Genomic DNA, 57,671 nt, shown 5'->3' with positions numbered 1-57,671 from the left:
TCCGCAGAGGAGCTTGCTAATGAGCACGATAAAAATCCGCCAAGCGCTCGCTTCAGATGCCGCTCTCATCGCACGGCTGATCAGGTCAGCCTTCGCTCAGCAGCCAGTTGTGCTCCAGCCCACCCCTTCGGCCCTCAGCGTGACGCCCAGCAAAATCAAGCACCATTTCCAAGAAAATGGAGGCGGCGCCGTCGCGTCCTTGATCTCCGAAGAGGTTGGTTGCTGCCTGTGGTCCTTAAAAGGCAATGACATGCATCTGACACGGCTGGCTGTTAGCCCCAAGTGGCGCAGGCGAGGCATCGCCTCCTCCCTTCTCCACTATGCTGGTGAAGCGGCAAGGAATGCCAAGGTGACGCGAATGACATTGAGCACGCGGCTCGCCCTGACAGGCAATCGCAGGCTCTTTGCAAGCATCGGTTTCAGAGAGGTCGCCTTTCACACACATCCAGGATTTGATACCCCAACCGCAGTCGAACTCGAGCGCCTGATTTGATGAGTCGAGCTCATCATGGTTTGCTGCAGTGGCTGAACTGGTGCAATCAGCAGCACCCGCATGGTAGTCTCGGCCGACGAACGCCGGCTCAGGCCCTCGCCGCAACAACCTGATCAGAAATCGCAGCTAGAGCATCAAACTGAAAGGCAGATTCAAGACGTGTCGGTCTGGGCTGAAATGTGACTCCCTTCCGCGAGCAGGAGGTGGATCATGACTCAGAACTTCTCCTTGGATCTGCGGGTACGAGTTTCGGGCTTCATTGAGGCCGGCCATTCCTGCCGTGCAGCAGCCCGCCACTTCGGGGTCAGCGACAGCTGCGCCATCAAGCTGATGCAACGCCAGCGGCAGTCCGGCTCCCTCGCACCGGCCCGTCAGGGTCGCCGGCCCGGACGCGGCAAGCTGATGGGTTATGAGACCTTCCTGGTCCGGATTGTTGAAGCCGAGCCGGCCATCACCATGCCCGAGCTCGCCGCGAGGCTGCTGGACGAGCACGGGATCGTCGCGGCTCCCGCGATGCTCTCGCGCAAGGGAGAGCGCTTACGCGCGAGCACCCCCTTCGGCCATTGGAAAACGCACACCTTTATAGCGGGCCTGCGCTGCCATGAGTTGAGCGCTCTCCGGGAGATCGATGCCCGATCACCCGGTCTGCGTTCGACACCTACATTTAGACGCAATGGGCGCCGACGCTGAGACCAGGCGATGTGGTGATCCTCGACAACCTCGCAGTCCACAAGAGCGAGAAGGCTGCCCTGTGCCCGAAGTAGAGAGGGGCCTAGTTCCTGTTCCTGCCACTGGACAGTCCGGGCATGAACCCGATCGAGCAGGTTTCCGCCAAGATCAAAGCCCACCTACGCAAGGTCGAGGCCCGAACGTTTGAGGCGCTCTGGCGCGCTCGGCGACGTCTGTGAGCTCTTCGAGCCACAGGAATATTGGAACTTCTTCACGGCCACAGGATATAAGTCCGTCTAACCGTCTGATGCTCTAGGCATTCTCACTAAGTTGTATGGGTTCCCTACGGGTCGTGAACTCATAAAGCCCGAATTAGGTGGATAGCGGTTGTCCGCTTCTTGCGATCGGAAGGGACAGGCCGTCGTCGGATCGCGCTATTTCAGCGGCAAAAACAATTCTGCGACCGCCTCATGCTCCGGCACTTCCGCGAAGAAGCCCAGCCGCTGGCAATAGATCGGGAAGTCGCGTGCTTCCTCGCCGCTGGCCGGAAACCAGTCGCGATAAAGGTAGAGCGCGGCGGGCTCCAGATTGTCGGTATTGCCAACAACACGCAGCACCGCGCAGCGTCCGCCAGGGATCTCGCCGGCTTTGATTTGCTCGCCGTTCGCCTCTATCGGTTGGTCGGTCCCGACACAAAGGTCCACGCGATAATCGGCGGGCGACGCAGGACGCCGCTCCGAACGCCAGACATTGAAGGTCGGACTCGTCTTGAGGTGCAGGCCAGCGGCCGTGCGCCACGCGACGAACCGCTGGATGGTTGCGCCGAGCGTCGCTGGGTCGCCCTGATGCTCCATGATCGCCACTCGCGTAGAGGGCACATCGCGAATCGTCACGTCGTCAGTAGTAAAAGGCTTTTGCATGAGCTTGCTCCTCGCGTTGTCGAGAGGCCCGAAGGCTGCAAGCCACGGCTCCCAGTTGGGAGACTTCCGGAACGACGAAGGCGATTGCCCAAACCGTTGCCGAAAGGCGCGGGCGAAGGCGTCCGGTGCATCGTAACCGGCATCCATCGCTATGTCTGTGACGCTTTGGGCATCCCCGTAGGCCAAACGGTGCGAAGCGCGCTTCAGACGGGCAAGCTGGACAAAGCGATGCACAGACAGCCCGAAGGTCGCCGTAAACTGCCGGTGGAAATGATACTTCGAGTAGGCCGCGACGCCGCTCAGCGCGTCCAGGTCCAGGTCGTCGTCCAAATGCCGGTCTATGTGATCCAGCACCCGCTGCATCCGGGCATGGTAGTTTTGAAGCGCCGCCTTCATCGTCCCTCCTCTGTGGCAGCTCCAGCTAGTCACTGACGGCCATATCGCCTCGACCGATCTTGCGGAATCGGGGGAAGACGTTCAACCTCAACTGCCGCTATGGAGCGCCGGCGTAATTGCGGTCAATTGGAGCGCCTTGTTCGGCCGCTGAGTGTGACTTGCTCTCTGACCCATCAAGGAACCGCAGGGCTGTTGTGGTGAATGGAACGACGGGATCATAAATAGGAGCGTGCTCGCCACCGGGGATGATCCATAACGCGGCGTTCGGAATGGAACGGTATATATTTACAGGAATTTCAATGGGAAAAAAGCGGTCGCGATCACCGTGCACAACAAGAGTACGAGCTGTAATGTTTGATAGTTCGTATGCGGTGAAATTCATATCGTCATGGTTTTCGCCCAACGCGTTAAACTGTGCGATAAGTTGGCCGATCTGTTCGTCACCGCGTTTTGCGCACTCCCGATACATTTCTTTAACTTGTTGAGGCATGACGTCGAACGAAGCTCTGCGCATGATAACTCTTGCCTGATCTGGGAAGTGGGTAGTTGCACTAATTAATACCATCGAGTCGATGCGCTCGGGTTGGCTTGTTGCCATGTGCAGTAGTGTCATCGCGCCAGAACTAATGCCCATAGCCGAGAAGTGACCGATCCTCAGCTTTTCAAGCAAAAGGAACACGTCATTGGCCGCTTCCCGATGCGTGAACTGGTTCTCCGGATTGGAGGAGTGACCATGACCACGCAGATCAACGACGATCAGTCGATGGCGCTCTGCGAGCTTGTCCTTAAAGGGATACCAGTTCTGTCCAGAACCGCCAAAGCCATGTAAGAGCACGAGAGGCTTTCCGGCTCCGTACTCTTCATAATACATCTCAATATCGTTGATTTGCACGGTATGCCCGCGCGTGGTTGTCTGTTTGGGAGCGTACGTAATAGTCATGTTTGTGTCTCACAAATGCGCAATAGGGTGAACAGCGACCTAACAGCCCCGTAGAAATGAGATTTCGAGAAGGTCGCAATATCCCTCACTGTTTCCAACTCCAGATCACCTTCAAGTTGCCGGTCAATATCGTCCAGCACCCGCCGCATCCGGGCATGGTAATTTTGAAGCGCGACCTTCATCGCCCCTCATCCGTGGCGGCTCTAGCTAGTCGCTATTGGCCATAACGTGCTCGACCGATCTTGCGGTTTTGTCACGGGTCGCAGAAAATCGCCAAAGACCGTTTACGGGTACGTTCAATTTGTCGACGAGCGGCGAAAAGAGGGCGCTTGCGGACCGGTGGCTTTCATATCGTACCGAACTCTGGTTCAAGCTCAAGATGAGCCGATGTACCTGAGCGACTTCGAAGGGCGCGTGTTAAACGGCAAAATTTGGGTGCTTAGAGCGGGAGCACCATGGCGCGACCTGCCAGAACGTTATGGATCGCGCGCCACCTGTTACAACCGCTTCGTGCGATGGCGGAGGGCCGGTGTCTGGGATCGGCTGATGGACGCTACCAGCGTCACGCATGATGGCAGCATCCAGATGATCGACAGCACCTCCGATTGTGCCCATCAGCATGCCGCGACGGCAAAAAGGGAGGGTGCAGATCATTACCTCGGTCGCTCCCACGGCGGGCTCATGACCAAGATCCATGTCGTTATCGACGCGCAAGGCCTCCCGATCAGGCTCGGCTTGACGTCAGAGCAGGCGCATGACGTGCAAATCGCCGACACGCCGCTTGACCCCCGTGGCCCGAGCACTATCGTGTTGGCGGGCAAGGCCTACGATGTCGAACGCATCCGTGAGCTGATTCAGGAGCAGGGTGCCACCCCTAACATCCCGCCCAATAGTAGCCGGTGCTGGAAGCCCTGCTTCAGCAAGAGGCTCTACCGCGAGCGCAATCTAATCGGGCGGTTCTTCTCCAGGTTGAAGCAATCCCGCCGCGTCGCCACACGCTATCACAAGTTCGCCTCGTTGCGGCTGGGGCTACGCGCTTATGACTCTACGACCTAGCTGGTCCGGTGCGTGGAGGTGCCTGTTCGGTTGATTCTCGGCTTGGTGCTTGCCATAGGACTTCGCCGCGTCAGCGAACCTTCTTAGCTAGTGGTCGGCGAAAGCCACCTCAAGGGGTGAAGCGGGCGTCATCGAACGGCTGCGAGCCCCATCTCCAGACGCTTGTCCGTAAGGCTGAGCAGCCCGACCCCTCTTCCGGGCGTAGGCGCGTCTGACCACTTCGAGTGCCGCGGCAGGCATGCCGTGATCCCTTGCCTCTGTGTTTGGCGGGATACGAGGTTTAGAGCCGGCGATGGCTCGTAGGACGAGATGAAAACTAAGGCTTGCGTTCAGAAGACTCACCCATGAGTGATCCTAGCCAAGTCCCTGGGCGATGGGGATAAGTCTGCGGCCTCGGCCTTGAGCCACTCCAACAACATCGTTGCGCGCGGTTCCTGGACAAGATCTTTCTTCGTCAGCAGAACATACTGGTGGCCGTTCGGTGTGAAGCCGAACGGGGCCACAAGCCGGCCGGCCCTGATCTCGTCAATAACCAAAGGGTAAGGGCCGATCGCTATCCCCAAACCAGCGACGGCTGCCTGGATGCTCAGATAGAAGTGCTCGAATGTGCGACTCTCTCTTGAACCTGCCGATTTTCCGTTTTCCCTGCACCACCGCTCCCAAGCATCCAGGCGCGTCGCGGAGTGGATCAGAGGCAGGCTCAGCGGGCTCCGACCATCCAAGCATGTCTGAAGCAGTGCGGGACTGACCACCGGTCCGACCCATTCGTCCACGATGGGGATTGAGTAAGTGTCTGCGTCCCAGGCGAAATCGTCTCTTCTGATGGCCAGATCGATGCGATCCCGGTCAAACTGCACGGGTCCTCCCGCCGCAACGACATGGACCAGGAGATCGGGATGGCATTCACCAAGTTTCGGAAGCCGTGGAATGAGCCAGCGCTGGGTCAGGGTGGGTTCGCAGGAGAGCACGAGGGGTGCCGGCGCCTTGGCTCGGATTTCCTCGCAAACCTCCCGGATGAGATGGAAGGCGCTGGTTGTCGCTGTAAGCAGGCGGCGGCCAGGCTCCGTCACGTAAACACGCCTGTTCCGCCGCTCGAAAAGCGGGATGCCAAGCTCATCTTCAAGGTTCTTGATCTGGCGGCTCACCGCGCTGTGGGTCAGATGCAATTCGTCGGCGGCCTTGGCGAAGCTCTCTAGGCGTGCGGCCTTCTCGAAGCAGCGCAGAGCGTTCAGAGGAGGAAGGCGTGCAGTCACTGTAATCCGTTCGTTTTTCTCACCTATAAACTTACCAAATCATCATTTTTGCCAGCAGGCAACTCATCGTATTCATCTATGGGCCAGACCACACAGGACAGGCCTTGAGCACGAAATTGGGCCCAGGATGAAGATCGCAGTTGTTGCCGATGATCTCACAAGTGCAACGGACGGGGGCATCGCTTTCGCGAAAGCCGGGCATCCGACCATGGTGGCGCTCGACCTGAGCAATCTGGCGACAGCAAACCAATGGGACGTCCTATCCATTGACACCGACAGCCGGATACGTCCCCAAGAAGAAGCCGTTCAGCGTGTCTACGATGCGGTCTTTCGGCTGCGCGACCGTGACCTGCTTTATAAGACGGTCGATTCCACGATCCGTGGCCATCTCGCCGGGGAACTTCGCGCGGCGCTGCAGGCATCAGGGCGGCGCGCGGCCATCTTCGCTCCGGCTTTCCCGGAGGCGGGCCGGATTACCCGCGGTGGGCATCAACTCCTCAACGGGATCGGGATTTCCGCCACACCCTTTGCCAGCGATCCACTTCATCCCGTTCGAACCGATAATATCACAAGCATCCTTTCGGCTGGAGGTGAATCCGTTGCTGTATTAGACAGGCACTCTGCAGGAAGGAGAGATGTTCTGGAGATGGCCCTGAGGGTTCATTCGACTCTCGTCGTCGATGCCGAGACGCCCTCCGATCTTCGCGCTATGGTGCACGCCGTCCCCGAGCCGCGTGATGTGGTCTGGATCGGCTCACCAGGATTGGCGCGCGCTCTCGCGCAAGCTTTCCGCGGCGGTGCTTCGCCTCCCAAGCGTTCTCGTTCGAGGCGGGTCATGATCGCCATCGGAAGCACCAATCCCGTCAGCCGCAATCAGCTCGCGCATCTGAGTCCTCTTGTTGATCAGACTGTCACGATCGACTCGGAAAGTGCTTCCGTGGCGCCGGAGGACGCTGCGCGAGAAGCGGTCGCCTCCCTAGATCCTAACGGCCGCATGGAGACAGTCGTGGTGACCTCAACGTTGAGCGGAAGTTGGATCAGCCGGGAGTGGGCACCCCGCGTTGCCGAATCCATCGCTGTCGCCGTCAGGATTTTGCACGAGAGCGCTCCGTATGACGGCTTCATCCTCACCGGGGGAGACACAGCGGTCAAGGTCGCTCGGACCCTGGGCACCACCGGAATCGTGCTTGAGTCGGAGTTGTCCGCAGGCATTCCGATCGGAGCTTTCGAAGGGCCGACCCGCGCCCGCGTCATTACGAAGGCAGGAGGGTTCGGCGATAGCGCCACCCTCATCGCTGCCTTGAAACATCTTATCGGTGAGCGCACGACCAAGGAGAGTGTGGCATGAGGCCAATCGGCATTACCATGGGTGATCCAAGCGGGATCGGACCCGAGATCATTGCCAAACTTTTCCATGAATCCCCCGCAGCGCGAGCGGTCGTGATCGGTGACGCAACGATCATGCAGCGTGCTGTGGACCTGATCGGAGTTGGCATGTTCGTTCGTCGGGTCGCTCATCCTTCAGAGGCCGTTTTTGCACCCAACACGATCGAAGTCGTGGCCGAAACCCAGCTTCCGGCCGATCTGCCCTTCGGCCAAGTCGACGCGCGTGCAGGTAAGGCCGCTTACACCTATATCGAGCGCGCCATCGATTACACTCTGCAGGGCTCCATCGGCGCCATCGTGACAGCGCCAATACACAAGGAAGCTCTAAAACTTGCAGGTGTCAATTATCCTGGCCATACTGAAATCCTGGCTGATAGGACCGGGACGAGCAACTTCACTATGATGCTTGCCAGTGATGAGCTGCGCGTCGTCCTCGTGACCATTCATCTCTCCCTCGCCGAGGCCATCAGGCGGGTAACGGTCGAAGCCGAGTTAAATGCCATCAGGCTGGCTCATGAGGCTTGCCGCCGCTTCGGCATTGTCTCTCCGCAGATTGCGGTGGCTGGTCTTAATCCACATGCTGGCGAGCACGGGCTCTTCGGCCGGGAGGAGATCGACGCAATCGCGCCAGCCATCGCGCTCGCGCGGGCCGAAGGGATTGATGCGACAGGCCCATGGCCTGGAGACACGATCTTTATGCGCGCCCGTCGCGGAGAGTTCGATGTGGTGGTCGCCCAGTATCATGACCAGGGTCTCATTCCGGTGAAGTATCTCGGGATTGACCAGGGGGTGAACATCACGCTCGGCCTTCCGTTCGTCAGGACGAGCGTCGATCATGGTACCGCCTTCGACATCGCCGGTACCGGCAAGGCCGATCATAGATCCTTGCGATGTGCGCTGGACCAGGCCGTTCGTTTGACCGAAACCGCCGGTAACAATCAATCCCCTGACTTCATCTTCATGCTCACGCGCCACGACCGCACGATTCCTGATGCGATGGCTCGTCTCAACGAAGTCCTGGCGGCAGGGGTCAGGCATATCGGCTTCAAGGACGTCGGACTTCCTCTTGAAGACCTGAGGACGTTGTCATCCACCATCAGAAAGGCCGGTGCACGGGTCTATCTCGAAGTCGTCAGCCTCGACGAAGCGAGCGAAGTGGAATCAGCGAACGCTGCGGTTGCCCTTGACGTGGATGTGCTGATGGGTGGCACACGCCCTGATGCCGTCCTTCCCATCATTATGAATACGGGAATCGCGTATTATCCATTTCCCGGCAAGGTCGTCGGCCATCCGAGCATACTGCTCGGTCCAATCGAGGACATCGTGGAAAGTGCCAGGATCCTTGCGGCCAAGGAGGGCGTCCACGGTCTTGATTTGCTCGCCTACCGCTTCAACGGGGATGTCCCCGAACTAATACGGCGGGTCTGCCGTGCAGTGTCGAAGCCTGTGTATATTGCCGGATCGATCGACCGCTATGATAGGATCTGCGACGTCGTCGGCGGACAGGCTGCAGGATTCACGGTCGGAACGGCTGCTCTAGACGGCGTCTTCCCCGCCGATGAGCCCGGATTGACGGGGCAGCTCGTCGCGATCCAAAGAATGATCATCCGGGCACTCGTGCCCACTCGTGCCGGGGGCAGGTTGGCCACGCTGCCTGACGGGACACTCGTTCGAAGCCAAGGAACCAACCGTGCCTGACAAAGTTCAACTCGATGCTGCATTTGCCAAGTTCTCGGACCATTGGAGCCCGAAAGTCGCCGGCGAGATCAATGACATGCAGATCAAGCTCGCCAAGTTCAAGGGCGAGTTCATGTGGCATCACCACGATCATGAAGACGAACTGTTCCTCGTTCACAAAGGGACTCTTCTCATGCGGTTTCGGGACCGCGACGTCCGGATCGGCCCCGGTGAGTTCATCATCGTTCCGCGTGGTGTCGAGCACCTTCCGATAGCGGAGAGTGACGAGTGTGAGATCGTCCTGCTCGAGCCGAAGACGACGCTCAACACCGGCAATGTCGTGAACGCGCGTACCGTTCGCGAGCTCGATCGCATTGGCTGAGGCGTGCTGCAATGACAGCGAGGACTTCATTTGAACTATGGTCTGTCCTAAACGAACTGCAGCAATGCCGCTGGATTGATCTGACCCATGCCTTCGACAGAACCATACCTCATTGTGGTTCCTTCGACGCCGAGGAGCGAATTACGCTCTACCACTATGATGAAGGCGTGGGAGTCAAGGGCCACGGATTCCTTGCCCACGAGTATCGGCATGCCGGGCAATGGGGAACTCATGTTGATCCCCCGGCCCATTTCATCCGCGGTCTGCGTCACTTGGATGAACTGTCCATACACGAGATGATTTTGCCGCTTGTCGTGATTGACATCACTCAGCGTGTTGAAGATAACCCTGACTATTGCATCGCTCTTGAAGACGTCAAAGCCTCGGAGAGCCGAAACGGGCCTGTTCCGCAAGGTGCTTTCGTCGCCAAGCGCACCGGCTGGTCAAGCCGCTGGCCGGATGCCGCAGCAATGAAAAACTGTTGCCCTGACGGCATCTCACATTTCCCAGGATGGAGCCTTGAGGTCCTCCAGTACCTGGCCGAGCACCGGAATGCATCGGCCATCGGCCACGAGACCACCGATACGGATCCGGGAGTTGCCGTTTCGCGGCACGAGGCTCCTTTGGAGGCTTATTGGCTTGCGCAGGATAAATGGCAAATCGAATTGCTTTCTGATTTGACCGATCTACCGGAAGCTGGAGCAATCCTGATTGCCTCCTGGCCGAAGCCACGAAGGGGATCGGGCTTTCCGGCGCGAGTTTTTGCCATCGCGCCGGTTCAATAGAAGACCCCGAAGGGCATGACACAGAGGGGGATCAGGATTGACGAGACGCGGACCTTGCCACGAGTTCGTGGATGTATGCCTCCAGAGACGTCGAACCCCGCCATGGATTTTCCACGAGATCGAATCCCCTATCGACACTCACTTCGGTCATGCGTGTGTAGGAGGTTGCGGCCGCCTCTGAAAAGCCTAGTTGAAGGAACGTGTCCTTCCAGTTCTCCCTAGGGATGACGGACAGCCTCACGGGCCGGCCAAGTTCATTTGAAAATGCCTCCGCGACCTCGGCCGGCGAATAGCGTCTGGGACCTTCGATGTAACGAATGCCGATGTCCTCCACCGATGAAAGAAGCCTCTCGGCGGCGGCTTGGCCCAGGTCGTGAGGCGCCACCATCGGGATCGGAAGGTCCGCAGGGAGCATGGTCGGTAGAACGCCATCGCGCCGCACGACATCGAGTAGGCCATCCCAGTTGCTCATATAGTAGGCTCCACGATTGATCGCAGCCGGAATCCCCTGCCGACGCAACCCCTCTTCGAGTCCCCAAAGGACACTGAGGTCTCCAAGCCGCACGCCGGGTTGCGCTCCACCTGTCGATGCGGCAACCACCTTCTCTAATCCTGAGCCGTCAAGCGCCGCGATGATGTTTGCGACCGTGCGCCTTTCAACGGCATCCGTGTCCTTGGCTGGATCAGCCGGTGGGTTCAGCAGGAGGGCGCGTTTCCCCCGTTGAAATGCCTTGCGCAGAGAAGGCACATCTTCAACATCGGCTTCGATGACCTCAGCGCCTCTCGCGTGCCAGTCAGCCGCGCCTGCGGCATAGCGTGTCACAATCGCCACAGTCTCGCTGCGCCGCAAGAGCTCAGTTGCCGTTGCCGAGCCGACGTGCCCGGTGCCACCGATGATCACGAACACTATCGATCCTCCTTGATCTTATGGATCCTTATAGGTCTTGCCCCTGACAGTTTCTGTCAGGAGGGGCTTACGGGCGCAGATCAAGCGGCTGTTTCATAGTCAGGGTGACTGCGACCGAGCAACTGTTCGGCAGCGCTTAATCCGCAGCACGCCGGGCCATATCATCCTGGAGAGCACGAGGTTACTTGGGGCAGCTATGGGGTGCTTAGGGGCAGCCTCATTGAGGGCAGGCAACCGTATCGGGAGAGCGGGCTCGTGAAACGAGTCAATAACTGGGTGCCCCACAGATCCTTACACTCCCCATCATTAGGAAAATACCAGCGCAGGGTGAGACGCTGGTTGCTACACGGTTAGGATTGTTGATCCGGTGGTCTTACGAGCCTGCAGGTCCTGATGGGCCTTGGCTGCATCCCGTAATGAATAGATTTGGTTGATCTCGATCTTGACCTTCCCCGAGAGCACGACATCGAACAGATCCCGGGCCATAACCAGGAGATCAGCCCGTTTTGCGGCATAAGTCCCCAAGGTGGGGCGCGTGACATAGAGCGAGCCCTTTTGGGCCAGGATACTTAGATTGACGGGTTCGACGGCACCGGAGGATTGCCCGAAAAGCACCATGAGCCCCCGCGGGGCAAGACAGTCCAACGAGGCAGAGAAGGTGTCCTTGCCGATTGAGTCGTACACGACCGGCACCATGCTGCCGTTGGTGATCTCCCTCACCCGCTCGACGAAGTTCTCGCGCGTATAGACGATGGGGTAATCGCAGCCGTAAGCCTTGGCGAGTTTAGCTTTCTCGTCGCTGCCAACCGTGCCGATCACAGTCGCGCCCAGCGCCTTGGCCCATTGGCACGCGATGAGGCCAACCCCGCCAGCCGCGGCATGGAACAGGATGGTGTCGCCTTGTTTGACCTTGTAGGTTTGTCGGATCAGGTACTGGGCGGTCATGCCCTTGAGCATCATCGCGGCCGCCTGCTGATCAGTGATGCCGTCCGGTAAGACGACCAGACGATCGACCGGTATGACCCGCTTTTCGGAATAGGCGCCCTGGGGCCCGCCGGAGTAGGCAACCCTGTCGCCGACCTTCACGTCGATCACGCCTGGACCAACTGCCTCGACCACGCCAGCCGCCTCCGTGCCGAGACAACTTGGCAGTGAAGCCGAGTACGTGCCAGAGCGCACGTAGGTGTCGACATAGTTCAGTCCGATGGCGGTGTGCCGGACACGAGCTTCACCTGGCCCGGGCTGGCCGACGGCAACTTCCTCCCAGATGAGGACCTCAGGACCTCCAGTCTCGTGGAAGCGAATAGCGTGGGTCATGATGTCGTTCCCTTCTGAGCCAGGTTACGGCTCCACATTAGGCGAAGATCAAATGTCTGTATGGCGTCAAAGTGCGCTGTGAATAATGCTAACTTATGGAAGGCTACCGGTCCGACCGGTCACCATCGAGGACGCCGAGATCGCGGAGCAGATGGTCGGAAAATTCATGTTCGTTGAAGAAGACCACTGTCGGCTTGCGGAAGGCAAAGCCGAAAATTCGGAGCGCCAGGGCGATAGTCACGCGCGTTCGCGGAATTCTGTTCTTCGGGATGACAAACATTGAACGCTCCATGGCCGCGATCCGTCGAAGCTGCGTCGCTGGCTGAGATAAGCCTGTGGACAGGGCATTGACAAAATGAAAGTGAGAGCCGTCCTATAAGCCGTCTTTATGAGTGCGCGATGCAAAAGCTGCCCCCCATGAGCGCCGTTCGCGTGTTTGAGGCGACTGCGCGCCTCCAGAGCTTCTCGCGCGCTGCAGATGAACTCGGCCTTACCCAGGCTGCCGTCAGCTATCAGATCAAGGTCCTGGAGGATCGCCTGGGGACCTCGCTGTTCACGCGCACAGCCCGGCAGGTCTCCCTGACGGAAACAGGCAAGCGACTTGCTCCTTCGATCAACGAAGCCTTTCAGATCATGCGCGATGCCTTTCAGGCGGTCTCCGAGGGTGACGAGACTGTCTTGGCCATCACAGTGTTCCAGACGTTTGCCGCCAACTGGCTTGTCCCTCGCCTTGGGGGGTTTCAGCTGTCTCATCCGAGTTTGGCGGTTCGTCTCGATACATCCATGGACCTTGTCGACCTGATCCGAGGTGAGTTCGATGTAGGCATCAGAAGCGGTATGGGCGATTGGCCAGGGCTGGAAGTCCATGAGCTGTTTCCCAGCAGGTTCGTACCTGTCTGCAGCCCTCAGTTTCTCGAGCGTGCTGGTCCGCTGAAAGAGCCGGCAGATCTCCTGAAGCTGCCCTTAGTAAGCCCGCGTGATCCGTGGTGGGCGCCTTGGTTTTCTCAAGCGGGCGTACCGAATGTCGATCTCACACGAGGTCCTGACCTCAATCTCGGGATCCAGTTGCTGGAGGGCGCCTCTGCCCTTGCTGGGCACGGAGTTGCGATTGTAGCACCCGCCTTCTTCGCCAATGAGCTTGCAACCGGCCGGTTGATTGCCCCATTCGACATTCTTGCGGAGGACGGGCGCAGTTATTGGCTCGTCTACCCGAAAACCCGCAGCCGCTCGGCGAAGATCCGTGCTTTCCGAGACTGGCTTCTGGAAGAGGTCAGGACATCCTGCGTCCGCCGTTCATCGACCATGTCTCTGGACAAGGCTCTGTTGCGTTAACTTGGGACGGGCATAACGATCCCGGGCGAATGGGAGCTCAGGCGGCACAGCCGAAGAACTGGCTGCCAACATTGACTTCGCCTGTAGCGCCCGACTGCTGCAGAACGCAGTGGCTGCGGCGGACCATCCATATCATCTCGAAGCTTTGGATCGTAGCGTAGACTGTTGACATTCCCTGAAAGCCGCAGGTTAGCCGGACGGGGATGCTACGCAAATCTTAGTCAGAAACTGTTGGGTTAAATGTTGTGGCATGACGAGGCCTGTCAGATATAAGCGCCATTGTCTGTGAGTAGGCGGGAGGGATTGACCCCGTCCGATACTGCCGCATCAATGATTTATCGTGCCGCTCGGCATCGGAGCCTCACGCCGAATAACAGCGTGACGGATGTTTCGCAAACCCTTTGTTTCAGAGTTTCAGCTACTGCTCTCAGGGTTCTTTCGCGAAATTTGGATCGGGACAGAAGGAGGGCTGTTCCACCCGTAAGCCTCACGCAGCCAGGATGTTGAACTGCTCGGCGAGGAGAGCTGTGAACGGCAGGCATACTTCGCCTGCCCTTTCCGTATCATGTGAACCGTCTCAATCCCACTGGAAGAAGGAACTCGGAAGGCACTGCGAGCAGCCGCGCCTGAGAGGAGTTAGAGAGTTAGGGCAAGTTGTCGCCTCCTCTCAGATCACCGTTGCCGAGCTCCGTGGTTCAGGCTGTCACAAGCGGGCCGTCTCCTCCGTCTTTATGGCGTATTGCAGCCAACAGACAGGAGGACGCTATGCATCCCAGAATCGACTATCCCCGCGTTGCCCCCGATGCTTTTAACGCAATGCTGGCGCTCAAGGCTTACGTCAGGCGGAGCGGTCTCGAACCGAGCCTGCTCGACCTGGGCAAGATTCGCGCGTCGCAGATCAATGGATGCGCCTATTGCATTCACCTGCACACCCGCGAGGCCCGCAGCCGCGGCGAAAGCGAAGAGCGGCTCTATCTTCTCAATGCCTGGCGTGAATCGCCGTTCTATACGGACAAGGAGCGGGCTGCACTCGCCTGGACCGCGGCCGTCGCCCTCGTTTCCGAGACGTCCGTCCCCGACGATGTGTTCGATGACGCCCGCCGGCATCTCTCGGAAGAGGAACTGGTCAAGCTGACGGTAGCGGTCGGCACCATCAACGCTTGGAACCGGATCGCGATCAGCATGCGGGCGGTTCATCCGGTAGGTGCAGGGGCCGGTCGGCAATCTGCCGGGTTTGCGCATCACAGCAACAAGATCTCGGCCGTGGCCGGCTAGGCGGTTCATGTGCAACGCTCTGCAAGGGTATCGAACATGAGAGCAGATCTCAGTAATCCGTGGATCGGCTTGTCGGTCGTTCTCTCCGCTACCTTCATGGCGATCATGGACGTGTTCATCACCGTGGTGGCGGCACCTTCAATCCGTGCGGACCTGGACGCCAGTGCCGCCGACCTCCAACTCGTGCTTGCGTCCTACAATTTCGCCTTTGGGCTTACGTTCATCATTGGAGGCCGCTTCGGTGACCTTTTTGGCCGGCGGCGGATCTTCTCCCTGGGGCTCGCCCTCTTTACGACCGCGTCTGTAGCTGCAAGTCTTGCACCGGGGGCCGAGGCGCTCATCCTCGCACGGATCATCCTCGGAGCGGCTGCAGGCTTTATGACGCCGCAGGTCTTCTCGATCATTCAGGTGACCTTCGAAGGCGAGCGCCGCGGATGGCCCTCGCCGCCTTTGCTATTATTTCAGGCATTGCCGCCACCGTCGCGCAGATCATTGGCGGCCTCCTGATTACTGCCGATCTGTTTGGCCTTGGCTGGCGGTCGATATTCCTGGTCAACGTGCCGGTGGGTCTGGTGGCACTTGCCGCGGCCCAGATCTGGGTGAGCGAGAGCAGGGCGCCGGAAGCTGACAGGCATTCTCTCGACATGATCGGCGTATTATTGCTGCTCCTCCCCCTCGGGTCCCTCACCGCACCGCTCACGCTGGGTTCCGAGCAGGGGTGGCCATCTTGGTCTCTCGTCAGTCTCGCTCTGGTTCCGCTCCTGGGCGGACTCCTTGCCGGCTGGCTGCGTCGGCGCCAATCGATGGGCCGCGCACCGCTTGTTGAACTATCCCTCCTGACCAAGCGGCGGTTTGTGGCCGGCAATCTGATGGCGATGCTGTTCTATGCCAGCAATGCAGCCCTCTTTGTCGCCCTGCCCGTCTTCGTGCAGTCGGGGCTCGGGCATTCACCCCTCACCTCCGGCCTCCTCTTTGCTCCGCTGGCGTTGGTCTTTTCAGCAACGTCGGCCTGGGCTGGGGACCTGACTGCCCGACATGGCTACGGCCTGGTGGCGGTCGGCGGCTTGCTCCTCCTGGCGGCCTATGGCTGCTTGGCCCTTGCTGCCAGTGCAGGCAATCTGCAGATTTCCGGTTGGCCGCTCCTCCCCGGCCTCATCCTGGCAGGCACCGGGATGGGCTTCGTCCAGCCGACAATCAGCTATACAGCGCTCGAGCCTGTGGCGCCTGCTGAAGTTGGCTCCGCTTCTGGCGTGCTCAACACCAGTTTCGAACTGGGCTACGGGTTGGGGTCGGTCGTGGCCGGCATGTTTAGCTTTAGCGCTGCGGGTGTTGCCGAGACAATTGCCGGCTGCTTGTACCTGACCTCAGGTCTCGTAATCCTGATGATGGTGACCTCCTACGCCTGTCGACAGCCTATCCTGTCCCTACGAACTGGGCGGCAATGGTCGGCAGACAGCGCGCGATGATTGCATCTCAAGACGCACAGCTGGCATACTTGGCCCAAGCAGGCGTGGCGGAGTGTGCCCTCTAATCTCTGCAAGCTAGCGCAGCCGGTCCTACTCAACCGGCTATGGGACAGCCTGACGCCTCTCGGCCAGGCGCCGCAACGCATTCGCGGTTTCCGCATCGGCCGGGAAGAAGGCCTCGATGGCGAGCTCCGACAGCGTCACGTCCACCGGGGTACCGAATATCGTCGTGGTGCTGAAGAGGGTCAGCACGCCCTCCTCCATGGTGAGCTGCAGGGGCACGACAATGCCGGCATAGTCATGCGCCGCCTTGGGAGCCCGTGCCGCCGCATCGGGAGTGGGATAGGCGCGCAGCTCCTCGATCAGACCGGCGAGCGCTGCGTCGCCGGTGGCCTCCACCTGCTTATGCAGGCGATGAACAAGATGGTTGCGCCACTCGGTGAAGTTCACGATGCGACGGGCGAGGCCTGCCGGATGAACGCTCAGGCGCAGCACGTTCACCGGCGGCTTCATCAGGGCCGGATCCACATCACCGATCAGCGAGACGAGCGCGTCGTTGGCCGAGACCAGTGACCAGTGCCGGTCGACGGCGAGCGCCGGATAAGGATCGTGCCCCTTGAGCACGAGATCCACCGCCTGGCGCACGCTCGCCAGCGCCGGGTCGTCCAGGGAGCGTTCCGAATAGACCGGCGCATAGCCCGCCGAGACTAGCACAATGTTGCGCTCGCGCAGGGGCATGTCGAGTTTCTCCGCCAAGAGCAGCACCATCTCGCGGCTCGGCTGCGAACGGCCCGTCTCGAGGAAGCTCAGGTGCCGCGTGGAGATCTCTGCCTCCAGCGCCAGGTCCATTTGGCTCATGCGCCGGCGCTGGCGCCATTCACGAAGATAATCGCTGACATGTCTCGGACTGTTCACGGGTTGAGTGCTCCTAACATCGTGAACGGACCATACCCTGCACCAGGCGGGCCTTCCATGACCTCGGAGGTAATCGACCGCACATTGGGCTTCCGCAATCCTGTCTTCACGGTTGAGGCCTTCAGCCGATGAACGACAGGAGACAGTCATGACGACCATCCATTCATCCCCGCTGCTTCGCCAGGCCCTCGTGGCCGATGCCAGCACGACCGCTGCCTTTGGGCTCCTGATGCTGATCGGCGCCGGGCCTGTGGGCAATGCCCTCGGCCTGCCGGAGACACTTCTGCGTACTCTCGGTGTTCTTCTCTTGCCCTTTGCCATTTTCATGGGCTGGCTCGGCGTGCGTGAAACCATCCAGAAGCCAATCGCATGGCTGGTGATTGTCGTGAATGCGATCTGGATCATCGACAGCTTCCTGCTTCTGGTGAGCGGATGGATATCGCCGACGAGAGCCGGCTATGCATTCGTGATCGCCCAGGCGCTTGCGGTGCTGATGTATGCGGAGTTCAAGTACGTTGGCCTGCGCCGCTCGGTACCAGCAGCGGCATAGAGCATCGAGCCAATCCGATTATGAAATGCCCGGCCTAGCGCCGGGCATTCTTTCGGGAAGGGACATATTATGGATCATCGGATGGTTGATGATAGAATGTCTTACATGCCTGACCGATCACCTGACCTGAGACATATTCCCCACGAGGCTCTGTCACGGGAACTGAAGTGGAGCCGTCAAAGGCCTGATGAGCGGCCTCACTCAAGCGGCGGCGGTCGCAGATTGCCATTGCTTCGCAGCCTCGGCCCTGAAGGCGCGCAACGCACGGCGGGAGACGAGCTGACCTTCATCCTTCCGACTGCCGACGCAGAGACAGTTCGACAGAAGGGCTTCCGGAACTTGGCCAGTTTGAATTGGGGAGAGACCCGGCAGTTTGATGCCGGGACGGGAAGCGTGACTATCACTGCGGTTCGCGCGCGGCATTCACATAATCCACTCACCGCACAGGCTCTCGGCATAGGTAACGGCTATTGGATCGAGTTCAGTCAACAATCCTGGAAAAGGACCTTGTACTGGACCGGGGACACGATGCCGACCGACGACGTCCTAGAGGAAATTCGTCCGAGGGGGGTACCAGACATCATGGTGCCACATGTCGGCGGTGTTGGCACAGCGGGTCCATTCGGACGGATCAGCATGGGCAGCGGCGACGTCGTCAGACTTGCCTCCGTACTCCGCCCGCAATTCGTCCTCCCCATTCATCACTCCACCTATGCATTTTATCGTGAGCCAATCAGCGATCTTGTCGCGGCGAGCAAGGGAAAACCATACAGGCTGGATCTCATTGCTGAGGGCTCAGAGATAATCTATCCGTAGGTTGCGCAGGGCGAACAAGGAACCCAGCCGTTTGGCACCGTCACTAAAGCATCTGGCGGATTGACTCTCCGTGATGGTTAGTTAGCCACGGGGACTCGGGCTGCTTTGGAGCGTCCTCAGCATAGGGGCGTCGATTGCGGCACGGTTTGTTTCCGCCCTTCTACTCTACGCTGCGGTTTACAGCAGGGGACATGTGTAAAGTGACGGCCCAGAATATGATCGTCAGCACACCTATACTCGCGCCGGCAATGCATACACCGGGCCAGCCGGCATAGGCGTATACCATCGTGGATGTCGATGAACCAAACGCACTTCCGAGCGAATAGAAGACCATGTAGATTGCCGTCAAACGGCTCTGGGCCTCCGGACGGACGCGATAGATCATGCCCTGATTGGTTACATGGACCGCCTGCAACCCGAAGTCGATGAGGATCACGCCCGCGACCAGCCAGAGAATCGATTGTGGCAGGAGCGAGATCGGCAGCCAAGCCACGAACATCAGAGTCAAGGCGATGGCGGTCGTGCGCTGGCCATGGCCCTCGTCGACCCAAACTCCAGCCCTTGATGCACCCAGCGCCCCGGCGGCCCCGGCGAGACCGAAGAGCCCAACTTCCGTGTGCGAAAGGGAGAACGGAGGCGCACTCAACGGGAGCACCAGAGGCGTCAGGAGCATCGTCACATTGGCGAAGATGAGCATCGCGATGACGCCTCGGATGCGCAGCACAGGTTCTTGCGCCAACAGAGCGAAGAGCGACGCGATCAGACGCGGGTATGTGCTCCTCTGTCGGCTGGACCGCTGCTGCGGCAGTAGCATCCAAAGCAGTGCTGTCATGGCCAGCGTGAGGACGGCCGAAATCAGATACACGGCACGCCATCCTGCCAGATCCGCCAGTGTTCCGGCGATTGTCCTGGCTAGCAGAATTCCCAAGACGATGCCGCTCGTGACGACACCAACGACCTGACCGCGCTTCGCAGGTGGCGCCAAGCTCGCCGCATAGGCAACGAAGGCCTGTGTCGCGACGGCCAACAGCCCTGTCGCGGCCATGGAGGCGAGGAGCATTCCGCTGTTGGCCGAGAAGCCGACAGCGGCAAGCGCAAGGACCGAAAGGAGTGACTGTCCCACAACCAACTTGCGGCGATCTACGAGGTCCCCGAGAGGTACCAATAGAATCAGGCCGAGCCCATATCCTATCTGCGTCACTGCAACAATCGCGCCAACGTTTGCATGGGATAGGCCGAGATCATCAGCCATGATGTCGAGCAGCGGATGAGCGAAATAGACGTTTGCGACAGCCAGTCCGCTTGCGGCAGCAAAGAGGAAGGTGATGGAGCGGGAAAGCGAGGCTGACGGCTGCGGCTCGACTGCCGGTGCCTTTCCGGCGGCTTCATCCTGGTGTGTGGTCTCGTGAGAGCGTGCGTCACCGTTCGCGGCGGCGCTGGGCGCCACCCTATGGCCTATCGTCATGGCTGTGCGTCCCGGATCTTTTGGTTGCATAATGCAACCATTTGGTCAGTAGCAGGTTCGGTTTTATAATGCAACCGCCAAGGCCAGGTTCGGTGGCTTGGCCATGAGGTCGATGATGGTGAAGCGAAAGAGTCTTCAGGGCGACTACTGCCCTAGCGCGAGATCACTCGACGTGATCGGCGACTGGTGGTCGCTCCTGATCGTCCGCGACGCCTTCGATGGATTGACTCGTTTTGGCGAGTTCCAGAAAAACCTGGGTATTGCCAAGAACATTCTGTCCGACCGCCTGCGTACGTTGACTGAGCGCGGCATCCTGAAGGTAGTCGCCTCGTCTGACGGGGGCGCCCACCAAGAGTATCACCTGACCGCCATGGGGCGCGACCTCTTTCCGGTCATGGTGGCCCTCAGACAATGGGGCGAGCAGTATCTGTTCAAGCCAGGAGAGAAGCATTCAAAGCTGGTCGAGCGGAAGACGGGCCAGGCAATACGGCTTGAGGTCCGAACAGAGGATGGCCGTTCGATCTCACCGGAGGAGTCCGTTATCCTGAAAGTACCCCATTCGCCTTGAGTGTCGGGTCAGCTCTAGGCCCTCCCATGAGGTTGGGCCAGTGAATGTGAAAGTTTTGGGGTAGACTGGACCGGATCCGTCGCAAATTTTGCTGAGTGTCAAGATATTGGCCAGTCCGGATACAATGCTCAGGCAGCCAGGATCTCAAACTGCTCTGCGAGCGAGAGATGCATATTGCGGGCATACTTCGCCTGCTGTTTGCGCATCATGTGGATCATCTCGATGCCTCCCAGGATCGCACGCGCGCTATCAATGGTCTGAAACCCGAGCATCGGCCGCACCCGTTTCTTAATGGCCCGATGATCCTGCGCAATGCGATTGTTCAGATAGGCACTTTGCCGAATGCGGATGGGTTTCAAGTCACGCCGCGATCTCCTCTGGAGCCGGTCTACGGTATCGCAGGCCAGGATTGCCTCACGATTGGTTTGGCTGCCGTCAATCACGATCCGCTCAGGCCGGCCATGCCGCTTGAGTGCTTTGCTCAGGAACCGTTTGGCGGCTGTCAGATTGCTTCCGGCTGATGGGGCGCTTGTGTCGATTGAACCGCTCGAGAAGCTCGGGTGAGTAATGGACCGCCCAGCGACCGACCGTAGCGTGGTCCACCTCAATACCCCGCTCAGCCATCATCTCTTCCAAATTCCGGAGGCTGAGATTGTAGGCGAGATACCAGCGGACACAGAGCAGGATTACTGATCGATCAAAATGCCTGCCCTTAAACACTGCTGCCTCCGCTACTGTGACTGCGGTCTCAGTAGTTGAAACTATGAAACAAAAAGTTTGCGACAAATCCTTATGTAATTGCTCCGTCTTGCCCCAGAGATGGGTCTCTCGCGTGAACGCTCCTCCCTAATTGGTGATGCTCCATTCTTTGGACAGCAACCAAATCTGCTCTGCCACAAAAATGCGCATGTGGAGTGAGCGCTGACAACAATCCCAGGACACAGATTTCTTGAAGCGACCACTCATTCATATATATTTCGTTTCATGAGCAAGACCAGGAACCCAGTCCAGCGCGGCCGCCCGGTGAATGAGCAGGCCCGTCACGAGCGTATGACCCAGATTCTCGACGGCGCACGTATATGCTTCATCGGGCGCGGATTTCATGCCTCCTCCATCTCCGAGATCAGCGCGACCGCCGGCGTCAGCGTCGCTAACATCTATCAGTACTATCCCAACAAGGAGGCGCTGATTCTCGCGCTGATCGAGGCGGACCTGAAGCGCCATCACGATATGATCGTCCGATTCTGGGCAGGCGATCTAGGCCCAGCGGCTGTCAAAAGGGCCCTCAGCGATATTTTCCTGACCAAGGAAGGTCACGATATCGCGGTTCTCCGCGTAGAAATCGCGAGTGAGGGTGCACGCAACCCGGAAGTCGCCGCCATGCTTCGCCGCTCCGAGGTCGGGCTCATCCAGGTTCTGCAACGCAGCATTCTTGCTGCCCGGGATGAAGGGCGTGTGCCCCGCGACATCGACCCAATCGCCGTCGGCGAACGCCTGTCCCTTGTTTTCGAAGGTATCATGCGCCTTTACGTCTTTTCCCCCTCTGACGGCGCGATCCTGCTTGATCGCTATTATGGCCAAGTCGCGGAAAGCCTGCATCTGACCGCTTGACCCGTCTCTATCGGAGCTGATGGGAGATAGGCAGTTGACATTATATAAGTGACCACTCACATATATATCTATGGCTGATGCGCCGAGGGATGGAAGCCCTGATGCCCAATGCAGCCTGATGATCATGCCGGATCCCGCTCACGGTTTGATCTCTCCTCCGGAGACCGCGGAGATCCCAAAGGACCAAAGCCATGACCCAACACTTCTCGACCCCGCATTTTTCGACCCAGTCCGAGCCGCGCCCGAACTGGATCAACGGCACCTGGAACAATGGAGGCACAATCGGAGAGACGATCAGCCCGTCGACCGGAAAGGCGCTCGGCCGCTATGTCGATATCGGCCCTGAGGAAGCGCGTCAGGCGATCGAAGCCGCCCGTGCTGCGTTCGATACAACGAGTTGGTCGCGAGACCGGAGCCTGCGCTCTCGCGCCCTGTTTGAGCTGGCCGACCGCATTGAGGCGTCTGGGGCTGAGATGGCGCTCATGCTCAGCCGCGAGGGTGGCAAGCTGCTCGCTCAGACGCAGTGGGAGCTGCAAGGGTCGGTCGAGTGGCTCCGCTATTCCGCCGCGAGCGCCATGCTTCAGACGGGCGGCCGGGCCCTTGAGACGGCTCCGGGAGTGTACTTCCACTCCGACCCCGAGCCGATGGGCGTGGTCGGCGTGATCTCGCCCTGGAACTCGCCGATCGTCCTCTCCATCCGCGCCATCGGCCCGGCTCTTGCCGCGGGATGCACCGTCGTTCTCAAGATGCCGCATCAGACCGCGTTGACCAATGCGCTGTTCGCCGAGGCGGTGGCTGCAACGACACTTCTCCCGGCCGGCGCACTGAATGTCATTACCGAGAGCGGCAGCATCGGTGCGGCCATGCTCGTCGACTCCCCTGACGTGAACGCGATCAGTTATACGGGCAGCACCAAGGTCGGGCGGATCATTGCCAAGAACGGCGCCAGGACGCTGAAGCGGCTCAACCTTGAACTGGGCGGGAAGACGCCACTGGTTGTCTTTGACGATGCGGACCTTAGCGTCGTCGTTCCGCAGATCGTCACGGCTTTGGTTGTGATGAACGGGCAGTTCTGCTGCACGGGATCGCGTGTGCTCGTCCAGCGCGGCATCGCCGGCGCCCTCCGGGAGGCGCTGATCGAGGCTTATCAGAATGTCCGGCTCGGCGAGAGCGAGGACCCCAATGCTCAACTCGGGCCGTTGATCGACAAGGCAAGTGTCAGGCGGGTGGACGAACTCGTCGCCGAGGCGGCTGCCTCCACCAGAATCCTGGTGCGCGGCGGGCCCGTCACAGAGGGGCCACTGGCCGGTGGCGCGTTCTACAGGCCCACTCTGTTCGAGGTGCAGCCGCTCGACTCCTTCGTCATTCAGAATGAGATCTTCGGCCCGGTGCAGACCTTTGAGGTGTTCGATGATGAAGCCGACGCGATCCACCGCGCCAATGCGACGGAGTTCGGCCTTGCTGCGTCCGTGTTCACCGCAGACGGTGCGCGCGCCCGTCGTGTCGGCAAGGCCATCCAGGCTGGCACCATCTGGATGAACTGCTGGGGCGTGATCTCCGAGCATTTTGAGGAGAGCGGTTTCAAGCAGAGCGGCATCGGCGTGCTGTGCGGCCCTCGCGCCATTGAGCAGTTCCAGGAGATCAAGGTATACGCGTCTGTTGACGCGCCACTGGCTTGATCTCGGCCGGATCGCCACAACATTCTGGGGCGGCAGGCTGAGCCACCTGCAACGAACGACCTCCGCTGCCCTGTCGGCGGAGGTCGCCGACCGCCCGGACATGGAGGTTGGCAGATTGATGTGCTGCTGTTTCTGGGATGTGCTGCTGTTTCTGGGAAAGGTGTACCTGAGTTCGAAACATCGACTAAGGGAATGCCGGCATGACATCTGGTCTCGATGACACATTGGCTTTTGTGAAGGTGGTCCAGGAAGGCAGCTTCACCGCCGCCGCCCAGTCCTTGCGGCTGCCGAAGGCCACGTTCAGCCGGAGAGTCCAGGAGTTGGAGCACCGCCTAAGCGTGCAGCTTCTCCAGACACAGGCAGGATGTCCTCTATATGCTACAAGCCTGAGGGCAACCTGTCTGCGTCTGGAGAAGCAAGCGTGGCGACAAGCAACCTCGACAAAAGCACCGTTCTGGACGAACCGAGTGCACTTGAGGACCTCCTGAACGTCAATGGCGATCCCGGCCCCGAGCCGGCCCTGCCGCTTCACGTGGCCACCTTCCTGGGCGAGCAGCTCCAGGCCTACTACGCAAAGCTCATGAGCGAGCCCGTGCCTGACCGCTTCGTCCAGCTCCTTGCGCAACTGGACGCCAAAGAAAGCCGCTCCGATGGCGAGTGAGGATCCTGTCCGTCAGGCAATGCTCAATGCTATTCCGCATCTGCGCGCCTTTGCCATTTCGCTCACCGGCAACATCACCTATGCGGACGATCTCGTGCAGGCGGCGCTGCTGCGCGGGCTGGAGAACCTGGACAAGTTCCAGCCCGGCACGAGCATGCAGGCCTGGCTCTTCACCATCCTGCGCAACCAGTTCTACACGGAAATGCGCCGCGGCCGTCGGGAGGTGGACGACCCGGAAGGGGCGCTCGCCGGCAAGCTCGCGGTCGTGCCGGAGCAAGGTGCTCGCCTGGACTTCAGCGACATGCAGGCGGCCCTGGCCAAGCTCAGCCCTGAGCAGCGCGAGGCCCTGCTGCTGGTGGGCGCCGAGGGCGTGTCGTACGAGGAGGCGGCCCAGATCTGCGGGACGAACATCGGCACGATCAAGAGCCGCATCAACCGCGCCCGCACCCGCCTGGCGGAGATCCTGGGGCTTGATGCTGACGAGGACCTTGGCCCCGTCTGGTCAAGGCTGCGCTGTTCATGCACACGCCTTGAAACTGGCGGCGGTGCATGGGCCGGCTTGGGTGCTTGCGTCAGCTATTCGGCCATCCGCTCGTCAGGGATCTCGCCAGTAGCCGCGGAACCCGCCTCTACCGCGTTAACGGGCGGAGCATTCTCCACCGTCGCGTCCGAGCGCTCCTGCCCCTGATTGGCAAGCTCCCGCTCGGCCCTGAACCAGTGATCTTCAGGATTGCCGGTGCGGCCCTCGTTCTCCCAGATCTGATAGGCCCGCTGTCGGATCCGCTCATCCTGGCTGGTGGCGATGGCTGCGGCAGACACCGTGTCGGACATGATCATCCCCTTCTCCTGGACAACCGGATCAATGATTACGCTGGAGAGAGGTTCATTCATTCTGACACCGACATTGGCGGATTCGTCGCAAACTTTTCGTTTCAGAGTTTCAGTTACGGTGACCATAGTCACAGGAGCGGAGACAGGGATGTTCAAAGGCAGGCATTTTGACCGGTCGGTGATCCTGCTCTGCGTCCGGTGGTATCTGGCTTACAACCTCAGCCTCCGAAATCTGGAGGAGATGATGGCCGAGCGGGGGATCTCCGTCGATCACGCGACCATTCACAGGTGGATCGTGCGCTACTCGCCCGAATTGCTGAAGCGGTTCAATCGGAGCAAGCGAGCCGTCACCGGCAGGTGGCACGTCGACGAAACATATATTAAGGTGCGCGGGCGATGGACCTATCTCTACCGGGCCATCGACAACCATGGCGACACGGTCGAGTTCTGGTTCAGCGAACGACGGAACCTCATTGCTGCCAAACGGTTTCTACGCAAGGCGCTCAAGCGGCACGGCCGACCTGAGCGGATCGTCATCGACGGCAGCCAGACCAATCGAGAAGCCATCCTGTCGTGTGATGCCGAGAGCCGGCTGCAGGACAGATCGGGGTGCAAGCTGCAGCCCATCAGGATCCGGCAGAGTGCCTACCTGAACAATCGCATCGAACAGGATCATCGCGCGATCAAACGCCGTGTGCGCCCCATGCTCGGCTTCAAATCCGTTGCCAGCGCCCGCGTGATCCTGGGCGGCATCGAGCTGATCCATATGATGCGCAAACAGCAGGCGAAATATGCCTGCAATCAGCGGCTGTCACTCGCCGAGCAATTCGAGCGGCTCGCTGCATGAGCGCGTAACGAAGACCTGCCATTGTCGCGTCCCTGCCTCGGATTTGCGACGGAACCGTGTCGCCGGGGTGTCTATCCAAATAATTGGGTGAGCGACGTTCTCGTTCTCTGGGTAATCCTATAAAATGAAGTCTGCTGCAAGAAATGCATGCAACCCGGCTACCTCGATGCGAAATTCAGGGGCAAGCCCTCCCGACACGTTCCCTTCGATGTAAGCGAGGCCCTTCGAGGAATCCTGGACGTAATGCAGCTGTCCTCTGCCACTGAAGCCGCGGATGCCAACGAAGTTGAAAGCATTGTTACCCCCAACGCTAGTATTGGCGTCGATCCTCGCCAAATCAAGAACGTCGGCATACCAGTGGTCAATCCTGTCACCTGAAGCATCTAATACCGTGTTAAAGGCAAAGGTGTCACGACCGGAGCCGTCAAGCATAGTATCTGCTCCCGTTCCTCCAGAAATCAGATTATTGCCTGCTTCACCGTTCAGGTAATCCCTACCTTCCATACCAAAGATTGTATTATCCAGATCGTTTGCGTCGATGTTATCGGCAGCGCTGGTGCCTGTGAACACAATCTGTGTGTTGGGCTCAGCGCTGCTGAAATCGAAGATTTCCGCCCGGCCATAGCCTACAAACGGGGTTTCCCAAGCGGAGCCTAGACGGGCTCCGTCGCTGAAGGTTTGAATGGGATAGGACTCGAAGGACTCACTGATTGAACCTGTTACAGTGTCGAACGCCACCTTGGCATCCTCTGTGTAGAAGCCAACCTTTCCGCTCAGATATGGCCGTTCCCTGTCAGTGAATGTCGTCAGTATCTTGCCGTCCGCTTTAACAGTGATCGTGGCTCCCGTCTGAGTAATCTGGAAACTGTGCTTGGAGCCCACCGCAAAGGTCATGTCCTCGCCTGTCGCCAAGAATCTTTGGCTCCCCGGGTAGGCTGGATCGGCTTTGCCGAGTTCCCAACCATTCGGTTTGAAGGCCACGTAATAGAAATGCGTATTATCGGTGTAGTTGAAAATCGCCCAAGCACATTCCCATGGGTTAGGAGGCGAGCCTGTTCGCAGTTGCAAAATGGTTGTGAAATCTGCTCCGAAGGCAACATCGGCATAACTGTTTTGGGAGACAACAAGGGCGGCATGCGTTTCGCTTGGCGAACGCGACCCCATCGGTTCGAGCAGCAGAGCTTTGCTTGCGAACATGAGACACTCCCTAAACAGGGTTTTGCCGTCAACGCGGCTTTAGCCGTGGGTATGCAATGAGCCGAAAGTCTCCTGCGGGATACGGCTGGATCAGCGCAGGGGCGTTACGCAATACAGCTACAGAGAATGGTAGAAGAGATAACTTCATCACGATCTGTCGAGAGCAAACATGAAAACTGATGTTTGTGCGCAGAAATCGAATCAACTAGCTCACAACCGCCATTCTAATTCAATAGACGTCATATCTATCAAATTTTTGTGATAACATTAAGCAAAAGTGGGTAATACTAACGAATTTAACGTCGGAATTCCAATATATTTTACATATCTCGTGCGCCTATACGCATGGGTACCCTCTCTATAGCGATAGGGTCAGGACTTTCTCTCCTAGGCTGTCATATACAGACTACTAGGATGTCGCTGTGGGTTAAGTATCACGCCTTATCCGAGAAGATTTTCGCGTTGCCGCCAGAGCGCGTGATCGCCTTCGCACGCCTGACCCTCACTCTCTTCGCACTTTATGCTGCCTTCTTAGATCCACCTGACGATACTTATGATGCCCAAGTGACATACGTTGTCGCAAGCGGCTATCTCGCCTTTGCCGCGCTAGGCTTCTGCCTCGTGTTGGCTAGGCCACCGACGCATCAAGAACAACTCATCGCTCACATAGTCGACATCTGTAGTGTCTGCCTCTTGATGCATTTCAATGATGGGCCAAGTAGCCCATACTTCATATTTTTCACTTTTATCCTTTTATCGTCGTCGCTTCGCTGGGGCTGGCGCGGAGTTTTGGAGACTACATTTCTACTTATTCTTATATTTTTCGCATTCATTCTACTATTGGGTAGCAGGACCGTTGCAATTGAGATTGCCGATTTACGGCTCGCCATCTTCAGACCTGTCTACCTGGTGGTTGCTGGCCTTATGCTGTGTTATGTGGCTGCCGTGAAAGAACGTAGTCGCAAGCAACTTGCGAAGCTCGCAAGCTGGCCAGGCCCCGATTACGGTAGAGGTCTTGAAGCTCCCATCGAATCCGCGCTCGCACACGCGGCTGAATTCATGTGCGTGCCACGGGTGCTAATCATTTGGGAGGTTCTCGAAGAGCCATTTCGTGCTTCCGCTCTTTGGTCGTCTTCCGGCCTCAAGTACAGCCGCGAACCTCCTGACCGCTTCGGCCTGCTGGTCGCAGAACCTCTCGCCCAAAGAAGTTTTGAGTTCCCCTGGAGAGGCAGAGCCGTGAACTCATCTGCGGCAGAAGGAATCGCCGCGAGCGATGCCATTGACAAGGATCTGCAGCACACGTTCTCCATCCAGAAGGCGATCACTGCACCTTTCTTCCTGCCGATTTGCCGGGGACGGGTCTTTCTCTTAGACAGGGAGATGAACGATGAAAACGATCTCCTCCTCGCTGAACTCGTCGCGACTCGTATCGGCATTGACCTAGAACACTACTGGCTGCGTAGTGAACTTGAAGAAGCTGCTGCGTCCAGAGAAAGGGAGCGTTTGGCGCGTGACCTGCATGATGGCGTCTTACAAGGATTGGCCGCAGCCAATATTCATCTGAGTCTTAGCGCCGATCGTGTTGAACAGACTATTGCGGAGAAGTTGACCCAAACACGCGAGCTTCTAGCCGCGGAGCAAAAGCGGATTCGCACCTTCGTCGAAAACAGCCGAGCACAATCGAAAGCCTCAGCGGAGCAAGTTGATCTTGCTCCTGATGTCCAGCAGATGCTCAATCGTCTGGGTCAGATTTGGGGGTGTAAGATCCACCTCGCCGTCGCCCCTCCTGGTTTACGAGTATCTGCGGAGACAGCGCGCAATGTACGTCATTTTCTAGCGGAAGCTGCCTCAAACGCAGTACGCCACGGTAGAGCCTCTCGGATTGAAGTGTCTGTCGAGGCCGCGGCGGGCCGTCTTCATCTCACCATTGCGGACAATGGCGCCGGCTTTCAAAGCCTTCACGGCTCATATTCGGGAGAGCATCTTTCAGCCAAAAACATAGGCCCGTTCTCGCTGCGCACACGCGCCAAGGATATGGGGGGAACTATTAACTTGCAAACTTCGCCATCTGGCACAGTAATCCGAGTTGAGGTGCCTCTATGAGACAAGCAAGCCGAGCGCTACGAGTCATTCTCGCGGATGATCACCCAGTTTTTTTGAACGGCCTTCAAGCTCTGCTCCAGACTGATCCTATGTTTGAGGTGGTGGCTGTCTATTCAAACGGAAAGGCGGCGCTCCAGGCGATCCTAGAACACGAACCTGATCTAGCGGTCCTGGACATATCAATGCCCGGGTGCACAGGCGTCGAAGTGCTCGCAGAATTAGGTGATCGCGGCCTAAGCACAAGAGTCATCCTTCTAACCGCATCCGCGGGCGACCATGAGATTGTGGAAGCAGCCGCACGTGGAACCTACGGCCTGATGCTTAAGGACACAGCGGCCGGTACCCTTCTCGAATGTATGAGGTCAGTCTCAGTCGGACGACGGTGGCTTCCACCGGACATCGTGGAAGCGGCCGTCAGGCGAGAGGAGGAAAAGCGTGCCAGGGTTACCCAGCTCGATACGGTCCTTACAGCCCGGGAGCGGGAGATTGTAGCCCTCGTCGCCGAGGGTCGATCCAACAAGGACATAGCGCGGCAGCTCGGGCTTACAGATGGTACAGTCAAAATTCACCTTAACAATATTTATAGAAAGTTGGAGGTTAGCAACCGGACCTCGTTGACAGCTTTGGCGCTCAGCTATCAGAGCCGATTGCCAAATATTAAATAGAGCCGGCCCGGCGCTTGAGGACAGGTTGGGCGCAATTCGGACAAGCCATGAGCTCATCTCTCGGGTAAGAGGCTGCGACAGGAAGGCTCTATCATGAAGCTCTCCCAATCAATCCAGAAACGCATATCCGTGTTGATAAGTGTCGAGCATCGACACTCAGGAAATACAGTTCAACCTGCCCTCGATCCTCGGAGAGCTTGCCTTACATCTCAATCCTCTCGCCAAGCGCGGCTAAGCTGGTCGGAGAGAGGCTTCACCAGATAGGACAGTGCCGTACGCGCGCCCGTCCGAACGAAGGCCTCAACCGGCATGCCGGGCACGAGCTTGAGATCCTTGAGACGCCCCAGCTCGCTCTCGCTTGTTTTGATACGGGCCGTGTAAAAAGCGACACCCGTCTTCTGATCTTGGGTCAGATCGGCGGCGACCCGGCTAACTGTGCCTCTGACCTCGGGTGTGGTTCGCTGGCTAAAGGCAGACAGCCGCAGCACCGCCTCCTGTCCGATCTTCATCTGATCGATGTCCTGCGGCTGGATCCTGACCTCAATCGACAGATCATCGGCCTCAGGGACGATCAGCATCAGCGGATCGCCAGCAGCGACCACACCCCCGACCGTGTGGACCGCCAATTGATGCACAACGCCGGCTTGTGGGGCTCGGATATCGATGCGCTTGAGCTGGTCTTCGGCCGCGACCCGCTTTTCAATCAGTTCAGCGTTCTTGGCCTGAATCTCCCGCAATTCGTTGGCCACCTCGCTTCGAAGCTCTTGGTCGATCTGGATGATCTGCAGATCGGTTTCGGAGATCCGACCCTTGGCTTGAGCCACCGATGCGTTCAGCTGGCCACGCTCGCCCCTCAGCCGCGTCGCTTCCCGTTCCAACTGCGTCACACGAGTGATCGGAATAAGGTTCTTGCGCCACAGCTCGCGTACGCCCTGCAGCTCGTTCTGGATCAGCTTGATCTCGTCAGCCTTGGCGCCAGCCTGCTCCTCAAGGCCTGCAATCTGTTCGTGCAGTTGCCCGATCCGCTGCATAAGCTGTGCCCGCAAGCCTTCCCTCGCCTCGCGCCGCAGCCTGAAAAGGCTCTGCTCACCCATGATTAGGCTCGCGATCTCGGCATCGGACGAACGGGCCTGAAGCTGCGGAAGCACTTTGATCATGGCGAGCCCATCCCGTTCAGACTCCAGCCGCCCCTGCCGTGCGGCGAGCTCATCCAGGCCCTTGGTGATTACCGCCAAGTTGGCACGCGTGATGGTCTCATCCAGACGCACCACCAGGTCACCGGCATTGACCCTGTCTCCGTCCCGAACACGGATCTCGCCCACCACGCCCCCTGTGGGATGCTGGACTTTCTTCACGTGACTGTCGACGACGACAAGGCCAGGCGCCACAACGGCTCCCGACAACTTTGCAGTCGCCGCCCAGCCGCCCATGCCGCCCCCCAGCAGCGCCAGGATGGACAGACCAGCCAGCAGGTGTCTGCGCAATGAACGATCCATTGTCTTCTTCTCCTGGCTTATCACGCCGCTCCTCCTACCGCTCGCATCGGAGCCGGAACCGTCATCGTCCGCACCTTGTCGCGCAGAACCTCGTCCTTGGGCCCGAACGCCTTCATCTCGCCACCTGTCATGATCATGGCCTGATCGAGCGCTGCCATGACGCTCGGGCGATGGGCGATCACCACTGCGATGCCGCCACGTGCCCGCACGCTTAGAAGAGCCTGGATCAGGGCCTGTTCGCCGTCCGCATCGAGGTTGGAGTTCGGCTCGTCCAGGACTACGAGGAAAGGATCGCCATAGAGCGCCCGGGCCAAGCCCACCCGCTGGCGCTGACCGGCCGACAGCGCCGCTCCGCCCTCGCCGATAGGCGTTTCATAGCCCTGCGGCAGCGACAGGATGATCTCATGCATGCCAGCTAGGGTCGCAGCCTGGATCACCCGATCGGGATCATCGCCGTGACGGAAGCGCGCGATGTTCTGAGCTACCGTACCGGCAAACAGCTCCACATCCTGCGGCAGGTACCCGATGTGACGCCCGAGCATCTCCGGCAGCCACTGGTCCAGGGCAGCAGCGTCGATGCGCACCTTGCCGCGAACTGGCGTCCACACCCCGACAAGCGCACGAGCCAGACAGGACTTGCCCGAACCGCTCGGGCCGAGGATGCCCAACCCCATGCCACTCTTGAGCTGGAATGTGACTTCCCGGACCAACAGGCGCGGATCGCCTGGAGGCGTGATACTGACGCCCTGCAGCGAGAGGATCGAGACGGGCTTGCGCAAGGGAAGTGGGTCATCACGGACCGGCACGACAGCAAGCAACTCGCCCAAGCGACGCCAGCTCTGGCGGGCTGCGATGAAGCCCTTCCAGTGGGCAATGGCGAGTTCCACAGGTGCCAGAGCACGAGCCGAGATGATTGAGGCCGCGATGATGATGCCGCCTGTCGCCTCGCCCCAGATCACGAGCAATGCACCGACGCCGAGGACTGCCGATTGCAGGGCCATACGCAGCACCTTCGACATTGCGCCAAACCCGCCTGAGACATCGGCCAAACGCTGCTGGCTGGTCATGAACTGCTGGTCGGCTTCATGCCATTGGGCTGCCACCGCTGGAGCCATGCCCATGGCATTGATCACCTCGGCATTGCGCCGTCCTGCCTCCGCGAGCGCGTGGCGGGTTCCTGCGACCCGTATAGCCTCCTTGGCGGCGCGACGCGAGAGCAACTCCGTCAGCAGCATCAGCGTGATCAACACGAGCGCTCCACCCAGTGCGGTCCAGCCAATCAGAGGATGGAAAAGAAAACAGATGGCAAGATAGAAGGGCAGCCACGGCAGGTCGAAGAGCGCCAAGGGGCCACCGGACGAGAGAAAGGAACGGATCTGATCGAGATCCCGCACGGGTTGCTGAGCGTCGATGGTGGTGCGCACCAGCGGCAAGCGTAGAGCCAAGCCGAAGATACGACTGCTCAACCGCTCATGAAGCAATCCGGCCACGCGCCCGAGCATGCGGGAGCGGATAAGGTCAAGGACTCCTTGCACCAGAAAGAGGCCTGCAACGAGAGCTGCAAGGCCGATTAGTGTCGGAACGCTGCGCGACGGGATCACCCGATCGTAGACCTGCAGCATGAAAACAGAGCCGGTGAGCGTCAGGACGTTGAGCGCTCCGCTGAACAGCCCTACGCCTAGGAGAGCCGCGCGTGAGGGTTTGAGGGCCTGCCTCAGCTCAGACCGTGTCGATTGTTGAGATCGCATCATTCGCTACCGTTGTTGATCGAGCTTGTTCTGTAGTGGCGACCACAGTGGCTGAGCCAAAGATCAAACCTTTGGTCTTTGTGGCTTGCCGCGCTGTCAGGATGTCCGCAACCTGCCGCAGCAGGGGGGTCGATTCCGGTGAGAAAAATACCCGAGAGAGACTGCAATGAAATACATCATTGGTTATAGCTGCATGGCTTGGCCATAAGATAAGGCCAAGTTCAGCGTCCCAGCCCAGAGACCAGCAATTATTCGTCAGCTGTATACCATCAGTTATATAGGCATCCCGCCGTTCTTCAGCCAAAAGAGCGCCATGTCGATCGCAGCAACCGGTCGGTCCGCCAAAGGCGGGCTGAAGCAAGAATGACGATCGCAGTGGGTGGCAGCCAAGCTGAACCTTCACACAGAACATAAGATTGCGCATGGGCGTGAAGCCCGGCGCGAGGCCGACGAGCGTGTCTGCAGGTAGGTGATGACGATGGATCCTCGCCCCTGTGACCACATCATAGGTAGTGGGCTCCTAAGTGGCGGCGACCAACTCCCTGCCCAACGAACCCTTTCGTAGGCGGATGCGCAACTACTTCAGAGATACGTAAAAATACGTAGAGCACCATCAATGTATATGTTTGATACGGATCAACAAAAGCGCCGATTTACTATGAAAAGTGGGAGATCACACACTGACATGACCCTGGTCCGCGTTGATCGCTGGATGCTGCAAAGGGATAGCGCGAGCATCCGAATCGTGTGTTTTCGCAGGAGTGAATTCTGAATGAATGAGTTTCTACTCACCACGATGTTTGTGGTCAGTGTCCTGATCAACATCTCGTCTATCGACGACGCGCTGATCGACATTATCGCATTTGGAATCGTTCGTTATGGTCTTAAGGACTTAGAACAGGGTTCTGGAATTCAGGTACCACCCACCGCAGTCTTTGTGGCAAACTGGCACGAGGAGGAAGTCCTCGGCAAGATGGTCGAAGGCAACCTTCAGCGGATCCCATACCAGAACGTGATGCTCTATCTCGGCGTTTACCCAAACGACACGGGGACGCTGCGGGTCGCTCAAGAGCTGGAGGTGAAGTATCCTCACCGTGTTCGTGTGATCGTGAACAGCCTGCCAGGCCCGACCTCGAAGGGGCAAATGCTCAACGAGATGTTCCGGCAAGTGTTCTCTCAGGACGACTGTCCTGAGATGGCTGTGCTGCACGACAGCGAGGACGTGATCGATCCGCGCACGTTCCCGGTCTATGCCAGCTACGCCAAGAACCATGACTTCATTCAGGTACCGGTGTTCTCCCTGAACCGGGGTAGGGGCGCCTATGTGGCATCCACCTATATGGACGAGTTCGCTGAACGCCACACCCGCGAGATGATCGTGCGCAATGCAGTAGGAGCCGTCATCCCCTCCGCTGGCGTGGGAACCTGCATGACCAAGAAGTTGATCAAGTATTTCCTGGACACCCGGGGGCAGGTGCTCATGTCCGGTACGGTGACCGAGGACTACATCCTGGGTGTTGAAGCCAAGCGCGCTGGATTCAGGTCAGCTTTCGCGGCTGTATCGGCAAATGCCGAGGATTCTGGGCTGGATTTCGTCGCCACCCGCGAGTTCTTTCCGAAGACCCTGGCGGCCTCGATCAAGCAGAAGACGCGCTGGGTGTACGGGATCAACTTCGAGGCGACCTGTAAGCTTGGTTGGGAAGGTAGCCTTTGGGACAAGTACTTCTTCATGCGTGACCGGAAGGGGATCATTACCAACTTCTTGCCGCCGATATCCATCGCGTTGCTAATCCTGTTGGTCATTGGCGCCATCGATTCCGCCTACATGCCGTATCAGATCGAAGGTCTATTTGTGATCTCGTTGTGGATCAATTTCATTACATTGTTTTCCCGGTACTTCATTCGCGCCTCAGCCTGCAAGCAAGTTTACGGAATGTACGATTTCTACGGAGTTGCGGTGAGATGGCCGGTAGGTATGTACATCAACGCCGCGGCTGTATTCCGAGCATGGAAAACTTACATGGGAGAGTCATGTTTCGCTACGCGGCCGATTGTGTGGTCCAAGACAGCCCACGAACTTCCCGAAGACTTTATGAACGCCAAGCGGTGACGGCGATAACGCAAAGAAGCGAGAAGCGTTTGCCTCTCCAGGACTGAACAAGTGTCGTTGAATACTGAGAGGGCGGAGATGATTCGCCGCATTTTGGAACAGCCAGCAGTCCCGAGAGGTAACGGTCGGCTCTGGTGTCAGCGAACGCACCTCCCGCAAGTGGCTAGCCGCTTCGAAGCCGAGGGGCCCAACGGAGCTGACAACCGCTCATCCCGCACGTCGGCGCGTGCGCACTCCGCCGCCATCAGCTGTTTATTATACGTAAGACTTCGCCGGCACAGCAGCCGCGAAAGAACGGCGGGAGCCGCCACGACCCCCTGCTCCTCCAGAAGTCGAGCCGCGAGTTCGGGCATGGTGAGGTCCGGCTTTGCCTCGACAGTTTGGATCAGAAATGCCTCGTAAGGCAAAGCCGTTGGCGTCCAGGTGGACGGCCCTGCCGCGCCCGGGTGGGCGATCCGGACGTTCTCTGACGCTGCAGCAGCTTGATGGTAAAGCTGTCGCTGACCCCGAAGTGGCGCGCCGCGGCCCGGCAGGAGTGGCCCGCTTCCACAAACACCACCACGCGCACGCGCAGGTCGAGAGAGTAGCTCTGGGTCATGATTCACCTCCTGATCAGAAGGGCATCACAGCTTCAGCCTAAAGAGAACCCGTTGAATCCGCGTTCCTGTCCGATGCTCCAGCGGTACTACAGAAAGGATTTGTGCGTTGTCTTGCGACCTCTTAGCGACCGAGCACTTTGTCCCTGCTTGAGAGCAGGAGGCAATGATGCTGACGGATGAACAATGGACAATGCTGGAGCCTCTGGTCGAACCGCGCTGAGCTTTCCAGAGGCTCATTGGTTTGGGTTCTACGCGGCCATCGGCTTGACCTCAAGCTGGGCGTAGGAGACGGCTTCCGCCTCGGCGGGCTGGACGTTGCCGATCGGCTCGAGCAGACGGCGGTTGTTGAACCAGTCGACTCATTCGAGGGTGGCAAACTCCACGGCCTCGAAGGAGCGCCACGAACCGCACCGGTGGATCACCTCGGTCTTGAGGAGACGATCACGGTCTCAGCCAGAGCGTTGTCGTAGCAATCGCCAACACTGCCGACCGACGGCTCGATGCCGGCCTCGTTGAGGCACTCGGTGTACTTGATCGACACCTATTGGATTCCCCTATCGCTGTGGGGGATAAGGTTGGCTCGTCAGGGCTGCCGGTGATGGAGAGCCTGCTCCAGAGCATCGAGCACGAACTCGGCCCGGACCGAGCGTGACACGCGCCAGCCCACGATCCTGCAGGCGAAGTCGTCCATCATGAAGGCCATATGGACGAAGCCCGACTAGGTCGCCACATAGGTGAAGTTGCTCACCCACAGGGCGTTCGACCGCGGCGGCGTGAACTGCCGGCTCACCCGGTCGCGCGGGCATGGTGCTGCGGCGTCACTGACGGTGGTCCGGATGCTCTTGCCGCGAACCACTCCTTTGAGGCCCATCTGCCGCATCAGCCGGGCGATCGTGCAGCGCGCGACTCAATGCCTTCACGCATCTGGCGCCAGACCTTGCGGACTCCATAGACGCCGAAGTTCGCCGCAAAGAGCCGGCGGATCTCATGGCACAGGTCAGCGTTCCGGCGTTCTCGTGCAGGCCTTCGATTAGATCAGCCTTGCGTGCGGCATGCTCATAATAGGTCGACGGGGCGATCGGCAGCCCAGAGACCAGCAATTATTCGTCAGCTGTATACCATCAGTTATATAGGCATCCCGCCGTTCTTCAGCCAAAAGAGCGCCATGTCGATCGCAGCAACCGGTCGGTCCGCCAAAGGCGGGCTGAAGCAAGAATGACGATCGCAGTGGGTGGCAGCCAAGCTGAACCTTCACACAGAACATAAGATTGCGCATGGGCGTGAAGCCCGGCGCGAGGCCGACGAGCGTGTCTGCAGGTAGGTGATGACGATGGATCCTCGCCCCTGTGACCACATCATAGGTAGTGGGCTCCTAAGTGGCGGCGACCAGCGTCCCGCCAGATGAGTTATTGCGCCCTCGCAATGGCCCGAGGCGCCCCGAAGACTTCATGAGCGACAAACGGTGACATCGATGACGCAGAGAAATGAGAAGCATTTGCTCTTGATCGAGCAACAGAAGATTGATGCAGGATTCTACGTGCCTTTCTTCGCCCCTAAGCGCGGGAAGAGTTCGGAAGGCCGCTGGTTCACGCCCTACTTCCCGGCCCCTGAGGGCATCGGCATCAACACAACTAAGCGCCGCACTGAGTCGGCACGCTAACAGGGAGAGTATGATGCGTATCCTGGTTGCCTTTGGTACACGCCCTGAGATCATTAAGCTTGGTCCCGTTTGCCTGGAATTAAGCCGCAAGCCCGGCGTTGAACTGCATGTATTCTGGACGGGCCAGCACGTTGAATTGGCTGCGGGCCTGCTTGACCTGTTCGAGATCAATGTCACGCATACAGGCTCAGACATCATGAGGGAGTCCGGGCTAGCTGGAAAATACAGCCTAATGTGCCAGCAGATCGAGCGTTTCCTCAAGACTGCTCACTACGATTGGATCGTCGTTCAGGGCGACACGGCGACTGCGGCAGCAGCCGCCACGGCAGGTTTCTTGAATCATGTTCCTGTGGCCCACGTCGAAGCCGGCTTGCGCACGGACAACATGCACTCCCCGTGGCCGGAAGAGTTCAACCGGCGCATGATTGCGCTCGCCACCACTCTCCACTTCGCCCCAACAAAAGAGGCCCGAGACAATCTGCTGGCAGAGGGCATCGCTCCCGAAAAGGTGCTCACTGTCGGCAATACGGTGGTGGACGCTCTTCTGTACACTCGCAAGAAGAACGGACTGAATTACCGGCCACTCGACGCAGACATCTCTGCTCTGCCCAAGGACAAGAAGCTGATTCTCGCGACGCTCCACCGTCGTGAGAACATCGGCGAGCCGATCCGCAACGTGCTCCGGGCTTTGCGTGAACTTGGCCGCGATGGCGACAAGCTGATCGCACTACCGGTTCATCTTAACCCAGATGTACGTACCACTGTACTCGAGTATCTTGGGGACATGCCGAACGTCCGCCTCCTGAAGCCTCTGCAGTATCCTGACTTCGTTTATTTGCTCAGCCAGGCTTGGACGGTCGTCAGCGACTCGGGCGGCGTTCAGGAAGAGGCCCCGACCTTCGGTCTGCAGATCCTGATCACCCGCGACACGACCGAGCGTCCTGAAGTGATCGAAGCCGGGTTCGGACGTCTCGTCGGGTCTGATTTCAACGCAATCGTGGATGGTGTGCGCAATCTTACAGCGTCCGACCACATCCAGCTCCTGCACAAAGCCAATCCGTTTGGGCTCGGAGATTCCGCGGCTCAGATCGCCCATCATCTCACGGCGTCGAGCGAGCTGTCGCTCATCGCTGCCTAATTCAGGAGTTTGACAGTGAGTGACAATCAACTTCAGGCCAGCGGCGTTGTGTGGAAGCGCCTCAAGAAGATACTTGCTCTCGGAACAATCATGATCGGGAGCGGGAGCGCCGTGGCCTACGGACTCTCCGGAGACAAATTTGTTCTCACCGCGGACGGCTTTGTGAGCCAGGAGAAGGTGGTCGTGGCCTCACCGTTTGACGCCCGTGTCCGTCAGGTGCTGGTGAAGCCCGGCGATCGTGTGGAAGCGGGCGACAAGATTGCTGTGGTCGAGTCCGCCACTTTGTCGCGCACCTTGGCCGAACTGTCCTCGGAGAAAGCTCGCCTCCAGGCCCGTGTGGCACAGCTGCAGGGACGACAAGGGGTTGTCACGAGGCTCCTGCCGATTGCCGAGCAGAGCGCAACGATGGCTGCGAACTATCTTGAAGACATGCAGCAGGCAAAATCCCGGGGCCTTGCCGTCGAGAAGACCCTGCATGATGTCTCTGCGCATTCCGTCGCTTCGTCCGAGCGCGCACTGACCCTCTCCGCCGAGCAGGTCTCCCTCGATACGGAGCTGAAAGGTGCGCAGAACGCCTTGAAGGAAATCGAGACCAGCTACGCGAACCTGCAGTCGATCTACGAGCAGGGCATCTTACGGGCTCCTGTGAAAGGCACGATCGGAGCAGTTGTAGGATCGGTGGGTGAGGTTCTCGCGCCGGGCACATCCAAGGTAGCACAAATCCACACGGGTGAGCCCTATGTGCTCGCTTACTTGCCCGACAGCTACCTGTTTGACGTGGAGGAAGGCCAACCCGTTGCCGTGAAGGCACGCGGTCAGACTATCACTGCCAACATCCAGAAGGTGCTGCCGGTAACGGAAGCGCTGCCGTCAGAATTCCAGAACCCGAACCGCGCCCGCATGCGTGGCCAGCTGGTTCGGATCGAACTGGAAGAAAACGTCAACTTTGCCGTCGATCAGAAGATCGAGGTCACAAGCTGTTACGTAACGGGCTGCAAAACCGGCTTCACGGACGTGGTGCGCAAGATCGGCAACTCGGTCATTGCCTGGGCCAATACCACAGTCCACCGCAGTCGCATCTCCGACGCTCTGATGAAGCGTGCGGATGCTCAATCGCACAACTGAAGAAAATCCAAGAGGAACAAGATTATGACTGCACCGACCACCATCATTGACGCGTATTCGCTCGACCAGGGCGGCACCCTCCGGATCACCGACCCGCTGCTGGGCGTGCTGGGCAACGACAGCGATGCCGACGGCGACGCGATGACCGCAAAGCTGAAGTGGTCGACCGCCAATGGCGCGCTGAACCTCAACGCCGACGGCACCTTCACCTACACGCCCTACAACGGCTTCACGGGAACAGACCACTTCTACTACGAGGCCGACGACGGCACCGGAAACCTCGTCCTGACCGAGGTCGCGATCACGGTGAATCCTTCGACCGAGGGCGGCACGGCCGGCCCGGCTCCGGCGGCGGACACCTACGACGTGACCGGCACCACGCTCACGGTGAATGCCCAGGACGGCGTCCTCGCGAATGACGGTGTCGCGGCGGGTGCCACCGCGGCGCTGCAATGGAACGCCTCGTTCGGCACGGTGACGATGCAGCCCGATGGCTCCTTCAGCTACCAGCTTGCCGATTGGGCTGCCAACCACCCGCGCTTCACGGGCACCGACGAGTTCTTCTACACGGTCAACGGCGAGTCCGTGAAGGTCGCCCTCAACGTGGTGCCGGGCACGGGCGGCGGATCCGCCCCGGATGCGAACGCCGACACCATCACGCTGGCCCACGCCAGCGGCAACAGCTACAGCGGCTCGACCGTCCTCGCCAACGACGCGAACGTGGACGGCCTGGTCCCCGAGCTCGTCTACAGCCCCGGCTACGGCACGGTCACCCTCAACGCCGACGGCACCTTCACCTACGTGAAGGCGGACTGGGCCGACGGCGCCGGCTTCACGGGCACCGACGAGTTCTTCTACAAGGTCGGCGATTCCGAGGTCGTCAAGGTGACGGTCACGGTCCCGGCCCCGACCGGCGGCGGAGACGGCGAGGCGGCCCCCATCGCCCAGGCCGACACCTACGACAACGTCACCCTCGATGGCTCCCGCTCGTTCACGAGCACGGTCAGCCTCCTTGCCAACGACACGGATGCCAACGGCGACGCGCTCACGGCCGTGAAGCAGTGGAACCCCGGCTGGGGCGAGGTCACGGTCAACGCCGACGGCACCTTCACCTACACCCTTGCGGATTGGGCCACCGAAGCCAACGGCTTCACAGGTACCGACGAGTTCTTCTACTATGCCAAGGACGCCAGCGGGCAGTCGCAGCTTGCCAAGGTCACCCTGACCAACATCCAGGCCGCGCCCGTCGTCGAGGAGCCGCCCCCGGCCGACATCGGCATCACCGTCACCCACAGCGGCCCGGATACCGTGGTGGGCGAGGACGGCACGACGGACACGATCTCCATCGTGCTGAAGTCCAAGCCGACCGCCGACGTGACCGTGATCGTCCACGAGGACCCGATCGCCGGCGTGAAGGCGGACAGGACCGTGACCTTCACTCCGGACAACTGGGACGTCGCCCAGACGGTGACCCTCTCGGCCACCGACAACCTTGCGGTCGACGGCACCAGGGACGGCCTCATGTACATCACGGCCTCGAGTGCCGATGAGAACTACGAGGGGCTGATCGCCGCCGACAACTTCCCGGTGACGGTCCACGACAACGACGTGGAGGCCAACGAACCTCCTTCGGCGGTCTGGCTGAATGCCGAGATGTCCGAGGACGACCAGAGCGTCGAGGTCACGCCTTCCGCAAGCGACTGGAACGGCGACCAGGTCACCTTCAGGCTCGTGGCCCAACCGGAAAAGGGCACGGTCTCCTATGACGAGGCCACGGGGAAGTTCACCTTCACGCCCGACGCCGGAGCCTTCGATGCCCTGAACACGGGCGAGTCCGAGACCGTCACCTTCCAGTACGTCGCGAACGACGGCCAGTCGGACAGCGATCCCGCGACGGTTACCATCAAGGTCAACGGCGTCACGGACGTGGTGACCCCTCCGCCCGTCCTGCCGGAGATCAACGCGACCGCTGCCCCCGGCGAGGTCACCGAAGGCGGCGTGGCCAACTTCACCCTCACCCGCACGAGCGACCTGTCCGAGGCGCTGACCGTCAGCATCGATGCCGACATCGGCTCGGCCAAGTCGGGTTCCGACTTCACCGCGCCTGCCACGGTGACGTTCGCGGCGGGATCTGCGGAAGCCACCTACAGCGTCCAGACGACCGACGACGGTGCGGTCGAAGCAGCCGAAACCATCGAGTTCCGGATTCTGGAGGGCGAGGGTTACAAGGTCGGCGCGGGCGACGGGAACGTCACGGAGCTCCTTGACGCTCCCCCGGCCCCGACCCTGCCGACGATCTCGATCAGCGATGCGTCGGCTTCGGAAGGCGGCAATGCGAACTTCAGGCTCACGCTGTCGGAGCCTCCTGCGGAGCGGCTGACCGTCACCTACCAAGTCATCCATGGCTCGACCTCGACGGGTGACGTCTCGGTGGGAACGTACACCCTGAACATCGCCGCCGGTTTCGTGGGCACGCGCGGCTTCAACGTGCCAACGATCGAAGAGCTCGCCTTCGAGCCCGACGAGACCTTCACGGTGAAGCTCGTGAGCGTGAAGAACCCGGCGGGCGTGGATGCCTACGCCATCGCGGACGGCGAAGGCACGGGCACCATCCTGAACGACGATGCGGACCCGAACCCGCCCCCAGCTGCCGAACCCGGCATCACCCTGTCGAAGGCCGACCTCGCGGTGACGGAAGGCGGTGCCTCCGAGACCTTCACGGTCGTCCTGGATGCTCCCCCGACTGCCGACGTGACGGTACAAGTCTCGACCGGCAACGAGCTGATGGCGCTCGGCCCGAACGGGAATTCCGACCTGGTGTTCACGGCGGCGAACTGGAACGTCCCGCAGACCGTCACGGTGAGAGCCGAAGACGACGGCGTGGCCGACGGCCCGATGACCGACTACGTGTACTTCACCACGACCAGCGCCGACGCCCGGTACGATGGCATGCTAACCGACGTGATGACGCCGGTTGCCATCACGGATGCGGCTCCTGAACGTCCGATCCCCTACGTGACCGTGGCCAACCTCGGCGGCGACGTCGCCGAAGGCGGCGAGATGACCTTCACCTTCCATCGCTCGGAAGCGGGCTGGGACATGCCGGTCCTTTGGGAGATGGCGGGCCTCGATGCCAGCGACATCCAGGCGGTCAAGTGGAACGGCCAGGAAGGCGGCTACGAAAGGTTCCTGGGCAACTCGCAGACCGCGACCATGACCATCGTGCTGGCGGATGATGCCGACATCGAGGAGACCGAGACGGTTACCGTCACGGTGAAGCCCGATGCCGCCTACATGTACGACGAACCCTACGTCGCGACGGGCAACGTCCTCGACAACGATACGATCGTGGCCCAGCCCGTGACCGTATCGGTCGCGGACGTGACCGTGGCGGAGGACTTGGACTTCGGGCCGCAGATGGGCTTCAAGGTCTCCCTGTCCGCACCGGCCACGCAGGATGTCATCGTTCATTACGAGATCCTGAGCGGCACCGCGACCGACGGCGAGGACTGGGGGCAGGCCACGACGGGCACGCTCACCTTCATGGCGGGCGATCAGGAGCTGACCCCTGTCGTGAACGTGTTCTCGGACGGGGACGTCGAACCCAACGAGACCATCATCTTCCGGATCACGGGCGTGGAAGGCAACGCCACGGTCGTGAAGGGCGAGGCCATCGGCACCATCGAGAACGATGACGTGGCTGCGCCTCCGGCTCTCTCCGAGGTCAGCGTCAGCGCGGTCGACGTGACGGAAGGTGGCGACATCACCTACACGTTCACCCGCACCAACGCCGATGCGGCCTTGGATGTGGCCTACACCTTGGGCGGCACGGCTACGGCGGCCGACTTCACGGCGCCTTCCGGCACCGTGCAGTTCGCGGCCGGTGCGACCACGGCAACCGTGACGGTCAGGACGGCCGACGACAGCACGGACGAGTCGGATGAGACCGTCGTCCTGACGGTGACCCCGAATGCCGCCTCATATACGGTAGCCCAGGGTACGGCATCGGCCTCGATCCTCGACAACGACGAGCCGGTGGTTCCGCCTCCGACCGACGTGAACACGACGGCCGTAGGCGGAACCAGGTCCTACACGGGCGGGTCGGGCAGCAACGATACGCTGACCCTCTCCAACACGGGTCTGGTCGTGGGGACGAATACGATCAACCTCGACGGGACGACCGTCGGTACCGTCCAGTGGGCCGGTGGCTCGATCCAGGAGTTCGAGAACATCAAGCTCACCGCCGTCGGGGGCACGGGAACGTTGCTGGCCATCAATGGCGACGAGGAGAACAACATCATCACGGTCGGCGACATGGCGGGAGCCGGTCGGACCAACAAGTCGGTCAACATCAACGCCGGCGACGGCAACGACACGATCAACTACATCGGCACGGGGCCTGCCGCCCAGCAATCGGTTCTCTCCGGCGGCACGGGCGACGACACGGTCACGGTGGGAAGCGCGGCCATCATCGATGACCGCGTCGCAGCCGGGGCTTCCGGCAACGATACCTACGATCTCGGAACCAATGCGGGTCGGCAGACGATCCAGTTCGGTGCCGACAACGGCAACGATACGGTCAGGAACTACAGCATCGGCGATGCGACCACGTTGCCGGACGTGCTGGACTTCACGACGGTCGACGCCAGCACCATGGTAGTGACGGAAGCCGACGGGAACACCATCTTCACGATCAACGGTTCGCAGACCGTGACCGTAGAAGGTGCGACCGGGCTGGTGTTCGGCACCCACTGGACGGCCAAGGGCACCTATACGCCTCCGGAGGAGGAGCCGACAGGCGAGGCCGGGGTCAATGTCTCCAAGCTCAACCTGAACGTGGCCGAAGGCGGCGCAACCGACTCGGTCGATGTCGTCCTGACCCGCAAACCGATCTCGGATGTGGTCATTCAGGTAGGCTCGGATGGCGGGGTCACCACCTCGGCGCAGGAGCTTGTCTTCACGCCGGAGAACTGGAATACGCCCCAGACCCTGACCGTGACGGCCAACGACGATGCAGACTACGAGGGCGGCGAGCATTTCGACATGCTGTACCTCGACCTGCGAACTTCCGATCCGGCCTATGCGGATGTCTTTGCGCCCTACCCGTCCGTGTCCATCACGGACAACGATGCCGCGCCCGAGGTCGCGCCTCCGGAGGCCATGGCCATGAGCGCCGACGTCTGGGAGGACAACCCGGTCGTGGAGCTTCAGGGCAACGGCTACTCTGCGGGTGAGTTCGGCATCACCGAGTACATGATCGTTTCCCAGCCTGTGGAAGGCGGCACGGTCACCTTTGATGGTGATCGGACCTTTAGGTTCGAAGGGGACAAGGAGTTCCTGTCCACCCTGAACCGCGGGGAAACGAAGCCGGTCACCTTCGAGTACGCCGTGAAGGACAGTGACGGTGTGTGGTCCGCTCCGGCGACCATGACCTTCAACGTGCACGGTTTCACCAACGGGGCGGACGAGACGTACGAGGCGTTCACCACGAGCACGCCCAGCCAGACGGACTTCCTCAATCTCAACGGCGGCGACGGCAACGACACCGTGGTGTTCAAGTCGATTACCGTCACGTCGGGCGAGGACGTCTCGGTCGGCCTCGACCAAGCGTTCCATTGGACGGAGTACGCCGGCAAGTCGATCGTGAACACGGAGAACCTCACGATCAAGGACACGGCGGGTGATACCGCCCGTACCATGACGGTGAACGGCAATGACCAAGCCAACGTGCTCACCATCGAGAACTCGGATCACAAGCTCTTCGTGAACGGCGGCGGCGGCAACGACACCATCGACTTCAAGGGCACGGGCAACGGCGTTGCCTCGATCATCAACGGCGGTGCCGGGGATGACACCGTGAACGCCCGCAGCGGGGCCGTGGTCGACGTGGCCGACGGCAACGACACGGTGAACGTGTTCAACGGCGGCAATGTCACCGTCCGGAACTTCAGCTCCGGGGACAAGGTGAGCTTCGCGGCGGGCATCCAGGCCGGCAACGTGTCGTCAGCCGTCGTCGGCAGCAACACGGTCTTCACGATCAACCAGGATGGTGTGACCAGCACCGTCACGGTGGAGGGCGCGACCGGATTGCAGGCGGGCACGGACTGGACCGCCGAAGGCCTCACCACGCCTCCGGCAGAACCGGGAAGCCTCGTCATCACCGAGCCTGCCGGGGGTGTGGTCGTGGGCGAAAGCCTCTTCTACGTCCCGGTGAAGATCAGGCTGTCGGAGGCCCCGACCTCGGACGTGACGGTCACCGTCGACCAGAGCAATCCGGACTTGGGCATCTTCCGGGAGGACGTCGTCCTGACCTTCACCCCGGCCAACTGGAACGTCGATCAGGACGTCCTGGTCAGGGCGGAGAACGACTCGCTGGTGGAAGGAACCGAGACGCACTCCCTCGGGTTCAGCACGGCCAGCCAGGACGCGCGCTTCGACAGCCTCGCCAGCTCGGTGTCCGTCACGGTCACCGACGACGACGGGAGCGCCAACCCCGATCCGGAGCCGACGGCTCTCGCCGACCTGAACAACTTCGATGGCGGTCACGCGCAGGGCGGGAACTCCCGTTCGGCCCAGGGCGAGATCATCAACGGAGATGCCAATTCGGCTCAGACCATCGACGGGTACGGAGGCAACGACACCGTCTACGGCCGCGATCTCAACGACATCATCCGCGGCGGGGCCGGGAACGACACGGTCTACGGCGGGACCGGCGACGACCAGCTCTTCGGTGACGGCGGTGGCGCAGGAGCCATCAACGGGGACGGCAGGGCAGGCGCGGACCATCTCTACGGCGGCGACGGCAATGACCAGATCAACGGTCAGGACGGCAACGACGTCATCGTGGGCGGTCACGGTGCGGATGCCCTCATCGGAGGACTTGGGGACGACTCGTTCGTGTTCCACGACATCTTCGATCGCGGCGACACCGTCACCATGCAGGGACAGGCGCAAGCCAACGACGTGTTCGACTTCCGCAACTTCGACTTCGACCCGAACACGGACGGGGTCCAGGGTGCGGTCAACGGACTCCAGTTCCTAGCCCAGAAGCCGCTCTCCGGCTCAATGGCCGAGGACACGTTCTACTTCGACCCGACCACGGGCCGGGTGAGCCTCAACACCGGAACTGACGGCGTGGAGGACTTCCACTTCATGGTGCAGGCGGGGAACGGCAGCATCGTGCCCGTCAACAAGGACGACTTCCTGCTCTGATGCCAACGAATGCGGGAGAGGACGGCATCGTCCTCTCCCGCAACCCAAGACTTGCCGACGCTCGATCCGGAACAGCCCGACAGCGGGCACATGCGAGGGAATAGAACATGGCCAAGCCGACCACCACCGCCGATGGGTTCAGTCTCGTTCAGGGTACGTCCCTGTCGGTGACGAGCGAGCAGAGCGTACTCGGGAACGATGCCGATGCGGACGGCGACGCGCTGACGGCCAGCCTCCTCTACAACACCTCCCATGGCGCGCTGAGCCCCAATTCCGACGGCACCTTCACGTACACGCCGTACGATCCGAACTTCACCGGGACCGACACCTTCGTCTACTTCGTGAACGACGGAACCTCGGATTCCGAGCCTGTCGCCGTGACGCTGACCGTGAATCCTCGCGAGGACGACGGGAACTCGGCCCCGGTCGCAGCGGCGAACGCCTACGAGTTCGAGGGACGCTCCCTGACGGTGGCAGCGCCCGCAGGCGTGCTGGCGAACGACAGCGACGCGGACGGCGACGCCCTAACGGCCGCCCTCCTCTACAGCCCGTCCTATGGCGCGCTCGACTTCCGCCCGGACGGCTCGTTCACCTACACGCCTTACGACACGTTCACCGGGGCGGACGAGTTTTACTATTACGTCAATGAAGGTGCGGGAGACTCGCAGCCCGTGAAGGTGACGATCACCGGCACGGTGACGGCCGACCCGGTCGACGAGACCCCGGTCGCGGTGGCCGATGCCTACACGGTGCCGCTGACGGGCGCCTACGAGGGCGCGAGCGTCCTCGGGAACGACACCGACGCGGAGGGCGGCCAGCTCACCGTGAAGCTGCTCTACAATGCCGGCAAGGGCCAGCTCGACCTCAGGGCCGACGGCACCTTCACCTACACGCCCTACACCGGCATGAGCGGCGCCGACGAGTTCTGGTACATCGCCAACGACGGCACGTCGGACTCGCAGCCGATCAAGGTCACCATCAACCTCGAGGAGTCGGCCGCCGGGGGGAACGCGGTTCCGGTCGCTGCCGATGACACCTACGATGTCGTCCTGACGAACGGCTCCTACACGAGCAGTGCCAGCGTCCTGGCGAACGACACCGATGCGGAGGGAGACGCGCTCACCGCCGCGATCCAGTGGAACCCGATGTTCGGGTCCGTCTCCTTGAACGCTGACGGCACCTTCACCTACACGCTGGCCGAGTGGGCCGCGAACCACGAGGCGTTCAACGGCACCGACGAGTTCTTCTACTACGCCAAGGACGCCAGCGGGCAGTCGCAGCTCACCAAGGTCAGCCTGACGAACATCCGTCCGGGTGAACCCGAACCCGATCCGGTCCTGCCGGAGGTCAGCGTCTCCGGCACGGGCGAGGTCACGGAAGGCGGCGTGGCGACCTACACCTTCACCCGCACCGGCAACACCGACGAGGCGCTGGAGATCACAGTCAACGTCGGCGGTTCTGCGGTCGCAGGTCAGGACTACGGCACTGTCCCGACCAAGGTGATCTTCGCGGCAGGTTCGACCACCGCCACCCTCGACGTCCAGACCACCGAAGATCAGTCCGTCGAGACGGCGGAGACCATCGAGGTGGCCGTGGCTCCGGGCATAGGATACACGGTTGGTTCGGCAGGCAGCGCAGCGACGGACCTCCTCGACAACGACGTGGCGGAAGAACCCGCTGCGGACGTGAACGTCACCGCTCAACCGGGCACGAACACCTACACGGGGGGCGCGGGCAACAACGACACCCTGACCATCGGCCAGACGACGCTGATGGCGACGACGAACACGATCAATCTCGGCGGGTCGATCCTCGGCACCAACCAGTGGACGGGCGGCTCGATCCAGGAGTTCGAGAACATCACGCTCACGACCGTCAGCGGAACGGCGGGACTGTCGCTGACCATCAATGGGGATGAGGAGAACAACGTCATCACCGTCGGCGACGCCTCCCTGACCGCCCCGGCCGGCCGGACCACTAGGAAGGTCGTCATCAACGCCGGTGACGGCAACGACACCATCAACTACATCGGCACCGGGGCGGAGGCCCAGGGATCGGCCCTCAGCGGCGGAGCCGGCAACGACAGGGTCACGGTGGGCAGCGCTGCCATCATCGACGATCGGGCGGGCAGCGGGCCATCCGGTGACGACACCTACGACTTCGGCACCAACGCTGGCCGGCAGACCGCCCTGTTCGGGGCCGACAACGGCAACGATACGATCCTGAACTACAGCCACGGCGTGAGTGCCGGAACGTCCCAGCCCGACATCCTGAACTTCGCCTCGGCGGGCATCCAGGCCAGCAACGTGACGGTGGCGGAGGAAGGTGGCGACACGGTCTTCACGATCAACCAGAACGGATTGATCGGCACCGTGACCGTGAAGGCCGTCACCGGCTTGCAGTTCGGGACGCACTGGACCGCGGAAGGCTCGCCGGACGCTCCCGCGCAGCAGGCGACTGAGGGCGACGACACGCTGACGGCCTTCGCCTCGGACGCGGCGGTCGACGGCCTCGGTGGCAACGATACCCTGGTGTTCGAGGCATTCGGTCTCACGGGCACAACCACGAACATCATCAACCTGAGCGGGACCATCCAGAACACGCCGTATGGCGGCAAGACGATCGCGAACGTGGAGAACATCGTCCTCAAGGGCGTGACCACGGCCGCTGTTCCGGGGCAGGCCCTGACCGTCAACGGCGATGCCAAGTCCAACACGATCACGGTCGAGTTCGCGAGCCAGAAGGTCTTCATCAACGGGTGGGGCGGCAACGACACGTTCGACTTCACGGGAACGGGCCTGGGCACGACCTCGATCCTCATGGGCGGGTCCGGCGACGACACGGTGACCACGAGGAGCGCGCTCTTCATCAGCGACGTCGGCAGCAACGGCGAGGCCTCGGGCAACGACACCTACAACCTCGGCGCAGGCGCTCAAGTCCTGGACTTCTGGAACGGCAGCGACAACGACACGGTCAACGGCTTCGTCAAGGGCGAGGACAAGCTGAACTTCAACACCCTGACGAACCAGCCCGCGAACCTTGTCTCTGCCGCCGAGGTCAACGGCGACACCGTGTTCGCGACGAGCACGGGCGGGACCGTGACGGTGAAGGGCGTCACGGGTCTCGTTCGCGGCACCGACTGGACCGGCGAGGCCCTGGTCAGCGTCCCGAGCGGCGGCGACCCCAACAACTTCGATGAGGGCAGCCCGCAGGGAGGAAGCACCCTTTCCGCTGCGGCCAACATCTACAACGACGCGGCCGGGAACTCGGCGACGCTTATCAACGGTCTCGGCGGTGCCGACACGATCTACGGGCGTGACGGGAACGACGTGATCGAGGGCGGCACGGGAGCCGACACCATCTACGGCGGCAGCGGCAACGACCGCATCTACGGTGACGGCGGCGGGAACATCAACACGGGCGCCAACGCCGGCACCCACACCGGGGACGTCCTCTACGGCGGTGACGGCAACGACGTCGTCGCGGGCCAGCTCGGTGACGACGTCATCGTCGGCGGACACGGGGCCGACACCCTGAACGGTCTCGGCGGTGCCGATCGGTACGTCTTCAACGGCATCCTCGACTCGCTGCCGTCGGGTGGCGACACGATCGACTGGCAGAACATCGACTTCCTGGACTTCCGCCAGTTCGACTTCGACCAGAACACGGCCGGAGTCCAGGGCCGGGCCAACCCGGGCGTGACCCTATTCGTGAACGGGCCTGCCCCGGGCGGCATGATGGCCGAAGACACGTTTTACTACGACGCCGCGAGCGGCAGGCTGACCCTCAGCACCGACGCCGACGGCATCGCGGACTTCGCGGTCACTCTGAACGTCGTCCAGGTGGATTTCGACGATCCGACGCACCCGACATCGCTCGTGGCCAACGACTTCCTGATCTGAGAACGGCGAAAAGGCCCGGGGCCGCCTGGAAACAGGCGGCCCCGGTTTGCAGGGAACCATATGCGATAAGAGGGAAACATCATGACGACGCCCGTTGCGCAAGCCGACAAGTATTCACTCGTTCAAGGCTCGACCCTCACCGTCGCGGCCTCAACCGGCCTTCTGGTCAATGACACCGACGCCGATGGCGATCAGTTGTCCGCGGCCATCGAATACAACCCGAGCCACGGCGCGCTGACGGTCAACCCGGATGGGTCGTTCTCCTACAAGCCCTTTGACCCGAGCTTCGTCGGGGAGGACTTCTTCACGTACTACGTGACCGACGCGACCGGCAGGTCGCAGGCGGTAGGCGTCACCCTGGAGGTGACGGCGCCCACGGAGACCAATCGCGGACCGGCTGCCACGAGCGACACCTATGCGGTGGCCGGATCGACCATCGAGGTCGCCGCGGCGGACGGCGTCCTCAAGAATGATTCCGATCCCGATGGCGACCCGCTGGCCGCGTCCGTGCTCTGGCAGGGCGGATGGGGCACCGTCTCGATGAACCCGGACGGCTCGTTCTCCTACGTGCTCGCGCCGTGGGCGACGGCCGCCAACGGCTTCACCGGGTCAGACTCCTTCTACTACACGGTGTCGGACGGTGAGACGGCGTCGGACCCGATCAAGGTGGATCTCACGTTCGCTCCGTCGGCAGACCCCCCTGTTGCGGTCGCGGACCAGATCGCGCTGACGGCCGAGGCCAACGGGACCTACAGCGGCACGACGGTTCTCGCCAACGACACCGCGGCGGACGCCGCCGCGCCTGCGCTCGTCTACAGCCCGATGTTCGGGACGGTGACCCTGAACGCCGACGGCACGTTCACGTACGCGCTGGCGGACTGGGCGGCCAACCACCCGGGCTACGGCGGCACGGACGAGTTCTTCTACAGGGTCGGAGACTCCGAGCCGGTGAAGGTCTCCCTGACCATCCCGCCGCGCGATGAGGAACCGGGCAACGCTGCTCCGGTCGCCCAGAACAATTCCTATGATGTCGAACTCACCAACGGTTCCTACACGAGCTCGGTGAGCGTGCTTGCGAACGACAGCGACGCGGAGACCGACGCGCTGTCCGCCGTGATCCAGTGGAACCCGAGCTTCGGCTCCGTCACGCTCAACCCGGATGGCACCTTCACCTACACCCTGGCGGATTGGGCCGTGAACCACGAAGCGTTCAACGGCACCGACGAGTTCTTCTACTACGCCAAGGATGCCGGCGGGCAGTCGCAACTGACGAAAGTGAGCTTGACGAACATCCGCCCTGCCGAGACGGAAGAGCCGGCCGAACTGCCGACCGTGTCGATCCACGCCGCAGCGGACGGCGACCTCGAGGAGGGCAGTTCCCTCATCTTCGAGTTCATGCGCGTTACGTCGCGTCTCGACGAGGAACTGACGGTGACCGTGGAGTTCGATTTCGGCAACGGGGAGATCATCCCGGTCGAGTACGTGCTTCCGGCCGGCATCCAGCAGGTGCGCGCGGACATCACCATCCCGGACGACGAGGAGAACAACGGCATCCGCCCCTACACCGCGATCCTGAAGGCGGGCAACGGTTATCAGGTCGATGGTCGGACCACCATGGGTGGCACCATCATCGACAACGATGGTGCGGTGGAAAACACGCCTCCTGTCGCCGTGGACGTGGACCTGCCCGAGACCACCGAAGGCATGATGGAGGCCGATCTCGGCACCTTCGGCGCGATCCTCGTGATGGAGCCGTGGCACTATGTGACCGACGCGCAGCAGGACCCGCTCACCTACATCGTCACCGAGCAGCCGTCCCAGGGCCGGATTGTCTGGAACGAGGAATTCCAGATGTTCGCCTTCGTGCCGAACGAGGGACTGTTCGAGGGTCTGGACGAGGGCGAGTTCGAAACAATCACCTTCAAGTACAAGGCCAATGACGGAAACGCCGAGTCGAACGCGGCAACCGTCACACTCAAGATCAACGGCGAGAATGAGGGGTCGGCTGAACCGGCCGAGCCGGGTGGCATCCTGGTCACGCAGACCGATGGCTCGACCCGCGTGACCGAAGGCGGCGCGACCGACACGATCTCCATCGTGCTCACCTCCCGGCCCACCGCCGAGGTCGAGGTCGTCGTGTGGACCACCGACGGGCAGTCCGAGCCGCGGGCGACCTCGTATTTCTTCACCCCGGACAACTGGCAGACGCCGCAGGTTGCCACGATTGCGGCCATCGACGACGCCGTGATCGAAGGCGGTCACACGAGTCCCCTCCAGTTCATCTCGTACAGCACGGACTCGCGCTACAACGGCCTCTACCCCGAGCCGCAGACCATCGACGTGCAGGTCGCGGACAACGACGGGGGCGCGAACCAGAACCCAGTGGGGGTGGCGGACATGGCCACCACGAAGGCTGGAGAGTCCGTCACCATCGACGTGCTCGCGAACGACACCGATGCCGAGGGCGATGCGATCACCATCGAGGAGATCGAGCAACCGGCGAACGGCACGGCGGAGATCGTGAACGGCAAGATCGTCTACACCCCGAACGCAGGCTTCGTCGGCACCGACGCCTTCGGGTATTCGGTGGACGGCGATTCGGAAGCCATCGTGACGGTGACCGTGCAGCCGCCCATCGTTGAACCCAACCCGAACCTGCCGACGATCTCGGTCACCGATGCCACGATCACGGAGGGCGGCAACCTGAGCTTCCGGTTCCCGATGTCGGCGGGGGGATCGTCGGAGCGGCTGTTCATCAACTACGAGATCGTCTTCAACGGAACGGCCACGGGGGACGACATCTCGTTTGCGCTCACGGGCTCCTTGCCCATCGCGCCAGGTCAGGCGAACCGCGTGCAGGCCATTCCAACCTTCGATGATCTGCTGGCCGAAGGGGCCGAGACATTCACGTTCAGGATCTTGAGCGTGACCACCGCCAGCGGCGCACCCGGAGCGAATATCGTGGACGGCGAAGCCACCGGCACGATCAACCATGACGGCGACGTTCCGACTGAGCTGCAGACGCTCACTCTCGCCACCACGGCGGGCCTCACGGAGAACAGCACGATCACTTGGAATGAGATCACGGGAGCGGAGGGCTACACGATCTACGGCTACGAGCCGGATGATCCGACTGCCCCTCCGCACCTCCTCGGATACGCGGCGGCTCCCGCCACCTCCTACGACATCGCCGGTAACGACGAGTTCGTCGGCATGGCGGTGTATGTCGTGGCGAATGGTCCCGGAGGTCGTGAGATCGCCCGCTCGGAGAATGAGACGGCCTTGATCGAGAACGTCAACGATCTTCCGACCGGTCGTCCCGCACTCAGCGACGCCACGCCGAGCTTCGGCCAGACCCTGACGGTCTCCATCGGCGATCTCGTGGATGGCGATGGCATGCGGATCGACCGTCCCGACGAGTTCGGGTACGTGTGGTCGCGGTCCACGGATGGCGTGACCTGGACCAGCGCCGGGACGGGCGAGACCTATCAGGTCACGGCCATCGACCGGAGCTACATGATCCGGGGTGGCGTGCAGTACGAGGACCGGGGTGGCACCTTCGAGACCGTCTGGTCGCAGCCGAGCGCCAAGGTCGGCGACCTGAGTCCGCAGACACCCCCGGTCGCTGCCGACGACACGGCCACGACCCTGCCTGGACAGGCTGTGACCATTGACGTGCTCCTGAACGATGCGGATGCCCAGGGCGATCCCATGTCCATCGCCTCGACCGGTCAGCCCGCGAACGGGTCGGCGGCGATCGTGAATGGCAAGATCGTCTACACCCCGAACGCCAACTTCTTCGGCACGGACACGTTCGAGTACACCTTGAACGGTGGCGACACGGGCAAGGTCACGGTGACGGTGCAGCAGCCCACCGCGCAGACGCTCAGCCTCTCGACGCTCTCCAACCTCACCGAGAACAGCACGCTGCGGTGGAATGCCATCACGGGTGCGGTGACCTACGAGATTTGGGGCGGCGAGCCGGACGATCCCACCGCGCCTCCGCACCTGCTCCACTTCGTTGCCGCTCCAGCGACCTCGTACGCCATCGCCGGTAACGACGAGTTCGTCGGCATGGCGATCTGGATCGGGGCCAAGGACGCCAACGGCAACCTGCTCGCCAAGTCGGTGAACCAGACCGGAGTCATCGAGAACATCAACGACGTGCCGACCGGCAATCTGGCGATCGACGACATGACCCCTGCCGTGGGCCAGACGCTGACGCTCACCATCGGCACGTTCGAGGATGGCGACGGCTACCGGGATCGCGGTGAGGAGGACGAGTGGGGATGGGCCTTCGAGCGGTCCCTGGACGGCGTGACCTGGCAGACCGTCGCATCGGGGCCGTCCCCGTCGCGGGACGGCCCGTTCCAGTTCACCTATACCGTCAAGCAGGCCGACGATGGCTACCTCCTGCGCGGCAGGGCGATCTACGAGGATCGTTCGGGTGATACCATCGAGACGGTCTACTCGCTGGCCACGAACCGCGTCGGCGGCGAGCCGGACAACGCGAAGCCCACGGTCGAAGCCGTGACGGTCGAGGTGGACGAAGGTGCGGTCACCACTGCCACCGGAACCCTGAAAGGAGCCGATGCGGATCAGGGCGATACCCTCACCTACGAGGTCGTGACCCCGCCCGAGTTCGGCACGGTCACGATCAACCCCGACGGCACCTTCACGTTCCTGGTCAGCCAGGAGGACCTGGGCAACATCCCCGAAGGCCAGGTGGTTCCGATCACCTTCACCTACTCGGCGAGCGACGGCAACGTCGACAGCGATCCCGCGACGGTCACGATCAACGTCAAGGGTCTCGGCTCGGTGATCGTCGCCGATGGCTACACCTTCCCGGAGGATAGCGGCATCACGGAGGATGCCCCGTACGAGGACATCTACGTGTCGGCCTTCGACGCGGAGAACCCTGACTTCGCCGACTACACGTTCGAGGTGGTCACGGGTCCGGAAAAGGGCACGCTCACCTACGACGAAGCCGGCAAGCGGTTCACCTTCGACCCGAACGGCGAGTTCGAGGAGCTCAACGACGGGGAGACGGAGCCAGTCACCTTCACCTACGTGGCCCGCGACGGCGACAAGGTGAGCGCTCCAGCCACTATCACCCTCGTGGTCAACGGAAAGACCGGCGTGGCCGCGCCGACGAACAAAGCCCCGGTTGCCGACAACGTCGCGGGCATCACGGTTGGTGAGGACGAGACGGCGGTGGACGTCGATCCGTCTGCCTCCGACGAGGATGCGGGTGATGTTCTCACCTACCGGGTCGTCACCGGGCCTTCAAAGGGCGAGGTCACCTACGATGCGCAGAACAAGCGCTTCATCTTCAACCCGAACGGCGAGTTCGAGGACCTGGACGACGGCGAGCAGGAGGAGGTTACCTTCACCTACGTCGCCAGTGACGGAACGGCGGACTCGAACATCGCGACGGCGGCCGTTACCGTCATCGGCAAGATGGACGTGGTCGTTCCCCAGGACGACCCTGTACCCGCTCAATTCGTCGATCCGAACAACTTCGATGCCGGTGCTGGTGGAAACTCTCGCTCGGCGCAAAGTGAGACGGTCAGTGACACCGCAGGAAACAACGCGACGAGCTTCAATGCCTTCGCGGGCAACGACACGATCTATGGCCGCGATGGCAATGACCAACTCGTCGGTGGCAGCGGCAACGACACGGTCTATGGCGGCTCCGGCGATGACAACATTACCGGCGATGGCGGCGGCACAGCGGCTCCGAACCTCGTCAATGGAGCCATCGCTCCGGGCAATGACAGTCTTTCCGGAGGTGACGGCAACGACGCCATCGTGGGCGGTGAGGGAACCGATATCCTGGTAGGCGGTCACGGTGCGGACAACCTGAACGGCGGTGCTGAGAACGACACCTATGCCTACCTCAGCATCTTCGATCAGGGCGACACGGTGGCGTGGCAGGCCATCGACGTCCTGGATTTCCGCGAATTCGACTTCGGCCCGAACGAGGATGGACGCCAAGGCTCGGCTAACGGTCTCCAGTTCCGCAACGAGGCTCCGGTCCAGGGGCTGATGCTGGAGGACGTGTTCTACTTCGACGTGAGCTCGGGCAAGCTGAGCCTCAACACGGGGCAGGACGGCAAGGAGGACTTCTCCATCACGCTGACCAACGCCAACCTTCAGGCGCTCATCGCGAACGACTTCCTGATCTGATCGAGATCGGGCGGCCCGGGTTCGGCTCGGACGTCCTGAAGGGTGCCTCTTTAGTCCGCCCCAGTCCCCCGCATGAAGGCGGGCCTTCAGAGCACCGAGGTAGAGCCCCCGGAGTGGCTCCGGGGGCTCTTTTCATTCGGATTCTCCGGCATTCGGAGACTATCGCGTCTTCTTCATACCCTGCGGGACTGCTGACGCTCAAGGCTGAGAGTCGGCTTCGGGTCGATGCTGTTGAAAAACTCCGCCGGTCAAGCCGCTGGGTACCCGGCGTTCGCTTCTTAGCGGCCGGGGTCGAGAGGATCAGAAGCCGAGGCCCCGGGCCTCAGCCCG

General features: G+C 60.9%; 40 protein-coding genes and 6 pseudogenes. 29 read left to right on the top strand and 17 right to left on the bottom strand.

The genetic code is table 11. The features are described from left to right. The first annotated feature begins 19 nt into the window (after window positions 1-19). From E4K09_RS04600 to E4K09_RS04595, 3 genes and pseudogenes are all read left to right on the top strand, one after another. The gene (locus E4K09_RS04600; RefSeq protein ID WP_134495511.1) at window positions 20-493 is read left to right on the top strand and encodes a GNAT family N-acetyltransferase; all 474 of its coding nucleotides are present in this window, start codon (window positions 20-22) and stop codon (window positions 491-493) included. Then, on the top strand, window positions 493-606 hold the full coding sequence (locus tag E4K09_RS30975; RefSeq protein ID WP_425293813.1) for an integrase core domain-containing protein: 114 nt from the start codon (window positions 493-495) through the stop codon (window positions 604-606). The genes E4K09_RS04600 and E4K09_RS30975 overlap by 1 nt, the downstream gene beginning before the upstream one ends. Window positions 607-703: 97 nt before the next feature. After that, window positions 704-1,462: pseudogene (locus E4K09_RS04595) on the top strand (transposase). 134 nt (window positions 1,463-1,596) lie between these two features. Here E4K09_RS04595 and E4K09_RS04590 read toward each other — a convergent pair. From E4K09_RS04590 to E4K09_RS04580, 3 genes are all read right to left on the bottom strand, one after another. Continuing rightward, window positions 1,597-2,478 carry an AraC family transcriptional regulator gene (locus E4K09_RS04590; protein ID WP_134495509.1) on the bottom strand — a complete coding sequence of 294 codons (882 nt, stop codon included), beginning with the start codon at window positions 2,476-2,478 and terminating at the stop codon, window positions 1,597-1,599. 97 nt (window positions 2,479-2,575) lie between these two features. After that, window positions 2,576-3,418: an alpha/beta fold hydrolase gene (locus E4K09_RS04585; protein ID WP_134495507.1), complete on the bottom strand. Its 843-nt coding sequence runs from the start codon at window positions 3,416-3,418 to the stop codon at window positions 2,576-2,578. Continuing rightward, window positions 3,415-3,600 carry a hypothetical protein gene (locus E4K09_RS04580; RefSeq protein ID WP_134495505.1) on the bottom strand — a complete coding sequence of 62 codons (186 nt, stop codon included), beginning with the start codon at window positions 3,598-3,600 and terminating at the stop codon, window positions 3,415-3,417. The genes E4K09_RS04585 and E4K09_RS04580 overlap by 4 nt, the downstream gene beginning before the upstream one ends. Before the next feature lie 205 nt (window positions 3,601-3,805). Here E4K09_RS04580 and E4K09_RS04575 point away from each other — a divergent pair, with 205 nt between their 5' ends. Beyond that, a complete protein-coding gene (locus tag E4K09_RS04575; protein ID WP_134495503.1) occupies window positions 3,806-4,474 on the top strand; it encodes an IS5 family transposase in 669 nt (222 codons plus the stop codon). Window positions 4,475-4,812: 338 nt separating this feature from the next. Here E4K09_RS04575 and E4K09_RS04570 read toward each other — a convergent pair whose 3' ends face one another. Then, entirely contained in the window at window positions 4,813-5,727 is a 915-nt protein-coding gene (locus tag E4K09_RS04570; protein WP_204985685.1) for a LysR substrate-binding domain-containing protein, read from the bottom strand. A 127-nt stretch (window positions 5,728-5,854) separates the two neighbouring features. Here E4K09_RS04570 and E4K09_RS04565 point away from each other — a divergent pair, with 127 nt between their 5' ends. From E4K09_RS04565 to E4K09_RS04550, 4 genes and pseudogenes are all read left to right on the top strand, one after another. After that, window positions 5,855-7,075, top strand: coding sequence for a four-carbon acid sugar kinase family protein (locus E4K09_RS04565; protein ID WP_244610363.1), 1,221 nt, complete (start codon window positions 5,855-5,857; stop codon window positions 7,073-7,075). Window positions 7,076-7,092: 17 nt separating this feature from the next. Beyond that, window positions 7,093-8,031 (top strand): annotated as a pseudogene (pdxA, locus tag E4K09_RS29730) (4-hydroxythreonine-4-phosphate dehydrogenase PdxA); the annotation flags it as partial. 772 nt (window positions 8,032-8,803) lie between these two features. After that, the gene (locus E4K09_RS04555) at window positions 8,804-9,172 is read left to right on the top strand and encodes a cupin domain-containing protein (RefSeq protein WP_244610360.1); all 369 of its coding nucleotides are present in this window, start codon (window positions 8,804-8,806) and stop codon (window positions 9,170-9,172) included. Between the two features lie 11 nt (window positions 9,173-9,183). Then, window positions 9,184-9,957, top strand: coding sequence for a cyclase family protein (locus E4K09_RS04550; RefSeq protein WP_134495497.1), 774 nt, complete (start codon window positions 9,184-9,186; stop codon window positions 9,955-9,957). A 31-nt stretch (window positions 9,958-9,988) separates the two neighbouring features. On the opposite strand, the gene E4K09_RS04545 is transcribed toward E4K09_RS04550, so the two are convergent. From E4K09_RS04545 to E4K09_RS28805, 3 genes are all read right to left on the bottom strand, one after another. Next, the gene (locus E4K09_RS04545) at window positions 9,989-10,864 is read right to left on the bottom strand and encodes an NmrA family NAD(P)-binding protein (protein WP_134495495.1); all 876 of its coding nucleotides are present in this window, start codon (window positions 10,862-10,864) and stop codon (window positions 9,989-9,991) included. 342 nt (window positions 10,865-11,206) lie between these two features. Beyond that, window positions 11,207-12,181 (bottom strand): quinone oxidoreductase family protein, encoded by a 975-nt coding sequence (locus E4K09_RS04540; RefSeq protein ID WP_134495493.1) that lies wholly within the window; start codon window positions 12,179-12,181, stop codon window positions 11,207-11,209. A 103-nt stretch (window positions 12,182-12,284) separates the two neighbouring features. Continuing rightward, window positions 12,285-12,461, bottom strand: coding sequence for a hypothetical protein (locus E4K09_RS28805; protein ID WP_166802153.1), 177 nt, complete (start codon window positions 12,459-12,461; stop codon window positions 12,285-12,287). A gap of 119 nt (window positions 12,462-12,580) precedes the next feature. Here E4K09_RS28805 and gcvA point away from each other — a divergent pair, with 119 nt between their 5' ends. Then, window positions 12,581-13,513, top strand: coding sequence for a transcriptional regulator GcvA (gene gcvA, locus E4K09_RS04535; RefSeq protein WP_134495491.1), 933 nt, complete (start codon window positions 12,581-12,583; stop codon window positions 13,511-13,513). 487 nt (window positions 13,514-14,000) lie between these two features. On the opposite strand, the pseudogene E4K09_RS30970 reads toward gcvA, so the two are convergent. Further along, window positions 14,001-14,098: pseudogene (locus E4K09_RS30970) on the bottom strand (IS6 family transposase); the annotation flags it as partial. Between the two features lie 180 nt (window positions 14,099-14,278). Here E4K09_RS30970 and E4K09_RS04530 point away from each other — a divergent pair. Further along, a complete protein-coding gene (locus E4K09_RS04530) occupies window positions 14,279-14,788 on the top strand; it encodes a carboxymuconolactone decarboxylase family protein (protein WP_134495490.1) in 510 nt (169 codons plus the stop codon). Window positions 14,789-14,824: 36 nt separating this feature from the next. Next, a pseudogene (locus E4K09_RS04520) lies at window positions 14,825-16,254 on the top strand (MFS transporter). A gap of 102 nt (window positions 16,255-16,356) precedes the next feature. Here the strand turns inward: E4K09_RS04520 and E4K09_RS04515 are convergent. After that, on the bottom strand, window positions 16,357-17,169 hold the full coding sequence (locus E4K09_RS04515) for a helix-turn-helix domain-containing protein (RefSeq protein WP_483238014.1): 813 nt from the start codon (window positions 17,167-17,169) through the stop codon (window positions 16,357-16,359). Window positions 17,170-17,317: 148 nt separating this feature from the next. Here E4K09_RS04515 and E4K09_RS04510 point away from each other — a divergent pair, with 148 nt between their 5' ends. Together E4K09_RS04510 and E4K09_RS04505 are read left to right on the top strand one after the other, a co-directional pair. Then, window positions 17,318-17,719, top strand: coding sequence for a hypothetical protein (locus E4K09_RS04510; protein WP_134495483.1), 402 nt, complete (start codon window positions 17,318-17,320; stop codon window positions 17,717-17,719). 228 nt (window positions 17,720-17,947) lie between these two features. Beyond that, window positions 17,948-18,535 (top strand): MBL fold metallo-hydrolase, encoded by a 588-nt coding sequence (locus E4K09_RS04505; RefSeq protein ID WP_166802152.1) that lies wholly within the window; start codon window positions 17,948-17,950, stop codon window positions 18,533-18,535. Window positions 18,536-18,695: 160 nt separating this feature from the next. Here the strand turns inward: E4K09_RS04505 and E4K09_RS04500 are convergent, their stop codons facing one another. Further along, window positions 18,696-20,000, bottom strand: a complete 1,305-nt coding sequence (locus E4K09_RS04500; protein ID WP_134495479.1) for an MFS transporter — start codon at window positions 19,998-20,000, stop codon at window positions 18,696-18,698. 115 nt (window positions 20,001-20,115) lie between these two features. On the opposite strand from E4K09_RS04500, the gene E4K09_RS04495 reads away from it, so the two are divergent. After that, window positions 20,116-20,568, top strand: coding sequence for a winged helix-turn-helix transcriptional regulator (locus E4K09_RS04495; RefSeq protein ID WP_134495477.1), 453 nt, complete (start codon window positions 20,116-20,118; stop codon window positions 20,566-20,568). Window positions 20,569-20,696: 128 nt separating this feature from the next. Here E4K09_RS04495 and E4K09_RS04490 read toward each other — a convergent pair. Next, window positions 20,697-21,288, bottom strand: a pseudogene (locus tag E4K09_RS04490) (IS6 family transposase). A 264-nt stretch (window positions 21,289-21,552) separates the two neighbouring features. Between E4K09_RS04490 and E4K09_RS04485 the strand changes: the two are divergent. The 5 genes from E4K09_RS04485 to E4K09_RS04465 all read left to right on the top strand — a co-directional run bounded on the left by E4K09_RS04485 (window position 21,553) and on the right by E4K09_RS04465 (window position 25,207). Beyond that, on the top strand, window positions 21,553-22,179 hold the full coding sequence (locus tag E4K09_RS04485; RefSeq protein WP_134495475.1) for a TetR/AcrR family transcriptional regulator: 627 nt from the start codon (window positions 21,553-21,555) through the stop codon (window positions 22,177-22,179). Between the two features lie 191 nt (window positions 22,180-22,370). Next, window positions 22,371-23,858 carry an aldehyde dehydrogenase family protein gene (locus E4K09_RS04480; protein WP_134495473.1) on the top strand — a complete coding sequence of 496 codons (1,488 nt, stop codon included), beginning with the start codon at window positions 22,371-22,373 and terminating at the stop codon, window positions 23,856-23,858. A 200-nt stretch (window positions 23,859-24,058) separates the two neighbouring features. After that, window positions 24,059-24,346: a LysR family transcriptional regulator gene (locus E4K09_RS04475; RefSeq protein WP_134495471.1), complete on the top strand. Its 288-nt coding sequence runs from the start codon at window positions 24,059-24,061 to the stop codon at window positions 24,344-24,346. After that, window positions 24,280-24,519: a NepR family anti-sigma factor gene (locus tag E4K09_RS04470; RefSeq protein ID WP_134495469.1), complete on the top strand. Its 240-nt coding sequence runs from the start codon at window positions 24,280-24,282 to the stop codon at window positions 24,517-24,519. Before E4K09_RS04475 ends, E4K09_RS04470 begins: the two co-directional genes overlap by 67 nt. A 19-nt stretch (window positions 24,520-24,538) precedes the next feature. Continuing rightward, window positions 24,539-25,207 (top strand): sigma-70 family RNA polymerase sigma factor, encoded by a 669-nt coding sequence (locus E4K09_RS04465; protein WP_244610359.1) that lies wholly within the window; start codon window positions 24,539-24,541, stop codon window positions 25,205-25,207. On the opposite strand, the gene E4K09_RS04460 is transcribed toward E4K09_RS04465, so the two are convergent. Next, window positions 25,096-25,350, bottom strand: coding sequence for a DUF2934 domain-containing protein (locus tag E4K09_RS04460; protein WP_166802151.1), 255 nt, complete (start codon window positions 25,348-25,350; stop codon window positions 25,096-25,098). The two genes, E4K09_RS04465 and E4K09_RS04460, sit on opposite strands and share 112 nt — an antisense overlap. Window positions 25,351-25,498: 148 nt before the next feature. Here E4K09_RS04460 and E4K09_RS04455 point away from each other — a divergent pair, with 148 nt between their 5' ends. Next, window positions 25,499-26,197 carry an IS6 family transposase gene (locus E4K09_RS04455; RefSeq protein WP_134495519.1) on the top strand — a complete coding sequence of 233 codons (699 nt, stop codon included), beginning with the start codon at window positions 25,499-25,501 and terminating at the stop codon, window positions 26,195-26,197. Between the two features lie 117 nt (window positions 26,198-26,314). Here the strand turns inward: E4K09_RS04455 and E4K09_RS04450 are convergent, their stop codons facing one another. Beyond that, entirely contained in the window at window positions 26,315-27,394 is a 1,080-nt protein-coding gene (locus E4K09_RS04450) for a M10 family metallopeptidase C-terminal domain-containing protein (protein WP_134495465.1), read from the bottom strand. A gap of 414 nt (window positions 27,395-27,808) precedes the next feature. On the opposite strand from E4K09_RS04450, the gene E4K09_RS04445 reads away from it, so the two are divergent. Further along, entirely contained in the window at window positions 27,809-29,497 is a 1,689-nt protein-coding gene (locus E4K09_RS04445) for a sensor histidine kinase (protein ID WP_166802150.1), read from the top strand. Further along, the gene (locus E4K09_RS04440) at window positions 29,494-30,162 is read left to right on the top strand and encodes a response regulator (protein WP_134495461.1); all 669 of its coding nucleotides are present in this window, start codon (window positions 29,494-29,496) and stop codon (window positions 30,160-30,162) included. Before E4K09_RS04445 ends, E4K09_RS04440 begins: the two co-directional genes overlap by 4 nt. Window positions 30,163-30,371: 209 nt before the next feature. On the opposite strand, the gene E4K09_RS04435 is transcribed toward E4K09_RS04440, so the two are convergent. Both E4K09_RS04435 and E4K09_RS04430 read right to left on the bottom strand, forming a co-directional pair. Then, window positions 30,372-31,658: an HlyD family type I secretion periplasmic adaptor subunit gene (locus tag E4K09_RS04435; RefSeq protein WP_134495459.1), complete on the bottom strand. Its 1,287-nt coding sequence runs from the start codon at window positions 31,656-31,658 to the stop codon at window positions 30,372-30,374. A 20-nt stretch (window positions 31,659-31,678) separates the two neighbouring features. Then, window positions 31,679-33,409: a type I secretion system permease/ATPase gene (locus tag E4K09_RS04430; protein ID WP_425293812.1), complete on the bottom strand. Its 1,731-nt coding sequence runs from the start codon at window positions 33,407-33,409 to the stop codon at window positions 31,679-31,681. 769 nt (window positions 33,410-34,178) lie between these two features. Between E4K09_RS04430 and E4K09_RS04425 the strand changes: the two genes are divergently transcribed. After that, the gene (locus E4K09_RS04425) at window positions 34,179-35,516 is read left to right on the top strand and encodes a glycosyl transferase family protein (protein ID WP_134495457.1); all 1,338 of its coding nucleotides are present in this window, start codon (window positions 34,179-34,181) and stop codon (window positions 35,514-35,516) included. Window positions 35,517-35,901: 385 nt separating this feature from the next. Here E4K09_RS04425 and E4K09_RS04420 read toward each other — a convergent pair whose 3' ends face one another. Continuing rightward, entirely contained in the window at window positions 35,902-36,114 is a 213-nt protein-coding gene (locus E4K09_RS04420) for an IS630 transposase-related protein (RefSeq protein WP_134495455.1), read from the bottom strand. A gap of 249 nt (window positions 36,115-36,363) precedes the next feature. After that, window positions 36,364-37,200, bottom strand: a pseudogene (locus E4K09_RS04415) (IS3 family transposase); the annotation flags it as partial. Window positions 37,201-37,586: 386 nt separating this feature from the next. Here E4K09_RS04415 and E4K09_RS04410 point away from each other — a divergent pair. The 6 genes from E4K09_RS04410 to E4K09_RS04385 all read left to right on the top strand — a co-directional run bounded on the left by E4K09_RS04410 (window position 37,587) and on the right by E4K09_RS04385 (window position 57,341). Continuing rightward, window positions 37,587-37,775, top strand: a complete 189-nt coding sequence (locus E4K09_RS04410; RefSeq protein ID WP_134495453.1) for a hypothetical protein — start codon at window positions 37,587-37,589, stop codon at window positions 37,773-37,775. A 13-nt stretch (window positions 37,776-37,788) separates the two neighbouring features. Then, window positions 37,789-38,913, top strand: a complete 1,125-nt coding sequence (gene wecB, locus E4K09_RS04405; RefSeq protein WP_134495451.1) for a non-hydrolyzing UDP-N-acetylglucosamine 2-epimerase — start codon at window positions 37,789-37,791, stop codon at window positions 38,911-38,913. A gap of 15 nt (window positions 38,914-38,928) precedes the next feature. Next, window positions 38,929-40,038 (top strand): HlyD family secretion protein, encoded by a 1,110-nt coding sequence (locus tag E4K09_RS04400; RefSeq protein WP_134495449.1) that lies wholly within the window; start codon window positions 38,929-38,931, stop codon window positions 40,036-40,038. Between the two features lie 24 nt (window positions 40,039-40,062). After that, window positions 40,063-47,250, top strand: coding sequence for an Ig-like domain-containing protein (locus tag E4K09_RS04395; RefSeq protein ID WP_134495447.1), 7,188 nt, complete (start codon window positions 40,063-40,065; stop codon window positions 47,248-47,250). Window positions 47,251-47,357: 107 nt separating this feature from the next. Continuing rightward, a complete protein-coding gene (locus E4K09_RS04390) occupies window positions 47,358-51,152 on the top strand; it encodes a beta strand repeat-containing protein (RefSeq protein WP_134495446.1) in 3,795 nt (1,264 codons plus the stop codon). Window positions 51,153-51,233: 81 nt separating this feature from the next. Then, window positions 51,234-57,341 carry an Ig-like domain-containing protein gene (locus E4K09_RS04385; RefSeq protein ID WP_134495444.1) on the top strand — a complete coding sequence of 2,036 codons (6,108 nt, stop codon included), beginning with the start codon at window positions 51,234-51,236 and terminating at the stop codon, window positions 57,339-57,341. Window positions 57,342-57,671: the final 330 nt, after the last annotated feature.

It is taken from the genome of Microvirga pakistanensis, from assembly GCF_004458765.1.
Taxonomy (GTDB): Bacteria; Pseudomonadota; Alphaproteobacteria; order Rhizobiales; family Beijerinckiaceae; genus Microvirga; species Microvirga pakistanensis.
This window is presented reverse-complemented; position numbering and strand designations above follow the sequence as displayed.

Coding starts and splice junctions, on each gene's coding strand:
- E4K09_RS04600 (WP_134495511.1), top strand. CDS start 20: ATGAGCACGATAAAAATCCGCCAAGCGCTCGCTTCAGATGCCGCTCTC.
- E4K09_RS30975 (WP_425293813.1), top strand. CDS start 493: ATGAGTCGAGCTCATCATGGTTTGCTGCAGTGGCTGAACTGGTGCAAT.
- E4K09_RS04590 (WP_134495509.1), bottom strand. CDS start 2,478: ATGAAGGCGGCGCTTCAAAACTACCATGCCCGGATGCAGCGGGTGCTG.
- E4K09_RS04585 (WP_134495507.1), bottom strand. CDS start 3,418: ATGACTATTACGTACGCTCCCAAACAGACAACCACGCGCGGGCATACC.
- E4K09_RS04580 (WP_134495505.1), bottom strand. CDS start 3,600: ATGAAGGTCGCGCTTCAAAATTACCATGCCCGGATGCGGCGGGTGCTG.
- E4K09_RS04575 (WP_134495503.1), top strand. CDS start 3,806: ATGTACCTGAGCGACTTCGAAGGGCGCGTGTTAAACGGCAAAATTTGG.
- E4K09_RS04565 (WP_244610363.1), top strand. CDS start 5,855: ATGAAGATCGCAGTTGTTGCCGATGATCTCACAAGTGCAACGGACGGG.
- E4K09_RS04550 (WP_134495497.1), top strand. CDS start 9,184: ATGACAGCGAGGACTTCATTTGAACTATGGTCTGTCCTAAACGAACTG.
- E4K09_RS04540 (WP_134495493.1), bottom strand. CDS start 12,181: ATGACCCACGCTATTCGCTTCCACGAGACTGGAGGTCCTGAGGTCCTC.
- E4K09_RS28805 (WP_166802153.1), bottom strand. CDS start 12,461: ATGTTTGTCATCCCGAAGAACAGAATTCCGCGAACGCGCGTGACTATC.
- gcvA (WP_134495491.1), top strand. CDS start 12,581: ATGCAAAAGCTGCCCCCCATGAGCGCCGTTCGCGTGTTTGAGGCGACT.
- E4K09_RS04530 (WP_134495490.1), top strand. CDS start 14,279: ATGCATCCCAGAATCGACTATCCCCGCGTTGCCCCCGATGCTTTTAAC.
- E4K09_RS04510 (WP_134495483.1), top strand. CDS start 17,318: ATGACGACCATCCATTCATCCCCGCTGCTTCGCCAGGCCCTCGTGGCC.
- E4K09_RS04500 (WP_134495479.1), bottom strand. CDS start 20,000: ATGACGATAGGCCATAGGGTGGCGCCCAGCGCCGCCGCGAACGGTGAC.
- E4K09_RS04495 (WP_134495477.1), top strand. CDS start 20,116: ATGGTGAAGCGAAAGAGTCTTCAGGGCGACTACTGCCCTAGCGCGAGA.
- E4K09_RS04485 (WP_134495475.1), top strand. CDS start 21,553: ATGAGCAAGACCAGGAACCCAGTCCAGCGCGGCCGCCCGGTGAATGAG.
- E4K09_RS04480 (WP_134495473.1), top strand. CDS start 22,371: ATGACCCAACACTTCTCGACCCCGCATTTTTCGACCCAGTCCGAGCCG.
- E4K09_RS04475 (WP_134495471.1), top strand. CDS start 24,059: ATGACATCTGGTCTCGATGACACATTGGCTTTTGTGAAGGTGGTCCAG.
- E4K09_RS04465 (WP_244610359.1), top strand. CDS start 24,539: ATGCTCAATGCTATTCCGCATCTGCGCGCCTTTGCCATTTCGCTCACC.
- E4K09_RS04460 (WP_166802151.1), bottom strand. CDS start 25,350: ATGTCCGACACGGTGTCTGCCGCAGCCATCGCCACCAGCCAGGATGAG.
- E4K09_RS04455 (WP_134495519.1), top strand. CDS start 25,499: ATGTTCAAAGGCAGGCATTTTGACCGGTCGGTGATCCTGCTCTGCGTC.
- E4K09_RS04450 (WP_134495465.1), bottom strand. CDS start 27,394: ATGTTCGCAAGCAAAGCTCTGCTGCTCGAACCGATGGGGTCGCGTTCG.
- E4K09_RS04445 (WP_166802150.1), top strand. CDS start 27,809: ATGTCGCTGTGGGTTAAGTATCACGCCTTATCCGAGAAGATTTTCGCG.
- E4K09_RS04440 (WP_134495461.1), top strand. CDS start 29,494: ATGAGACAAGCAAGCCGAGCGCTACGAGTCATTCTCGCGGATGATCAC.
- E4K09_RS04435 (WP_134495459.1), bottom strand. CDS start 31,658: ATGGATCGTTCATTGCGCAGACACCTGCTGGCTGGTCTGTCCATCCTG.
- E4K09_RS04430 (WP_425293812.1), bottom strand. CDS start 33,409: ATGATGCGATCTCAACAATCGACACGGTCTGAGCTGAGGCAGGCCCTC.
- E4K09_RS04425 (WP_134495457.1), top strand. CDS start 34,179: ATGAATGAGTTTCTACTCACCACGATGTTTGTGGTCAGTGTCCTGATC.
- E4K09_RS04420 (WP_134495455.1), bottom strand. CDS start 36,114: ATGACCCAGAGCTACTCTCTCGACCTGCGCGTGCGCGTGGTGGTGTTT.
- E4K09_RS04410 (WP_134495453.1), top strand. CDS start 37,587: ATGACGCAGAGAAATGAGAAGCATTTGCTCTTGATCGAGCAACAGAAG.
- wecB (WP_134495451.1), top strand. CDS start 37,789: ATGCGTATCCTGGTTGCCTTTGGTACACGCCCTGAGATCATTAAGCTT.
- E4K09_RS04395 (WP_134495447.1), top strand. CDS start 40,063: ATGACTGCACCGACCACCATCATTGACGCGTATTCGCTCGACCAGGGC.
- E4K09_RS04390 (WP_134495446.1), top strand. CDS start 47,358: ATGGCCAAGCCGACCACCACCGCCGATGGGTTCAGTCTCGTTCAGGGT.
- E4K09_RS04385 (WP_134495444.1), top strand. CDS start 51,234: ATGACGACGCCCGTTGCGCAAGCCGACAAGTATTCACTCGTTCAAGGC.